The following is a 57,671-nucleotide window of genomic DNA, read 5'->3' on the forward strand; positions in this document are numbered from 1 at the left end:
TTCCAGGTCGTTTTTTGGGGAAGTATTGTTCTTGAAGTCTTCCAGAGCCTGGCGCACCCGGCTTATCCGGATGTCGGCTTTTATGGACTCTGTAATTTCTTCCATTTCTTCCAGACAAGAAGTGAATAACTCCCGGAGCACCAGCTGGTGGATGGGTGCACATTCGTCTGCTTCGTTCCAGAGACAATGATAGAGAGGAAGCAAGTCTGCGGAGTTGACTTCCGTCCGTCCGTTGATGAAGGCTGAGGCTTTCAGCAGTTGCACGATGTTTTTCCAGCGGCGGTCGCTTACGTAAATGCTGCGCGCTGTGTCTTCATCGTCCAGTGGGAGTCGTTTCAATTGGCGGCGGACGTTGGTGATATATTGCAATATGTCGGTGGGCACGGCTATCTGTCCTATTTGCTTGCGCCATTCCACATATTCTTCTTCGCTGATTTGGAGCTCTGCGGGGACGATTATTTCTTTGTCATTGTCGTCGAGCAACATGCTGTGGAATGTATCTTCATCTTGTACGCAGGTGCAGATGATGCGCAACAGGAATCTGTCCCACAGTGCTTCCAGTCCTTCGCCATGTGCAGGCAGTTCGTTGCTGGCGGCAATCAGGAGTTTGAGTGGCAGTTTGATTTCGCTGTCTCCGTTGCGATAAATTTTCTCATTGATGGCGGTGAGTAATGAATTCTGTATGGCAGGCCCGGCTTTCCATATCTCATCCAGAAACACGACACTTGCCGTGGGCAGATACCCTTCGACGGCACGCTCGTATTTATCAAACTCTTTCAGGCGGTTGATGCTGATGGGACCGAATATCTCGTCGGGGGTGGAGAAGCGTGACATCAGATATTCAAAGGCTTTCGCTTCTTTGAATGCAGCTTTCAGGCGGCGTGCCACCATAGATTTGGCTACACCCGGAGGCCCTAATAAAAGAACGCTCTCACCAGCCAGTGCAGCCAACAATGATAAACCTAATTCTGTATCTTTTTCATAGACTCCCTGATTGATGGCAGTCAATAGTTTCTGCATTCTGTTTCTGATGTCCATAATTCTTTCTATATACTTCGTTTTTTGGTAAGCGGCTTCAAATATATGAAATCTTTATACGGAATACAGACAAAATTTTTGATTTATTCTCAATAAAAGGATATCTTTGGTGCAGTATTTTCTAAAGGACTGCATTTTACTAAATGATGGTACGTTTATAATAAACATGAGACATGCTATGAAGAAGGAAAAGAAACATTGGTTACATCTTTACAATCGGATATTGTCCGGCGGATTAGTTTTACTTGGTTTTAGTGCATGTGATAGTATGGGAGAGGCTCCTTGCGAATACGGACAGCCTCATTGTGACTTTGGTCTGAAAGGCAAAGTGTTGGATGAACAACAGCAACCTATTGACGGTGCGAGGATTATAGTGAAGGATTTGGATTATGACGGCAAGCCTGTTGGTTATGATCGTCCCGATACTTTGTACACTAAGAACGGGGAATATGATTTTCAGGATAAAGGTGTGACCAATTACGGCAAATACCGCGTGGTATGCGAAGATCCGTCTGGTGTTTACAAAGCAGACTCTACCGATGTGAAGATGACTCCGACAGGCGGTAAGGGCTGGTATGAAGGCAGCGACACAAAAGAGGTGAATTTTAATCTGAAGAAAAAAGAATGAGTGACCTTTCGATACGAAGAAAGCTTGCCCTGGAAATAGCCCGGAAGATACGGAATAACCTGAAAGAGTTGCACCCCCTGAAACAACTCTTCTGGGAGTGTACCTTGCGCTGTAATCTGCACTGTAAACACTGTGGTAGCGACTGTAGGCGGATGGCGGCAGTGAAAGATATGCCTGCCGGAGATTTTCTGCGTACCATTGACTCTATCACCCCTCATGTAAATCCCAATAAAGTAAGCATTATCATTACTGGCGGCGAGCCCTTGATGCGGGAAGACCTGGAAGAAATTGGTTTGGCTCTTTATCGTCGTGGTTATCCGTGGGGTATGGTTTCTAACGGACTTTACCTGACGAAAGAGCGCCTGCAACACCTTATGGCTGCCGGACTCCATTCTGTCACCATCAGTCTGGATGGCTTTGGCGAAGACCATAACTGGCTGCGCGGACATCCCGGAAGTCACACTCGCGCCCTGGAAGCCATAAAGATGTTGGTGCACGAACCTGAACTGACCTGGGATGTGGTGACTTGTGTTAACCGCCGTAATTATCCTTATCTGAATGAGTTAAAGACTTCTTTATATAAAATAGGCGTCCGTCATTGGCGGATGTTTACCATCTTTCCCGTAGGGCGTGCTGCCTTGTATCCTGAATTTCAGTTGACGGATGAAGAATTTACCGGAGTGATGGAATTCATAAAGGATACCCGTAAAGAAGGGAAGATGCACCTGAGTTATGGTTGCGAGGGTTTCCTTGGCAATTATGAGGGGGAAGTCCGGGACAACTTCTTTGCCTGTAATGCCGGTGTCACTGTCGGTTCTATCCTGATAGACGGTTCCATATCTGCCTGTCCCAGCATCCGCAGCGATTTCCATCAGGGAAATATCTATCAGGACGATTTTATGCAGGTCTGGGAAGAGCGCTTCCAGCCTTTCCGTAATCGTGACTGGATGAAGAAGGATGCGTGTAGCGACTGTTCTTTCTTCCGCTATTGCGAAGGGAACGGGATGCATCTGCGCGACGGAAACGGCGATTTGCTATTCTGTCATTCAAAGAGGCTGCTACATTGATTTATCTTGTTTAAGTAAGTGATAATTTAGCGGCGGCAGACGATTGACAATAGTATCTTCATTCTCCTCCTCCGACTGGAGGAGGGGAATTGAGATACTCCACATATTACGCACGCTAAATTATCATTTATAGTACGAATTAATTTTGGTTGAGTACTTAAAATTGCACTTCATAAGAGAAGTAAAAACTCTTCTTGTGGGACACGCTATTTCGTTCTCTAAAAAATCAGCAAACGATGCTGAAACCTGTCTCCTTTTCTTTTCTTTCCTTTTCCCGTTGCAGGATTGCATAAAAAGCGTATATTTGTCTCATTGTATCATGAATTTAAAGTTAACGAACTATGATAACAAACCAATTGCTTCGTCCTGCCAGCATTGTAGTGGTGGGAGCATCCAATAATGTGCACAAGCCGGGAGGTGCTATCCTGCGTAATCTTATTAACGGTGGTTATACCGGAGAACTGCGTGCCGTGAATCCGAAAGAGACCGAAGTGCAAGGTGTAACGGCTTATGCTGACGTGAAGGACATCCCCGAAACAGAACTAGCTATACTCGCCATTCCTGCCCAGATGTGCCCCGATGCTGTGGAAGTGCTTGCTGCAGAGAAGCAAGTGCGGGCGTTTATCATCCTTTCCGCCGGATTTGGCGAAGAAACGCACGAGGGTGCTCTGCTGGAAGACCGTATTCTGGAAACCGTGAATAAGTACGGCGCTTCCCTGATTGGTCCTAACTGCATCGGTCTGATGAATACCTGGCATCATAGTGTGTTCAGTCAGCCTATTCCCCAACTGCATCCACAAGGTGTAGACCTTATTTCAAGTTCCGGTGCGACGGCCGTTTTTATTCTGGAAAGCGCCGTAACCAAAGGCTTGCAGTTCAACTCCGTCTGGTCCGTGGGAAATGCAAAGCAAATAGGTGTGGAAGATGTATTGCAATATATGGACGAGAACTTCCGGCAGGAAGAAGATTCTAAAATCAAATTACTGTATATCGAAAGCATAGGTGACCCCGACCGCTTGCTGTTTCATGCGTCCTCTTTGATAAAGAAAGGTTGCAAGATCGCTGCCATCAAGGCGGGCAGTAGCGAGAGTGGCAGCCGTGCGGCCTCTTCGCACACCGGTGCCATTGCCAGCAGTGACTCGGCTGTAGAAGCTTTGTTCCGCAAAGCAGGCATCGTTCGTTGCTATTCGCGCGAGGAACTGACGACTGTGGGTTGCATCTTCACCCTGCCCGAATTGAGAGGAAAGAACTTCGCCATCATCACCCATGCCGGAGGTCCGGGTGTGATGCTGACCGATGCACTGAGTAAGGGCGGTCTGAATGTTCCCAAATTGGAGGGTCCTGTTGCCGATGAGCTGAAAAGCAAACTCTTCCCCGGTGCCGCTGTAGGTAATCCGATTGATATCCTTGCCACCGGAACCCCTGACCATCTGCGCCTCTGCCTGGAATATTGCGAAGAGAAGTTTGAGAATATAGATGCTGTGCTGGCCATCTTCGGTACACCGGGCCTGGTCACCATGTTCGAGATGTACGACGTGCTGCACGAGAAGATGCAGACGTGCAGTAAACCGATATTTCCTATTCTACCTTCCATCAACACCGCCGGAGCGGAAGTGGCCGCTTTCCTTGCCAAAGGGCATGTGAATTTTGCCGATGAAGTAACCTTGGGCACAGCGCTTTCCCGCATCATGAATGCTCCCCGACCTGCTGCCAATGAAATAGAACTCTTCGGTGTGGACGTGCCGCGCATCCGCCGCATTATCGACTCTATCCCCGAAGACGGATACATCCAGCCGCATTATGTGCAAGCATTGCTTCATGCCGCAGGCATTCCCATAGTGGAAGAATTTGTGTCCGCCAATAAAGATGAAGTGCTCGCATTTGCCCGCCGTACCGGATTCCCTGTTGTGGCAAAGGTGGTAGGTCCTGTTCATAAATCTGATGTTGGCGGCGTGGTGCTTAATATAAAAGGAGAACAACACCTGGCATTCGAGTTTGAGCGTATGATGCAGATTCCCGAAGTGACCGGTATTTTGGTGCAGCCCATGCTGAAAGGGACGGAACTGTTCGTTGGCGCCAAGTACGAAGAGAAATTCGGACATGTGGTGCTCTGCGGTCTGGGTGGTATCTTTGTAGAAGTGCTCAAAGACGTTTCTTCCGGTCTGGCACCGCTTTCTTACGAGGAGGCTTACTCCATGATTCATTCTCTCCGGGCTTATAAGATTATCAAGGGAACGCGCGGGCAAAAAGGAGTGAACGAGGATAAGTTTGCAGAGATTATTGTACGCCTCTCCACCTTGCTACGCTTTGCTACGGAGATTAAGGAGATGGACATCAACCCGCTACTGGCTACGGAAAAACATGTGATTGCAGTGGACGCACGTATCCGGATAGAAAAAAAAGAATGAAACGACACATCCTGATATCCCTCATTGGTCTGATGCAGGCTCTGTTGCTTTTCCCTCAAAGCACAGAGCGCTTTTTCAGCCAGTATAACTTTAAGTTTATTACGGAGAGCGCAGGTCTGCCCTATAGCTTTGTCAGTGATATATTTAAAGATTCCGAGGGATATGTTTGGGTCGCCACACATTCCGGAATAGGGCGCTACGACGGTTATCAATTCCTGAACTACGGCACACAGACCGAGCCGATACGTCTGAAGAACGATTTTGTCCATAAGATTTGCGAAGACAACTTCCGACGGCTGTGGATTGCATCCGAAGGGGGGATTGACATCTTCGATCTGAATACTTACTCCCCGGTCACATTGTCCCTTCCTGCGGATAGCCCGTTGCGGCAATTGATGGATGAATATGTCAGTACTATCTATAAGGACAAACAAGGTGATTTATGGATTTCCGGCAACAAGGATTTGTGGTGCATAGAGCTGGATGATAAAGGTGGGATTAAGAACTATTATTGTCTGAAGAATGCTTCTGCCTCTCCTGTGCACGCCATCCTTGATATCGGTTGGGCCGTTTGTGCAGGCATTGATAACCGGGTGTGTCGCGTTGAGAAACAGTCTGGTAACCTCCTGAAAACAGATATCCTTTCCGACAGTCTGGTGTCTTTCAGCGAAGATTGGCGCATTTCCTGTATGCAGGCAGATGGCGATGTACTGTGGATTGGTTCTAACCGTGGTCTTTTCAAATATAACCACCCCGAGCGCAGTCTGAAGCGATATCGCTATTCCACCCATCGCCCCGGAATGTTGAGTCAGGCCTACATAACGGACATCAAACTCACAGAACGCGGTCATCTGATAGTCTCTACCCTCAACGGTCTGAACGTTTACTACAAAGACACGGATACTTTCTCTTTCATTCGTCAGACGAGTGACCGGAGTAGTGTCACCATCAACTGTAACGCCATTAACTGCCTATTCACTGATGGAGAAACCATCTGGCTCGGCACAGAAACCGGTGGTGTCAACCTCCTTTCCCCGAAGCGCTTGCAAACCGAACTGTGGACATGCGGAGATGCTTCCGTAACTGCCGACACCTCCACACCCGTAACCAATGCTCCTACGCCTGTGAATGCTGTAGACGAAGACGAGGATGGCAACCTCTGGATTGCGCTTGTGGAGCGCGGATTGATGAAATGGAACCAGGAAAGCAAATCCTGCACTCACCATCTTTTCTCCCCTAACGACATCACTTCCATTAGTAACAATACTCTGATGGGTGTCCTGATAGACTCGGACAACCGTTTATGGGCATACACCTGGGGCGTAGGTATCAACGAACTGGACCTGAACATTCCCAATAATCGTACCTTCAAACGCTATACTTGCGATAATATCCCCGAACTGGAAGGTGACTTTGTCAACAGCGCCTGCGAAGATATGATTAACCACGGGATATGGTTCGGCTCTACCCGAGGGATACACTTTTATGATAAGCGGAAAGATACTTTTACCAGAGTATTGTTCGACCAGTCCGATAATGAGTTCGAGGCTGTTCATGCCCTTCTGATAGACAAGAAGAAACGCTTGTGGATAGGTACCACACAAGGTGTATTTATCATAGACCTGCCCTCTTTCGCCAAGTCGAACAAACGTTTTGATTATAAATACCTGCGGTATAAACTGGACAGCCCGGAGTCCACACAACTGGAAAAGATAAACAGCATCTTTGAGGACCGGAACGGTACCATCTGGCTGGGTGGCAATGGAAGCGGACTTTATCAGTTGACGAGCGACAAGAACAACCACTTCGTCTTTAAGTGCTATACCACCCGTCACGGACTATCCAATAACACTATTATCGGCATGGCGGAGGACGGACAGGGCAACTTGTGGCTGACGACGAATGACGGGATTTCTCGCCTGAACCTCCAGTCGATGACGTTCAGCAACTACACGCAGGCCGATGGTCTGCCCGCTACCCAGTTCTATTGGAACGGTATTCACTATTCGGAAAAGCACGATTTCATTTATCTGGCTACGATAGATGGACTCGTTATCATCTACTCCGATAATGAAACCTTACTACCTTCCTCATCACGTGTGAAGCTTTCTTCGCTGGCAATTGGCGGGAATACCATTTATCCTTCCAGCGGCAACTACTTTAAAAAGACGATTACCCTGTCACCCCGGATTTCCCTGCACGAAAAGGAGAACCGCTTTTCCATCGGTTTCACTACGCAAAATTACGGGAACAGTAGCCGTATCCGCTTTGCCTATCGTCTGGAAGGGTATGAGGACGAATGGAACGAAACCCAGCCGGGCGACTGTATGGCGCGATATACTTCCGTGCCCCCGGGCGACTATACGTTGCAGGTGCGTGCCACGGACGAACTGGGCCAATGGTCGGACCGGACGACGGAGGTGGAGGTAAATATCACGCCTTATTTCTATAAATCCGGTTGGTTCTATCTGCTTTTGGTGATGTTCACCTGCCTTGCCGTTTATCTGTTTTATAAGAGAAAAACCCGGAGCTACCGGGAGCAGAAAGTGCGGTTGGAACAGGAAGTGGAACTGCGCACACAGGAGCTGGCTGTTCAAAACAAGCAACTGGAAGCAATGGCTCAGCACGTCAAGGAGATTACGGAGGAAAAAATTGCTTTCTTCACAAACATCACCCATGAGTTCCGGACACCTGTCACACTTATTCACGGCCCTATTGAGCATGCGCTGAAAGAGACACAGAATGAGGGCATGAAGGCACAGTTGCGGATTGCCGAACGGAACTCCCGCTACCTACTTTCGTTGGTGAACGAGCTGATGGACTTCCGGAAACTGGATATGGATAAGGTGGTACTGGACCGACATTCGACGAATTTCATTGAGTTTCTGTCCGAGTTGCTCATACCTTTCAGGGTCTTTGCCAAAGAACGGCAGATTGAAATCTCCACTTATTTTCGTCTGGACACACCCTTCCTGGTGGTCGATACCGGATATATGCGTAAGGTGATGGTGAACCTAATTTCCAATGCAATCAAGTTTACACCGGACAATGGACGCATCCGTATCTTTGTGGGCTCCGCCAAGGGAGAAGGCGGGGAAAGGGTGCTCTACATCAGTGTATGCGACACGGGGCATGGATTGGTGGCGGAGGACCTGGAGAAGATATTCGACCGCTTTTATCAATCCAAGAAGAGCACGAAATATCCCGTTTACGGGCAGAGCGGCACGGGCATCGGCCTCTTCCTTTGCCGGAAGATTGTGGAACTGCATGGAGGGGAAATATGTGCCCGCAACAACCGTGGACCGGGAGCCTCGTTCCGCATACTGATGCCGTTGGTTTCCGGCGAGAGCGTGGAATCGGACGGGGAAGTGGTGGAACTGCCCGATGATAGGTATATGCCGGACTTGGCGCAGACTGACGACGGGCAGAAGAAAGAAACCATTCTGATTGTGGAAGATAACCGGGATATGCGTTCATATATTCGCACGTTGCTGGTGGGAGATTACCGTCTGTTTGAGGCGAGAGACGGGCAGGAGGCGCTGGAAATCGTTCAGAAGCATACGGTTGATTTGATAGTGAGTGATCTGATGATGCCTGTGATGGATGGTATGGAACTGTCGCGTCGCATCAAGGATAATCTGGCTACTTCGCACATTCCGTTTCTGATGCTCACGGCGCTCCGCTCGGATGTGCAGGAGAAGAGAAGTTTTGAGATAGGTGTGGACGAGTATCTCTGCAAGCCTTTTGACGAGGAAGTGCTCCGGCTCCGCATCCGCAATATCCTGAACCTGCGGGGGAAATATAAGAAGATGTTTTCGTCCAGCAGTAACGTAGAGGAACTGCACGTGAAGGAGGAGTCGAGGGACAAGACGTTTATTACAAATGCCGTCAATCTGATGAAGGAGAACTATGCCGATTCGGAATATAACCTGGAGCGGTTTGTGCGCGATATGGGATATAGCAAGACATTAGTCAACAAGAAGATGCAGGATCTGACGGGGCAGCCCATCGGCCAGTTCATGAAGAACTACCGTCTGAACGTGGCGCAACGGATGATACAGGAAGGTCCGGGCGATGTAAATGTTTCTGAGATAGCTTATGCCGTCGGTTTCAACGACCCTAAATATTTTACGAAGTGTTTTAAGGAGTTCTTCGGATACCTGCCGAGCTCGAAGCTGGGGAAGAAATGAGAGAATATTGTCTCGTTCTGTACTATATTCGTCCCAAACTTTCTTATTTTCTCCTTCTCTAAAGAGAAAAACGCCTACTTTTGCATATCATACTGAATATAGAATACCATGAAAATCAAACTTTACTTATTTATTCTGTTTATAACCGCCCTGTCGGTTCATTTATCCGCCAATCCAATTAGCAGTCTACTCGAAAGAATAGATCGTGGCGCATCGAAGAAATTCATCATAGAACTGAAATCCGGTGCCGAGAAAGACTTTTTTGAACTGGACCAGAAAGGCAATAAAGTTGTTGTACGTGGCAATAACTATGTGAATATAGCAACTGGCATCAACTGGTATCTGAAATACTACGCCGGCATCCACCTCTCCTGGAACGGTATGCAGGCACAGCTTCCTCCGGCATTGCCGCCTGTTTCCCAAAAAGAGCGCCACGAAACCTCTCTTTCGCTACGCTACGATTTCAATTACTGTACCTACTCTTACACCATGGCTTTCTGGGACTGGGAGCGTTGGGAGCGCGAACTCGACTGGATGGCTCTGCATGGCATCAACATGCCTTTGGCAGCAGTGGGGCAGGAGTGCATCTGGCGGAATATGCTCCAGAAACTGGGCTATACTAAAGAAGAAATAAACCGTTTCATTGCCGGCCCCGCCTTTCTGGCCTGGTGGGCTATGAATAATCTGGAAGGATGGGGCGGACCCAATCCCGACTCTTGGTATGCACAACAGGAAGTTTTGCAGAAGAAGATCCTGAAACGTATGCGTGAATATGGTATTAAACCCGTATTCCCCGGATATTCGGGCATGGTTCCCCATGATGCCGACGAGAAGTTAGGTCTGAACCTGACGAAGTCCGATTTGTGGAACGGTTTCACGCGCCCCGCTTTCCTGCAACCCACTGATACCCGTTTTGCCGAGATAGCCAACTTATACTATCGTGAACAGGAAAAACTCTTCGGCAAGGCCGATTACTACTCCATGGACCCTTTCCATGAAGCCGAAAACGCTGCTTCGGTAGATTTCGATGCGGCGGGTAAAGCTATCATGCAAGCCATGAAGAAAGTTAATCCGAAAGCCACTTGGGTGGTGCAGGGCTGGACGGAAAACCCGCGCCCCGAGATGATAGAGAACATGAAGAACGGAGATTTGCTGATACTGGATTTATTCAGTGAATGCCGCCCCATGTGGGGAATTCCTTCTATCTGGAAGCGTGATAAGGGTTACGAGCAGCACGACTGGCTATTCTGTATGCTGCTGAACTTTGGCGGCAATGTAGGTCTGCACGGCCGCATGGACCAGTTGCTCGATAACTTCTACCAGACTAAGGACAATCCCCTGGCTACCCACCTGAAAGGCATCGGCCTGACAATGGAAGGCTCGGAGAATAACCCGGTAATGTTTGAACTGATGTGTGAACTCCCTTGGCGTCCCGAGAAATTCACCAAGGAGGAATGGTTGAAGGATTATCTCTTTGCCCGCTACGGTGTGAAAGACGAGAAGATAGAAAAGGCATGGACATTGCTAGCCAACTCCATCTATAATTGTCCTTTTGGTAACAATCAACAAGGGCCTCACGAGTCCATTTTCTGCGGGCGTCCTTCGATGAATAATTTCCAGGCATCGAGCTGGTCGAAGATGAAGAACTATTACGACCCTACTGTTACGGAAGAGGCTGCGCGGCTCATGCTCGAAGTAGCTGATAAATATCGTGGCAACAATAACTTTGAATACGATTTGGTGGACATCGTGCGCCAATCTCTTTCCGATAAAGGACGTATTGTCTATAACCAGACTATCGCTGACTTCAAGAGTTTTGATAAGCGTAGCTTTGCCCGCGACTCTCAGAAGTTTCTGGATATATTGCTGTTGCAGGACCGCCTTTTGGGTACCCGTAGCGAGTTCCGGGTGGGCCGTTGGATTGAACAGGCACGCAATCTGGGCACCACTCCCGAAGAAAAAGACTTGTACGAGTGGAATGCCCGCGTACAGATCACCACTTGGGGCAATCGCGTCTGTGCCGACGATGGTGGTCTGCGCGACTATGCGCATAAGGAGTGGAACGGCATTTTGCGCGACTTTTATTATAAACGTTGGGCAGCCTACTGGCAGACTCTTCAGGATCAGCTGGACGGCAAACCCGAAGTCAAACTGGATTATTATGCGATGGAAGAACCCTGGACATTGGCGAAGACCCCGTATGACTCAACTCCCGAAGGAAACAGTGTTGATGTAGCGAAGGAGGTGTTTGAAAAGGCGATGAATTGAGATAGTCCCATTAAATAATAATTAATTCCCGTTGAATATGGAAAACTCTCAACCCTCAACTTTCAATTCTCAGCCCAAAAAGCGTTTGCTTTCGCTTGACGTGCTGCGTGGGATTACTGTTGTCGGGATGATCCTCGTCAATAATTCCGGTGGAAAGCTGTCTTACGAATCCCTGCAACATTCCGCATGGAACGGACTAACGCTTTGTGACTTGGTGTTTCCGTTCTTCCTGTTCATTATGGGAATTTCCACATCTATTGCCTTGAGCAAGTTCCATTTTCAGGCTTCAGGCTCAGTAGTCCGTAAGATACTGAAACGTACTCTCATTATTCTGTGCATCGGCTGGGTCATTCACTGGTTCGACTTTATTTGCGACGGCGATTTCTCTCCTTTTGCCCATCTTCGGCTCACGGGAGTGTTACCACGCATAGCTCTGTGCTATTGTGTCGCTTCCTTTGTAGCCTTGTATGTCAATCATAAATACATCGGCTGGCTCATTGGTATCTTGCTGGCAGGTTATACCTTTTTGCTTTGCATAGGTAACGGATACGCACCGGACAGCACGAACCTGTTGGCGATTATAGACCGGAATGTGTTAGGTGCCGACCACCTTTATCATAAAAGTCCGATAGATCCGGAAGGACTTACCAGTACCTTTTCTGCTATCGCCCACACATTGATAGGCTTCTGCTGCGGAAAGCTCATCCTGGCTAAAAAAAACTTAGAACAGAAAACGCTGAAACTGTTTGTAGTCGGCTTCATCCTGATGGCATGTGGTTTCTGCCTGATGGAGGCTTTGCCACTGAACAAACGTATTTGGTCGCCCACTTTCGTACTGGTCACCTGCGGCTTGGCTGCCATGCTACAAGCTCTGTTGATTTACTTCATCGACCTGAAAGAGAAGAAAAACTGGTGCCGCTTCTTCGAGATATTCGGGGTGAATCCGTTGTTCCTTTACGTACTCAGTGAGGTGGTGGCCATCGTTATCGGGACCACCGGAAGCAAACCTGTCATTTACGAAGGAATACACTCACTGATAACCGACCCTTATCTGGCTTCTGCCGTCTATGCTATTCTTTTTACGTTGATAATGGGTGCATGCGGTTATCCGCTTTATAAAAAGAAAATCTATATAAAAATATAAATGAAACGAACTGTTTGTACATATTGCTCTATGTTATTGGTAGCCGCATCGCTGTCCTGTGTTACATCTTGTTCTCCCCCGAACGACGGGCGAGGACAAAAGTCACTGTTAGATTATGTCGATACTCGTGTCGGCACTTCTCCCAGCATCACTCACACTGCCGGTACTTTCGGCAAGAGTACCGAAGAATACGGGCAAACGCTCCCCGCAGTACTCGAACCCAACGGCATGAATTTCTGGACGCCCCAAACACGGGATACGGAACAGAAGTGCATAGCTCCTTACTACTATGTGGACTCTTTGCTGCAAGGCTTCCGCAACTCCCACTGGATTGTGGGTGGCTGTACACAGGACTATGGTTCGATGACACTTATGCCCCTTTCTACTACCCTACGCTTGCAACCGGAGGCCCGTGCCACTCGTTTTTCCCATCAGGAAGAGAAGACAACTCCGGCCTATTATTCTGTTTCCTTGTTGGATGAAGGTATTCAGGCGGAAATGACTGCCCGTTCCCGTTCTGCCATCTTCCGTTTTACTTATGATAAGGCCGGAAAAGGGTATCTGGTAGTCAATCCCAATAGTGACGAAGGAGAGGGATACATTGCCGTGGACACAGTCAACAACCAGATTTACGGATACAATCCCGTTCACCGCATTTATCAGGGCTGGGGAAAACCTGCCGGATATAGCGGGCATTTTGTGGTCGGCTTTCGGAAGAAGATTACGGACTTTGGAACATTTAAAGGGGATTCCCTGCTCCCCCATACCGCCCGGATGGAGAAAGGCGCACAGATAGGAGCCTATATCGAATTTGATGTGGAAGCGGGCGAAGAAGTGCTGGTAAAAGCAGCTTCTTCCTTCACCGGTCCGACAGAGGCGATGCTGAACCTGATTGCCGAAATTCCCCATTGGGACTTTGAACAGACGCATAAGGAGCTGAACGACATCTGGGAGCGGCAGCTCTCCTCCATCGAAGTGGAGACGGATAACCTTGCTGACAAAGAGAAGTTCTACAGTGCTTTCTATCGCGCCTCCTTCCTGCCACACACGTTCAATGATGTGGATGGAACTTATCCGGCCTTTGCCACTGGCACCCCGATACAGCAATTGCCTGCGGGAGAAACTTATTATGAAGATTATAGCATGTGGGATACCTATCGTGCCCTGCATCCGCTCGTTAATCTGCTTTTCCCCACCAAAGGGGGAGACATGATGCAATCTCTGGTACATAAATATGAACAGGGCGGCTGGTTGCCTATCTTCCCTTGTTGGAACAGCTATACTGCTGCCATGATAGGCGACCATTGCATAGCTGCCATCGGTGATGCTTACATCAAAGGTATCCGCAACTTCGATATTGCAAAGGCTTATGAGGGTATGAGGAAGAATGCTTTTGAAACTCCCTCCAATCCTGCCGAATATAAAGACGGAATGGGGCGGCGTGCGTTGACTTCCTATCTGGAATATGGTTATATCCCTCTTGAAGACGGTGTACCCGATGCATTCCATACGAAGGAACAGGTTTCGCGCACCTTGGAATATGCTTATGATGACTTCGTCCTGGCACAAGTGGCAAAGGCTCTTGATAAACCGGAAGACTACCAGGCTTTGATGCAGCGTGCCGCCAATTATCGCAATGTCATCGACCCACGCACCGGATATGCGCAGGGCCGTCATGCTGACGGTACGTTCCTGAATGACGACAATGCGTTCAACTTCGCCCGCTTCATCACCGAGGGAGCTCCCTGTCACTACACCTGGTATGCGCCGCAAGACCCTTACGGACTTATGGAGTGTATGGGAGGCAAAGATAATTATGTTTCCAAACTGGACTCCATGTTCAGTGAAGGGCGCTACTGGCACGGGAATGAACCTTGTCATCAGGTTGCTTTCATGTTCAATTATGCGGGTCAGCCCTGGAAAACCCAGCGTGCCGTTCGCCACGTCATGGAAACGGAATACTTGAATGCTCCGGGCGGGCTTTCGGGTAATGATGATGCAGGGCAGATGTCAGCCTGGTATATGTTTGCTGCTATGGGATTCTATCCCGTCTGTCCCGGTACGCCCTATTATATGCTTGCCAGTCCTTCTTTCCCCAGTTTCACGCTGAATCTTGAGAATGGGAATGTATTTACCGTAAAAGCCGGGAATGCATCGGAAAAGAATATTTATATCCAGTCGGCAAAGCTGAATGGGAAACCTTATACACGTAATTATATTACCCATCAGGATATCCTGGATGGTGGAGTGATGGAGTTTGTGATGGGGCCTGAGCCCAACAAGGAGTGGGGCGCACGCCCGGAAGACTGTCCGCCGGATGTGATGAAGTAAATGATACTGTTTTAAATCTATAATAGATATACTTATGAGAGCAAAAGTATTTTTGTTTGCCCTATGCAGCATCTTACTGTTAGGAGCTTGCAGCGCCCCGAAGACCGGGGGAAACATTTATAACATTATGGACTACGGAGCCAAGGGCGACGGCAAGACCGATGACGCTGCGGCCATACAAACTGCCATTGAGGTATGCTCCAAGTCGGGCGGCGGAACGGTGCTGGTTCCGGCAGGATACACTTTCATGTGCAGCCCTTTTGCGCTGGCCTCTTTTGTAAATCTCCATCTGGAACCTAATTCCTGCCTGATTGCCAACCCCGATGAGGCGGCGTATACACTGAGCGCTTTCCGCGACAATCGCGGCGAGGGCATGATGTGGATTTACGGAAAAGACCTGAAACAAGTCTCCATCACCGGAACAGGCGTGATTGACGGGAACGGTGTTGCCTTTATGGGTAAGGAACTGGAAGACTCCTATGAACTAAAACCGGTGACCGACTTCGACCCCCGTCCGCATGTGCTGACGCTTATCAATATAGAGAAGACAGTGATTCGTGATGTAACCATCCGCAACAGTGCCTACTGGACTGTGCACCTTATCGGTTGCAACGACGCTTCCATCGACGGCATCTCCATCCTGAACGATTTGAAGATACGCAACGGCGACGGTATCGACGTGGACCATTCAAAGAACGTCCGCATAGCCAATTGCCACATCGAGTCGGGCGATGATTGCATCTGCCTGAAAAACCGCCGGGAGTTTGAGGAATACGGCTCGTGCGAGGACGTTGTGGTGACGAACTGTACCATGGTTTCCCGCTCTTGCGCTATCAAGATTGGGTCGGAGAATATGGATAAGATTAATAATGTATTATTCAATAACTGTATCATCAAGAACAGCAACCGGGGCATCGGTATCCAGAACCGTGATGAAGGGACGGTGACCAATGTGATTTTCTCCAATATGATAGTGGACTGCATGTTCTTCTCCGATGTATGGTGGGGAAAAGCGGAACCTATTTACGTGACTTCCTATCCGCGTGCCGTGGGCAATCATAAGGATGCCGGCTGGCGTTTCCCGAAGGGAGCCACTGAGGGACGTTGCGGAGAGGTGAGCCGTATCTATTTCACAAACATCAAGTGTACCAGCGAGAACGGCATCTTTGTAGGCGGCGATACGCCCGATAAAGTGAACCATATCTATTTTGAGGATGTGAACCTGTTGTTACAGAAGCGTACGGCGTATGAGGGCGGCATTTATGATAAGCGTCCCTGTGTAGGCGAAGGATTCGTGCATGATAAGACGTACGGGATTTATATTGATACGGCCTCTGACATTCTGATAGATGATTGTGCAGTTACCTGGGGCGATATCCGGCCGGACCTTGCGGCAGAAGGTATCGGGCAGAAGAATGTGACTAATCTGAAGATTAGTGATTAGCGTTTAGTGATAAGTGATTCCCTCTTCCTAACAAATAATCAAAGCTGTAATTATGAAACAATATATTATAACTATCCTGTGTTTATTATGCGGTCTCTTCGCCCGTTCCCAGTTCGCATTAACCCCCGAACAAGCAGGAAGCATCTACTATGCTTACCCCGCTCCGTCCGGAGTTTCCACTCCCGTTCCGGCAGGATATGAGGCTTTCTACATCAGTCACTACGGTCGCCACGGCTCCCGTTGGATGACGGCGGATGAACGCTATACGGAAGTCGTCTCTGTTTTCGACTCTCTCTATCAATGCTCCGAACTCACTCCCCTCGGAATAGATGTCCGTGAACGTCTGCACAAAGTCTGGGAAGACGCTCGAGGGTGTAGTGGTAGCATCACCCCGCTTGGCGAACGCCAGCACCGTGAGATAGCCGAACGGATGTATCACAGCTTCCCACAGGTATTCCGTGGAGATGCGCACATCGACGCCCGTTCGTCCACTTCCCTTCGCTGTGCTATGAGCATGAGCTACTTCACCGAACGTCTGAAAGAATTGAACCCCGCCCTGCACATAGACCGCAGAGCCTATCACCGCTACATGGATTATATCGCTTACACTTCCCCCGAAGGTGAGAAGTTCGCTTCCGAAAAGGCCCCATGGCGGCGTGGCTTCAGGGAGTTTGAGAAGAAGAATGTCCGTCCGGAACGCCTGATGGCTTCCCTGTTTGTAAACCCTGCTGTGATAACTAATCAGGACGCCATGATGCGAAGCCTTTACTGGATTGCGGCTGATATGCAGAATGTAGAATTGAATTTGTCACTCTATGATATCTTTGAGTATGAGGAACTGATAGGCGTCTGGAAAACGGTGAATGCCCGTATGTACGTCTGCAATGCTGCCGCTCCGTTGAATGGTGGTTTGATGCCTCGTTGTGCCGTCCCTTTGTTGCGCAATATTCTGGAGAGTGCGGATGCCGCCATCAAGAAGGGAACTCCTGCGGCAGATCTTCGTTTCGGGCATGATACCCATCTCATCCGTCTGCTTGCTTTGATGCAGATAGAAGGATGCAGCAATCAGGAGACGGATATGGAGAAGTTCCACCTGGCATGGCAGGATTATCGTGTTTCTCCGATGGGGGCCAACCTGCAACTGGTTTTCTATCGCAACGGGAAAAACGATGTATTAGTGAAGTTCCTGTTGAATGAGAATGAGGTGACTTTGCCGATAAAGGGTGGAAAGGTTCTCTATTACTCATGGGAAGAGGCTAAAGCGTTCTTGGGGAAGCAGGTGGAATAGTTATTCCTGCTTCATCGCCTTCCTGCTTTAAATAATGCTGTATAATCAAATAAAATTAGCCTGTGGTCTGAAAAAGATTACAGGCTTTTTTGTTACTTTGCAGTAATCAATGAATAATATACTATGAAAGTAGAATGAGTATGACAAAGAAAGAATCACTAAAACTATTTGAGGATAGAAAAGTACGTACCGTTTGGGACGATGAGCAAGAGAAATGGTATTTTGCCATCGTGGACGTAGTAGCGGTTTTGACCGATAGCAGTAACCCTCAAACTTATTGGCGTGTACTGAAAAAGAGGTTATTATCGGAAGGAAACGAAACCGTTACAAATTGTAACGGTTTGAAAATGCAAGCTGCTGACGGTAAAATGAGAATGACGGATGTAGCAGATACAGAACAGCTTTTCCGACTGATACAGTCCATCCCTTCACCCAAGGCAGAACCTTTCAAGCAATGGATGGCGCGAGTTGCCAGTGACAGGGTAGACCAGTTGCAAGATCCGGAGCTTTCAATAGACCAAGCCATCATGGATTACAAACGGTTGGGATATTCTGATAATTGGATAAACCAGCGAATCAAAAGTATTGAAGTACGCAAAGAGCTTACTGATGAATGGCAACGTAGCGGGGTAAGTGGCCCTCAATACGCTTCACTGACGGATATAATCACCAAGGAGTGGAGTGGGCGCACCACCAAGGAGTACAAGAATATGAAGGGCCTGAAAAAGGAGAATCTCCGTGATAACATGACAAACGTAGAGCTTGCCCTGAATACACTTGCCGAAGCCTCTACAACGGAAATATCAAAAGACAGGAACCCAAAAGGTTTTAATCAAAACGCGGCTGTAGCCCAAAGTGGTGGCAGTGTTGCCAAAGCAGCACGGCAACAACTTGAATCGCAACTTGGACGCTCTGTTATTTCATCGACAAAGGCTAAAGATTATTTGCTTCCTGATAGTGAGAAACCGAAAGATGAAGAATAAGAACAAGGATTATTCCTGCTTCATCCCCCTCCCATAAACTACTTGTTTGCCTGCCCCGTAGCGCATCAGTAGCCCACGGTCGATAAAACCGTTCAGTTCTTTCAGGGCGCATTTCTTGTCGCATCCCGTCAGCCGGCAATAGTCGGCACGGGTGAGGCAGGGGTATTTTTCCAAATGGCTATTAATTATTTCCAGGCATTTGTCCATATCGCGTTCTCCTCTGTGGGGACGGGTAAAAGATTCACCGCGTTGTGGCTCTATTTTCCAGTGCACTTCTTTCTTGAACTGGCTGCTCGGACGGTAATTGATATTTTTTAATTTGATGGACTGTGCATGCACATCCTTTTTCTTCATGACAGGAGGTCCCTGCAAGGATACGGAGAAATAACCGATATCTCCCATCTCCACAATCCATCCGTCGGCAAGCAAATCTCTCAATTCATCCTGAAAAGACTGCATGGCGCCTGCAAGCAAGCTGCGGCTCAAGCCTGTGAATTTGTGAACACGGTCCAGAAATTCATCCTGACCGATAGTTCCCCTGATAACTACACGGGGGTGAAGTGGCTGTTGTTCGCCTGTTTGCTGTATGTCGGGCGTTTCATAAAGGTCATACTCTAAGCTCATAATCGTAATTGTTTTATATAGGCATTCTGATGTATCCCGCTGCCTGTTGGGATGTGACTCATTCGCTACTTTTGTTTCGTTCCACTACAGTGTACTTTGCGTTCCACTATAGTGGTCCGCAAGGTGCACTATAGTTTCCCTTGCGGACCACTATAGTGGAACGAACTCGCATTAGGCAACAAAGATAATTAGATTAGGTAGAAAAAGAAATAAAAGTAGGGGGATTATTGCATTTAAGTGTATCTTCACAATTACTTTATACTTTAAGAGTATCTGCCATGCTCAGCATGACAGATAGTGTGAGTAATTTGCTTTTCATTGGCAGTTGTTTTTGTTTAGAAAGCCCTGTATCCGATTTATCGTTTTGGGTTCCGTAAATCGCAATACAGGGCTGGGAAGCCTTTTTAAACTTTAAATATGATATGCCGGCTTTTGCTTGTTTTTATATTAATAACCGAAATTCTGTTCCCAATTGGTATTAGTCTCCATTTCGCCAAGTGGAATAGGCATTACGCGACGCCATAATTCAGTCTTGGCACCGGGATTGGCTGTATTTTTGAATCCCCAGTCATTCTCAAACTGTCCGAAGCGTATCAGGTCTTGACGTCTCCACATCTCGCAGATGAACTCACGACCGCGTTCGTCGAGAATATCTTGCAAGGTAGGCGTTCCTGTTACATGGGGGGCACCGGCACAATCACGTACTTCATTCATCAACGAAGCTGCCGTATGGCCCATTGTAGGAGTGGCACCGCGAAGGATAGCTTCTGCCTTGGACAACAGGATGTCGGCATAACGGAAGATGGGTATGTCGTTTCCACCGAAGCGATCGCGGTCAGTATAATCTTCGGCAATAGAAGGATATTTCCCTAAATGATACCCCTTCATGAGGTTGGCTGTTTCTGAATCTGCACCGACGTTCAGTTGATTGATAGGTGTTACTTGATTTACTATTAATTCAATTTCCTTGGTATAGGCTACTTGCTGGCCGTTGAACATGATGGGAGTATTGGTGAACTCAAAGTTTACCGGACTGGTTGCATACTGGGGACCTCCGAGAATCATCAGGTTACGTTCGTCGCCTGGAAGGTTGAAGCGATCCACACATTCGGGTATTAGCAGATAAACTCCTGCTACGGACTTGGCGGGAATGAATCCCCACGGACCTATATTACAATTATTAGCTTTCTTGAATGTCATGAAACGGTCGAGTTGATGTCCGCCCACATATCTGGTCGGTACTTTTACCGGATCAAAATCCATCGCATAGATGAAGTCCTTGATGTGAACACCGTTATTGGGGAAGAACTTCTTGCGATAGCCCTTGCCGACCTCGAATATTCCGGATTCGATGATGTCATCGCATACGGCTACGAGTTCATTCAGTTTTTCATTGGGGGTATCATTGGTAACCTTAGTGACATCACCGCACGTGTACACACCCCAGTTCAGGTAGAGTTTGGCAAGCAGTGCCTTGGCCATCCATTTGTTGGGTCGACCGTAAGTGTCGGCATTGTTCTCTTCGGTAAGTTGAGGTATGATTTCAAGAAGTTCGCTTTCTATGAAGCGGGCTACATCGGCACGGGGAGCGCGTTCTATAACTTCACCTTCTTCGGGGGTGTGACTCATCAAAGGTACATCTCCATAGAGGTCTATCATCATGAAATGGTAAAACGCACGAATGGCACGTACCGGAGCCACAATGTCGTCTTTGCCCTCAGGACCTCCAATTTCCACAATCACGCTGTTGCAATAAGAGATGCCCGACTTTAAGTCACCCATTTGCCCTACTCCCGGGGTGTCGGGTTTCAGGTCATGAATGGAGGGGTTGGCTAAACGACCGTTGTCATAGTAACTACCGTTAAAAGATACTCCCATCAATTCGTCTCCCTGGAGCATAACGCCTTCCCAGTAGTTGCGGCCCAGTCCTGCTTCGTTACGGAGGTAGTAGTAGCAAGCTTCGAGTTTGGCACTTGTTGCAATGGGATTATCAGGATAAGTCGTGTACTGGGTTTTGATATCTGTATCAAGGTCAGTGCAGGCAGTGGCGCCGGCAAGTACACCCGAAAGTAATAAAAGCTTTATATATGGTTTCATAATTGACTTATTTATTAAAAGTTAATAGTTGCACCTACCAGGAATTGGCGGGTACGTGGATAGTGATCGCTACGTGTATCGCATCCCGGAGTTTCACCTCCAAGGTTGATTTCCGGGTCACGTCCCTTATAACCAGTCAGAGTGAATACATTGTTGCAGGAAGCGTAGATACGCACATCGCGGAGCCAACCGTTGAAGTTACGGAAAGTATATCCTACCGTAAGGGTTGACAGACGGAAGTAGCTACCATCCTCAAGATAGCGGTCGGACGGAAGTGAGGAGAATACATCGGTCGCTTTCTGTTCCGATACGATGGATTTCATAACATTCTTGCCTTCAGTAATGTTAGCGATGTTGCTGAAGAAAGCGCGGGGCTCGTTGAATATCTTTTGTCCGAACACTCCGGTAAAGAATGCGTTTAGGTCCCAATTCTTATACGTAAGGTTGTTATTCCATCCCATCGTCAGTTTGGGTTGTGCGTTGCCTACGATAGTGCGATCCTTTTCAGCGGGAGTGCTAGTGGTTTCACCTGTACGTTCGCCGGTCTTTTCATCACGTACATAGAATTGCGATGCTCCGCCTTCATTATAACCTGCCCATTCCCACATGTAGAAGGTACCAATCGGTTCACCTTCTATAATGCGCTGGATGGTGGCGGTAGAGGCACCGGGCAACTCAGGATTGTAACGATTCAGTACACCTGCGTTATACTCTTGGTTGGAGAGGCTTACAATCTTATTACGGTTGTGAGAGAGATTGAGTGATGTGTCCCAACTGAAGTTGCGTCCCCGGATGGGAGTTGCGTTCAAAGTCAGTTCTATACCGCGGTTGTTCATTTCACCTACGTTGGCTATTATCCAGCCTACAGGATAATAACTTGTAGAAACGGGATATGACCAGATCATGTCCTTGGTTGTCTTGTTGTAGTACTCGATAGTACCGTTGATGCGACCTCCGAGGAATGAGAAGTCGATACCGAGGTTCAACATAGTGGTCGTTTCCCATTTGAGATCGTTGTTAACGTTACGTGCCGCGTTCAAACTCTTGTAACTGCTTTCCTTGCCTGTTTCCGGGTCGGTATAGATGAAACGGCTACCGCCTTGATAGTAGAAACGTGAGGTATAAATGTCAAATCCCATAGCATTACCGCTCTGTCCCCATCCAGCACGCAGCTTTAAGTCGTCGAAAATGCCGAGGTCTTTAATGAAATCTTCCTCAGAAAGACGCCATGCCACTGCACCCGACGGGAAAGTAGCCCATCTGTGGTTGCTACCGAATGTAGACGAACCATCACGACGTACGGCTGCCTGAAGGATATACTTACTTTTGTATGAGTAGTTTGCACGGCCGTAAAATGAAATCATGCGGATGGTTGAGAGTGTATTGGCCCATACGGGATCTTCATCCCATGAGTTGGCCATACCGATGTTGTTCCACCAAAGAGAGTCGTCGTAGAAGTTGTAGCCTCTTGCACCGAAACCTTCGCCGTTGTTTTGCTCTTCCCATGAGTAACCAACCATCAGACCGAGTTTATGGGCATCATTGAAAGTCTTATCATAATTTCCATAGATTTCCATCAGTTTCTTGATATCCTCGGTGGTATTGCGGCTGGTCTCTCCTCCGCGATTGTTAGTCTGCGATTCGTGAGAATAGTAATCTTTGTAGCTGTAATTTTGATTCTCATAAGAGAAATTAGCACTTAGGATAAGGTCATCAATAATTTTTAAGCTAGCCTTACCTGTGGCTTGTATACGCTTGTAAGTTGCCCGACTTTCGTCTTCATAAATTAGTGCCAACGGGTTGTAGTTTTGAGAGATTCCCATATCCTTGTACCAAGTTCCGTCTTCATTTCGGGTGGGTACAAGGGGTGAGTAATAGTACATTGCGTTGTAAACCGATGCACCCTGACCGCCACGAGGTACACCCCATTCGTTGCGGACGTTACCGTTGAGTCCTACGGCAAGGGTTAGGCGGTCTTTGAGGGTTTTGGTTTCAACATAGGTGCGGGCAGTGAAAAGGTTGTTTCCTACACCTTTGATGATTCCGTCGCGTTCAATGTAGTTGACACTGGCATTGTAGGTGGTACTTTTGTTACCACCAGTAATTGAGAGATTGTGGTTATGGGCGAAACCGGTACGTTGTACTTCTTCTGCCCAGTTGGTGTTGGCACCTTTATCATTAGCAATGGTCAGATTGTTCTCTTTGGCATAAGCGCGCAGCTCGTTAGCGCTCATCATTTCGTGGTCATTGTGAATCTTTTCCCAAGATACATAACCGCTATAGGTTACACGTGCAGGGCCATCTTGCCCACGTTTGGTAGTAACCATGATGACGCCGTTTGCTGCCTTTGAACCATAAATGGCGGTAGCTGACGCATCGCGGAGCACATCGATAGATTCGATGTCACTGGGTGCGATGAGATTGAGATTTACACCGGGAATACCGTCAACTACGTAAAGGGGAGATGCTGAACCGTTAAGGGTGGAAGCACCACGTAGTGTAAGTGAATTGACACCCCCGTTAGGGTCGGAGTTCTGGACAATAACCAGGCCGGGAACTTTACCCTGAAGTAATTGACCGGGATCGGTGTAGGCACCCACGTTGAGGTCTTTGGATTTCACCGTGGAGATTGAACTGGTGACATCCTTACGGGAAATGCTACCGTAGCCGATTACCACTACTTCGTCCAACAATTCAGTATCTTCACTCATTGTTATATCGATGACGTTTTGGGTTACTTTTACGTCCTGTCTGCTATAACCTATAAAAGAGAAGATAAGTGTTTTCCCTTTTTCTATACTTAGGGTGTATTTACCGTCGATATCGGTAATGCAACCGTTGGTGGTACCGGCCTCCAATACATTGACACCGATTAGCGGTTCGCCTGCCTTGTCTGTTACAGTACCAGTCACCTTGTTCTGGGCGAATGCTAAGGTACTACTTAGCAAGAACACTACAAAGAGTACGCTTTGTGCAAATGTTCTCTTTCTTTTTAATTGTACATTCAGCATAAAATAAAGTTTTAGTTATAAAATAATCCTCTTTTTCTATATTTATAAATATTATTCTGGTGACAAAAGTAGGCTTAGCCTATTTCAAATATATTTCATTAATATTGCAAATGTCTGTAATGTTTTGATGTATAAATAATTAGTGGAGTGAAGGGCGAAAGAGTATTTGCTTTATATTACTATCTTTAGGTAGATGTAATGTAAAGAATATGGGTGAAAATTTAATGCTGTCCTCAATTGTAGATGCCAGCTCAGGGAAAAAACGGAAAAATGTCTTTGCCTCCATAGTATTTTAGATTTTGATTACTGCAAATCTAAGCGAATAAGGCAGAAGACAGGGAGAAAATGATGCAAAATAGGGGGAAAATAGTGAACTGTACCTTTTTCTTTAGTTATCCCGCCCAGTCTTCCCTGTCCAAGTTCCTGTAGCCGATGGCTTCTGCCAGATGTGAGGACTGTATGAGTTCACTGTTTTCGAGATCGGCGATGGTGCGTGCTACTTTCAGTATACGATCGTAGGCACGGGCGGAAAGATTGAGCCGGTTCATTGCAGTCTTTAATAGTGTGAGCCCCTTTTCATCCGGACGGGCATAGAGAGAAAGTAGCTTACTGCTCATTTGTGCATTGCAGTAAATCCCGGGGATGTCTGCATATCTGTTTTCCTGAATTCGGCGAGCGTGTATCACACGTTCGCGTATGACGGCACTTGCTTCTCCCGGTCGTGCATCGGACATCTTCTCGAAAGGAACAGGTACTACTTCTATTTGCAGGTCAATGCGGTCGAGCAAGGGGCCTGATATACGATTCAGGTATTTTTGTACCTGTCCCGGACTGCATACACAAGCCTTAGTGGGATGGTTATAGTATCCGCAAGGGCAGGGGTTCATAGATGCCACCAGCATGAAACTGGCCGGATACTCCACATTGCTTTTCACACGAGAGATCGTAATCTTGCGGTCTTCTAGCGGTTGACGGAGAACTTCCAGTACGCTGCGATTGAATTCAGGCAGTTCATCCAGAAACAAAATTCCATTGTGGGCAAGGCTGATTTCTCCCGGTTGTGGATAACTGCCTCCGCCGGTCATGGCGACTGTTGAGATGGTATGGTGCGGGTCGCGGAACGGACGCTTCGAGATGAGTCCTGCATTCTCTTGTAGTCTGCCCGCAACGGAATGTATCTTGGTTGTTTCAAGGCTTTCTCCCAGGGATAAGGGTGGCAGGATGGAAGGGAATCGCTTGGCAAGCATGGACTTTCCACTGCCGGGTGCACCGATGAGAAGAATATTATGTCCGCCAGCCGAGGCAACTTCGAGTGCACGTTTCACATTCTCCTGTCCTTTCACATCAGCGAAGTCCAGGTCAAAGTTACTCTGTTGTGCATAAAACTCTTCACGGGTGTCGACTATGGTAGGAGTAAGTTCTTGTTCGCCGTTGAAGAACTCGATCACTTCCTTGATATTCTCAACTCCATATACCTTGATTTTATTGACTACTGCCGCTTCACGAGCATTCTGACGGGGAACAATAACCCCTTCAAATCCTAATTCCCAGGCCTTGATGGCTATGGGCAAGGCGCCTTTTATGGGTTGCAAACTACCGTCCAGACTTAGTTCACCCATCATCAGGTAGCGGTTCAATTTATCAGACTGGATTACTTCTCCGGCAGCAAGCATACCTATGGCAAGCGGGAGGTCGTATGCAGACCCTTCTTTCCGAATATCCGCAGGCGCCATATTGATAACGATGTTACTGGTTGGTATCCGGTAACCATTGACCTGCAATGCAGAAATAATACGTTGATGGCTTTCCTTGACGGCAGAATCAGGCAGCCCGACAAGATAGAACATGCAACCTCGTGAACTGTTTACTTCAATTGTAATGAGGGTTGCATCAATGCCTTGCACAGCCGCTCCAAAAACTTTGATTAGCATAGTAGTAGTGTATGAATTAAAAACTGAACGGGAAGTGAGGGGCTGATAAGAGGCTCTGCGCTTAGCGTCGTGTTGAATTTCTGGTGGTCTTTTTCTCCTTTTCTTTTTCTTCCTTTATTTCTTTCAGCTTCTTCTCGATTGCCTTTTCATCCAGATCTTTAGCTTCTATCTTTCCGTTAGGACTGATAAGTATATTGGTAGGAAGCTTTTGTATGGCGAATAGTTTGACGACTTCTCCATTCCAACCGGAGAAGTCGCAGACTTGTTCCCATTTCAAAGTATCCTTTTTGATGGTTTCTTTCCACGTCTTTTCATCCAGATCGAGAGATACACCCATTAACTTGAAGTCCTTGTTTTTCTGTTCTTTCTTATAGATACGACGGAACATGGCATTTGCTTCCCGGCTAATGGTGTCCCATGAAGCCCAGAATTGCATTAACAAATATTGGTCGTTCTTACTGGAGCGGGTTACCTCTTTACCCTCCGCATTGCGCAGGCGGAAGTATGGTGCTGCTTTTCCAACAGCCACTTTCTCATCTTCATCAATGCGGTTCAATAACGCTTGCATATACGGGCGGTCTTTCAGCTCTCCGGTCATGCGGTCTGCCAGCATTTTGATGCGCTCTATGTCCGGTTGCAAAGCCTGCACGAAGTATTTATCCAATAAATAGATGCTGACTAATGAAGCGGGATGGTCTTTGATGAAGTTTTCGGCTTTTTCTTCCAAAGCTTTCACCGATGGTGTACCCAGTCCTTTTAGTTCCTGGTTGAAAGCGGTCAGTTCCACATTGGGAGTATTACCGTTTATTTGTAGGGAAGATAGCTCGGCGTTGGAACCTTTTATCTGTATCTTATTTCCTTTATCCAGGAAAAGCGGATATTCCGTACCGTCGTTGAATAACAAGATCGTCGTTACCAGTGTATCGGCAGAGAGTGTAGCGGAGAATTTATCTTCTTCGACCACCAGCGTATCCATGCGGTCGTACATTCTGTCTGCCCCATATAAATATAGGGTGTCACTTCCCAATCCCTTGATTTCTCCGCTGAGGGTGATTGCATCGGTTTTCTTTCCGCCACAGGCTGACAGGCCGATTAATAAAAGATATAATAGACAGAGTTTCTTCATTTCTAAATACTTTTTCGCGAAAGTACGGCTTTTGCGGATAATAAAAAAGAAATGCCCGACATTTCTCAATGGCGGGCATTCTATAAAAAAACATTCGTTGTATGAAAACACTAATTAAATTAGTGCAAATTTTTATTGGATAATGCTCATGAAATCTGCATTTGTGAAGTACTTAGCAAATTCCAGGTCAGAAGCTGCTTTCTTAGCCAGTGACGGTTCTTTTGCAATAGCATTCTTCAAGCTGCTGGTTACCATAGAAGCATTGTTGGTTCTTGCACCCAACACAGCCATCAGGTATTCAGTATAAGCGTCCGGTTTTTCTACACCTGCCAATGTGCTCTTAGCTTTGTTGTAGTCCTTAGCCAGGATTTGTGCCAAAGCTGCACTGTTGGTTTTTGTGCTGCCGAATGCGCTAACAGCCTTGTCATACTGACCTTGAGCAATGTACAGGTTACCCAGAGCTTCGTTCAATTCTTTTGCACCGGAAGCTTTGCCCAGATAAGATTCTGCAGCAGCCTTGTCACCCTTAATCAGAGCAATCAAACCCAAGTTCATGTTAACTTCAGGAGCGTTGTTGATAGAAGCAGCTTTCTTGAAGTAGCTTTCAGCTTTGTCAACGTTACCTGCCTGATAAGCCAACTTACCTAAGTTGTTATAAGCACGGTAATCATTTGGATAAATCTGAGTAGCTTTCATGAAGATAGCTTCTTGCTTAGCAGGGTCGTTAGTCAACGTAGTTGCATACAGCAATTCTTCGATATTCAGTTGCTTAGCATCAGAGTTAGCCAGATTAGCGATTTCTTCGTCAGACTTACCGATGATCTCATAGTTCAAAGTCAAACGAGAACGACGCAATTGCGGCAAAATGTCGTCAGCCAAATTCTTGTAAACAGAAGAGATGTTTTTGATTTCCTGTTCTCTTTGTTCAGGGTCAGAGTACATAGACAGAACGCGAAGGATTAATTCCTTATCCTGAATATTGGATTTAGATACCAGTTCCTGGAAACCTTCCCAGTCCTGAGCAGTGTATTTAGTATCGATAGCAGCGTCTACCTTTGCTTTCTTCAAGTTTTGGTTGATAACCTTTGCAGTGTTATCCTGACGGTTTTCGGCCAACTTAGTATTCAAGCCTACACCACCATCGGGAGATGCATAAGCAGAAACTTCAATGTTGCTGATCTTCTTGTTTACAGCAGCGTCTACGTTCTTCACTTCTTCGTTGAATTCCTTTGCGGTTTTCAGCTCACCAGAGCGAATGTTAGCTTGCTGAATCAAGAACATGATGTTAGCGTCATGTTTCTCTTTGATGATACGTTGGAAAGCATCGTCACCATTAGCGGGATTAGCGCTACCCAGTGTTTGCTCAACCAATTCGGAAGTAGAAATCACACCATCAGCTACTTTTACAGCAGGAATAGTAATAGTTTTCTTACCGATTGTGGCTTTGAATTCCAGATACAACTCTGATTTAGCCATTTCGGGAACGTAGTCGAAAGAAGTTTTCATGGTGTAGTTACCGCCCATCTTGTAAGAGATGGTTTGGTCGTTACCTTCTACTTTTTCTCCCTGGAACAAGGCAGACTGTCCTTTAGCTTCTCCACCGTTCCATCTCAGAACCGGAGTCACTTCTACTACAGCTTTCTTGTTGAAATACTTTTCGGGGAACTTTCCGTTAATAGTGGCAGGAACTTTGCCACCAATAGCTTCAAGAACCTGAGGAGTTACGGTGAAATAATCAGAAGACAATTCACCCATTTTGCTGCTACATGATGAAAGAGCAACAACCAGTGCCATTAACAAAGGCAGATACAATTTCTTAGTCATTCTTAGGTATAAATTAATTGTTTGTAATTGAAATTAGTCTATTGGTTTCTCTCAGTGCCCATTACCACTAAGGTAATGGCCTCGCAAAGATATTAAATCTCTTGTCAGATTAAGAAATGGATGGCTAATTTTATTATAATTTAATGAAATCCCCGCTCTTTTCGGAACTTGATGTTCCGGGGGTGATGCTCAATGATTTCACTGCGCAACATATTGCGGTCGATATGCGTGTAAATTTCCGTAGTTGCAATGGATTCATGACCCAGCATACACTGGATTGCGCGCAGGTTGGCACCACCCTCAAGTAAGTGTGTGGCGAAGGAGTGGCGGAAGGTGTGTGGGCTGATATTTTTAGTGATTCCGGCCTTCTCTGCCAACTCTTTAATCAAGTGGAAAACCATGATACGGGAGATGCTGTTTCCCCAGCGGGCGAGGAAGACGTAATCTTCAAATCCTTTCTTGATTTTGCCAATATTACGGTCGAGCAGCCAGTACTTTATTTCTTTGATGGCACGAGGGGATATGGGTACTAATCGCTGCTTACTGCCTTTCCCTTCCACTTTGATGAAGCCTTCGTCAAAATACAGTTCGGATAGTTTCAGGTTGCATAACTCTGAGACGCGTAATCCGCAACTGTACAAGGTTTCAAGAATGGCCCGGTTGCGCTGCCCTTCTTTCTTACTTAAATCTACGGTGGCAATGATAGTATCTATTTCTTCTACGGTAAGTACTTCCGGCAGTTTGAAGCCGATTTTGGGACCTTCAAGCAATTCGCTGGGATCATCCTCCCGGTAGTCTGCCATGACCAGAAAGTGGAGGAATGATTTTATGCCGGAAATGATGCGTGCCTGCGAACGGGGATGGATGCCGATGTCGTGCAGTCCGGCAGCAAAATGTTGCAAATCATCCAGGGTGACCTCAAGCATGCTGATATTCTCAGTATTCAGGAAACGCAGCAACTTGTCAAGGTCAGTCAGATAAGCATCGAGCGTATTGGCAGAAAGGGCTTTTTCCAGCTTCAGGTATTGCTGGTACTTTCTGATTATCAATGCTTCCTTCTCCTTATTTCTTGTTTTTTCGTCTAATTTCATTTCTTTTTTCTACCTTTGCGCCGTGAAAATAGGCAGTAGCCCAGCGGAATAATGCAAATTTGTTTCCGCTTTCAGTCTGCACTATCTTTACAGTCTGATTTAAATGTTTCTCAGACGTATCTGAGCCGTACTTCCTCCGTACCTGCTCCGTATCTATAGGCTTGGACTTGGTACGGAGCTGATACGGACCTGACACGGAGTTCGTACGGACTTCATACGGAGTTGGTACGGACCTCGTACGGTGTTGATACTTTCGGGAGACAAAGGTATAAAAAATTGTGTTATGAGGATACAAATAATTAATGGCCCGAATATCAATCTATTGGGTAAACGTGAACCTTCCATTTACGGCAGTGTTACTTTTGAGGATTACCTTGCCGAACTTCGTAAGAAGTATGCTGATGTGCAAATAGACTATTTCCAGTCAAACATTGAGGGGGAGCTGATAGACAAAATCCAGCAAACCGGTTTTGAGGTGGATGGAATTATCCTGAATGCAGGTGCCTACACCCATACCTCTATTGCTCTGCAAGATGCTATCCGTTCAGTGACTTCTCCGGTCATCGAGGTGCATATTTCCAATGTACATGCCCGTGAGAATTTCCGACATGTGTCTATGATTGCCTGCGCCTGTAAAGGTGTGATTTGCGGCTTCGGCTTAAACTCCTACCGTTTGGCGCTCGAAGCGTTGATAAGTGATAAATGATTAAATAAATAGGTATAAGATTATGTTATTGAAACAGACTAAAATCGTTGCAACCATTTCAGATAAGCGTTGTGACGTTGATTTTATAAAAGGCTTGTTTGAAGCCGGTATGAACGTGGTGCGTATGAACACGGCGCATCTTGGATATGATGGACTTGAGAAGTTGATAAATAATGTTCGTACGGTGTCCAACCGTATTGCTATCCTGATGGATACAAAAGGCCCGGAAGTCCGCACCACTATTAGTGAAGAACCTATACCTTATAAAACAGGAGACAAGGTGAAAGTGGTAGGCAATCCTGACCTCCCCACTACCCGTGAGTGCATCTCTGTTTCTTATCCTAATTTTGTGCATGATGTATCGGTTGGTGTTCACATTCTTATCGATGATGGTGATCTGGAAATGATAGTTGTAGATAAGACTCCTGAATATTTAATGTGTGAGGTACAGAATGAAGCTACGCTGGGAAGCCGTAAGAGTGTTAATGTACCGGGTGTACGCATCAATCTTCCTTCTCTGACGGAGAAAGACCGCAATAACATTCTTTATGCCATCGAGAAAGATATTGATTTCATAGCTCACTCTTTTGTGCGCAACAAACAAGATGTTCTTGATATACAAGAAATCCTGAATGCCCATAACAGTGATATCCGCATCATTGCCAAGATTGAAAATCAGGAAGGTGTGGATAACATCGACGAAATTCTGGAAGTAGCCGACGGCGTGATGGTAGCTCGTGGTGACCTTGGTATCGAAGTTCCGCAGGAACGTATTCCCGGAATCCAGCGTTTGCTTATCCGCAAGTGTATTTTGGCTAAGAAACCGGTAATTGTAGCTACCCAGATGCTCCATACAATGATTACGAATCCGCGTCCTACCCGTGCAGAGGTCACGGATATTGCTAACGCTATCTATTACCGTACGGATGCTTTGATGTTGAGCGGTGAAACGGCTTATGGCAAATATCCTTTGGACGCTGTGAAGACCATGACAAAAGTTGCCGCACAGGCGGAAAAAGATAAACTGGCTGATAATGATATCCGTATTCCATTGGATGAAAACAGTAATGACGTGACTGCTTTCCTGGCAAAGCAAGCTGTAAAAGCTACTTCTAAGCTGAAGATACGTGCCATTATTACTGATAGTTATAGCGGACGCACTGCCCGTAACCTTGCTGCATTCCGTGGTAAATATCCAGTGCTGGCTATTTGCTATAAAGAAAAGACTATGCGTCATCTGGCTCTTTCTTATGGTGTGGAAGCTATCTATATGCCTGAACTTGCCAACGGACAGGATTATTATTTTGCAGCTTTGCGCCGTCTGCTGAAAGAAGGCCGTTTGTCTGAAACAGATATGGTGGGTTATCTGAGTAGTGGTAAAGCCGGAACACATACTTCTTTCCTCGAAATTAATGTCGTAGGAGATGCTTTGAAGTATTCCGAAGAAAGTGTATTGCCCAATAAGAACCGGTACCTTTAATAAATTGAGAATTGAAAATTAAAAATTGAAAAATACTATGCAGCATAACAGCGCAGCTATTTTTCAATTTTTAATTTTCAATTCTCAATTTATCAACTATCATTTTTCATTTTTTAATTCTCAATTTCCCCAGTGACTATAGACGAGTATATCTTGCAGCATATTGATGATGAGGGCGAATATCTGAAGGCTCTTTATCGGGATACGCATATTAAACTACTATATCCGCGCATGGCGTCGGGGCATTTGCAGGGGCGTATGCTTAAGATGTTCGTCAAAATGATACGTCCCCGTCGCATTTTGGAAATAGGTACTTATAGCGGTTATTCTGCCCTGTGCATGGCTGAAGGTTTGCCGGAAGACGGAATGCTGTATACATTCGAAATCAATGATGAGCAGGAAGACTTCACCCGTCCTTGGTTGGAGAACTCCGCTTATGCAGATAAAATCAAATTCTATATAGGTGATGCATTGGAAATGATTCCGCAGTTTGATATAACTTTTGACCTGGCCTTTATAGATGGTGACAAGCGCAGATATATAGACTATTATGAAATGGTGTTGTCCCGCCTCTCCGATGGTGGTTATATCATTGCTGACAACACTTTATGGGACGGACATGTGCTTGAAGAACAACCACATCGCACTGATTTGCAAACTATAGGTATCAAGGCTTTTAATGACCTTGTTGCACAAGATTCACGGGTTGAGAAGGTGATTCTTCCTTTGCGTGACGGTCTGACGATTATTCGTAAGAAATAGCCTCTAAGACAGGGGATACGTAATCGTAACTTCTTTCTGTTCTCCCTCTGAAATCTGATAACTTCCTTTAAACACTTCCAGATAAAGCCGGTTGATGTCGTGCAGGATGCGCTGTTCCTGTTCGTCTTCCCATACTTGGTAGAGAGGACTTCCTTTTACCGTGATTTTTAGATATTGGCCTTCCCGGGTCAGTGCATATTCCACCTGACAAACTTCTCCGGTATATAATCTTGGAACAGATAATAATGATGAGAGTAGTTTGAGGAACCATCTGCTATCCGCCTGTATGGATAGTGCTTCAAGTTCCGTATGGAAGTGTGGATTCACCATTGTGGTCTGCATATTTACCATCATTTTCACTTCCTGACAAAGTTGTACTGCATCGCATTCCTGTACATTAAAACGCATCATTCCTGCCTCAAGGCGTGATAAATCAAGGATGTTATTTATCAGAGCCAATAGCTTTTCTGAATTGTTTTTTATGGTAGCTGAATATTCCTGTACTTCTTCTTCAGAGAGATCTTGCTCGGCAGACAGCAATTCGGAAAAGCCTACGACTGTATTCAATGGTATGCGGATTTCGTAGGTGATGTTTTGCAGAAAATATTCTTTCATCTTATCTGCTGCTTCTATCGTTTCTAATGCTTGCCGGGTTTCTTCTTCCGAACGGCGTAATTGCTTGTGAATGCGGAAAGCGCGTATGATGGCAAGAAGCATCAGAACGAGTATGATGGCGGATGCCCCGACATATATCCAACGGTATTGCTTTGTCAGTAGTTCCTTATCTAATAATGCTTTTTGGATTTTATAGTTAGCCTGATATACTTCTTCATGACGTAGCAACATATCCTGGTTGAGAGAGTCTCCTTTTAGGGCTGCTGTTTTATAGATATTGGCTGCTTCTTCATATCGGCCGGCTTCCAGCATAGCTTCTGCTTTCATTTTGAGAATGCTATTTTCATGAAAAGGCTCTGCGCCGTGGCAAGCAGATATGGCCAGATTGAATTCATTGAAACATTTGTTCCAGTCTTTTACAAGCTTATAGTATACACCCCATAGAGCGTGATAATCAATATAGTTACTGAAAAAACTTTCTTTATCATAATATTTCCCGGCCTTTATCAGATGCAATTTAAGGTTTTCTTTGTCTTTGTTTTTTGCATAAATCATACCGAAGGATATTTCTGCTTTTAAAAAAGCACTTTTCAATGTATTTATAGTTTGTGGCTCTTCTTTAGTCATCTTTTCCAGTACTTTTTGTTGTTGCTCTAATTCACTAAGAGCCTCTGTATACTTCTCCTGCGCCAAATATATTTTCGCTAGATTTCCGCGTATTAACAGGAGGGAATAATTGTTGGCGGTCGGATTTACTTCCAGACTTTGTTTATATGCGAGAATTGCTTCGTCATACTGCTCTGCGAAATCCAACGCTTGTGCTAGAGCTATGAGTGAAACAAATACTCCTCTGTCATACTTGATACGGATGGCCTCCTTTTGCATCTCTTTGGCTTGCATAATGGCGTATTCGGTATCTCCTTGGGCGCATCTAATTTGGAGTATGCCTAACCAAATAGTATAATAGAGTGAGTAATCCTTATATCGATAGCTGGCTTCTTTTAATTTTAAGAAACACTGTTCCATTTCAGGAGTCTCACCTCGATATTCATAGTAGCGGCAGTAATCAAAGAGAGTGTATAACTCTTCTTCGTGTATTCCTTTGCTTTTGGAGAGTACAAGAGCTGAATCCAGAAATTCCAAAGCTACCTCTTGACCTATATATTGCTGGAATGCTCCTCTCAATATTTTTGAGCGAAGCGTATCATTAGGTTCGGATTTGGCGGTCTGAAAGATACTGTCACGAAATTGTCTATCCATTGAAATTGATGATTCTGCTTTTATCTGAAAAAGCATTCCCATTACAAACAAAAGTATAAATGTTATTTTCTTCATACTTTGGCCTCCTGTCTTAACGGATGAGTGAAAATGAAACGTGATCCATCGGTATACTGCGGGTCTATCCAGATATCTCCGCCAAGGCGACTGATGATAAGATGGCAGATGGCCAGTCCAAGTCCGGTTCCCTGGGATTTTTCGTTTACTCTTTCGAAGCGTTCGAATATTCTGCTTTGCTTTTCTAACGGGATACCGCAGCCGGTATCGGTAATGGAGAATTGTGCCATGCCTTTTTCATTCTGTTCCAGTTGCAGGGTAATGCTTCCTTCTTTTGTAAATTTGGTAGCATTGACTAATATATTGATTAGTACTTGGTGTAGTCGGAGTGTATCAGTCTCGATTTCTAAAAAAGGAAGTTCTGTTTTGAAGAAGATTTCAGCCTGTGTTTGCTTGATGCCTTCCAGGGTCTGAATGATACCTTCACATAAATCTACTGCATCACATTGTTTGAGGTTGAACTTCATATTCGTTATGTCAAGGCAGGAGATGTCTACCACGTCGTTCACCAGATTCAATAACAGGCGTGAATTCAATTGGATAATGTCATTGCATTGTTTTCGCGTTTCCTCATCGATACCCGGAGTAGTCAATACATCGGAAAAACCGGACAAGGCGTTTAGCGGAGTTCGAATTTCGTGGCTCATATTCGATATGAAGAGACTCTTGTTGCGTATTGAATTCTCTACGGCTTTCTCTGCTTTTTCTAACTTTCGCTTCGAAAGTATCAGTTTCTTTGCTTCTCTTTTCAAGTAGAGGAAACAGATGCCGGCAACAATGATAAGGCAGGGTAATATGATAAGAGCTAATAATAATAAATGGTTTTGCTGCTGGTTGTTAGCCAGTTGTAATTCATCAATGGAGTATGTCTCCCGTAAATCTTTTACTTTGTGAGAATTGATTTCCTTGTAGTCAGTATCAATCTTTTCTCCTAATTCTTTATATAGATTGGCAGCTTTTTCATATTGTTGCTCTTGCGTATACTGATTCGCAACTTTCCATAGGCTATCTTGTTTACTGTTTTGATTAGCGTAGCTGCTAAGAAGCGAGGAAAACAAAAATAGTAGTGTGAAGACGGGTCTTTTCATGTTTTTTTTGATTAGTGCCGATGCAAAGATAATTTTATTCTGAATTGATTGCTTCGATTGTCGTGCTAAAAAAAGTATAAATTACCAGCTAACTGAGATATTTCAGTAACTTTGTATCTAAATAAAGAAATAGTATAGTATGGAAACTACCAGACAGAATAAAATATGTCGTTTACTTCAAAAGGAGTTGAGCGAAATTTTCTTGTTACAAACTAAGTCCATGCCGGGCATATTGGTGTCGGTCAGTGCAGTGCGCATTAGTCCCGACCTGAGCGTGGCACGTGCTTATCTCAGCATCTTTCCCTCGGAAAAAGCTGAGGAAATGATTAAGAATATCAATGAGAATATGAAATCTATCCGTTACGAGTTGGGAACACGTGTGCGCCATCAACTTCGTATCATTCCGGAATTGAAGTTCTTTGTGGACGATTCGCTGGATTATCTTGAAAAAATAGATGAATTGCTGAAGTGAACCTTCCCTTCTACATAGCCCGCCGCTACCTCTTCTCTAAGAAGAAGCACAATGCTATCAATATTATTTCCGGCATTTCGGTGTGTGGGGTAGCATTGGCTACGCTGGCGTTGGTATGTACCCTTTCCGTATTCAATGGCTTTCAGGATATGGTGGCAGGTTTCTTTACGGCTTTCGACCCTGAACTGAAGATAACGGTTCGTGAAGGAAAAGTCTTTGAGCCGAATGCTGAGACTTTTCAGGAAGTGCGTGCTTTGCCTGAGATTGACGTCTGGACAGAGACGTTGGAGGAGAATGCTATGGTGCAATATAAAGACCGGCAGGCCATGGCAGTCATTAAGGGAGTGGAAGATAACTTCGAACAACTGACTTCCATTGATAGTCTGCTATATGGTGCAGGTGAATTTATTCTGCATGATTCTATAGTTGATTATGGTGTCTTAGGTGTAGAACTGATTTCCGAATTAGGTACGGGACTCCAGTTTGTCGACCCGTTGCAAGTATATGCGCCTAAGCGGAATGTGCGGGTGAATATGGCCAATCCTTCCGCTTCTTTCAATCGTGATTATCTCTTTTCACCCGGTGTGGTGTTTGTAGTGAACCAGCAGAAGTATGATGCGCGCTATATCCTTACTTCCCTTGATTTTGCCCGTAACCTCTTCAATTATGATACGGAGGTATCTGCCATTGAATTGAAACTGAAACCGGATGCTGATGCATCTGCTGTTCAGAAGAAGATTTCCCGCATTCTGGGAGATGATTTTGTGGTACTTAACCGTTACGAACAACAGGTTGATGTATTTCGCATCATGGAAATAGAGAAATTCATATCCTATCTCTTTCTCACATTTATTCTTGCCATTGCTTGTTTCAATGTTATAGGTTCTCTCTCTATGCTTATACTTGATAAACGCGAAGATGTGGAAACTCTGCGTAATCTTGGTGCGGACGACCGTCTGATAGCCCGTATCTTTTTATTTGAGGGACGCCTTATTTCTTTATTTGGTGCCCTTGCAGGTATTGTTTCCGGCCTGTTGCTTTGCTACCTCCAGCAGCGTTTCGGTATTATCTCTTTAGGTGGTGGCAGTGGCAGTTTCATTGTGGATGCTTATCCCGTCAGCGTTCATGCAACGGATGTGATACTGATATTTGTTACTGTTATTGCGGTTGGATTCCTTTCTGTGTGGTATCCGGTGCACTATCTGACGCGGCGGTTGCTGAAGAAGTGATAAATCATCTGTATCCCGAGTGTAGTCGTAGTATCTACTCTCTTCTACTTTTAATCATTGCCAATACTATGGCAAGAAAGCGAGCTTGCTATCGTTTTCATTCTTACCTTAAGTATCTATATACAAGCTCTTTTTAGTTGAGAGAATCGTCTTTATATTTATTACTCTCTCTATATTCTTTAGGAGTCTGATTGTATCGTTTGCCAAACTCTTTATAGAAATGTGACCGATTTGTGAAAGCTGTCCGATACATGACCTCCTGTATAGTCAACGTTGTCGTTAATAATAATTTAGCAGCATAATTTATTCTTTGTTCTTTAATGAAATCTTTAGGTGGTAGCTGCTCCAGATTTTTAAACTTGCGATATAAGTTTCTACTGCTGGTTTGCATGGCTTCTGCAAGTTCTTCTGGGCCGAACTCGGTGTTGTCCATGTTTTCATTGATTAGTTCAATGGCAGTTTCCATAAACTTTTTGTCTTCATGCTGTAGCAACTGTCCACCACTAAATTCAAAGGCGCTTGCAGAGGAATTGTAGTATTGCTTTAATTCTTCCTGCTTTTTTAATAGTTGTTTGATGATACTCTTCAGATATTGAGTATTGAATGGTTTGGGGATATAAGCGTCTGCTCCGGATTCTATCCCCTCAATCTTTTCGTCGGTTGTATTCTTTGCAGAGAGGATAATTAATGGAATATGCATGGTATGCTTGTTGCTTTTGAGCTGTTTGATTAAGGTGATTCCATCAATTTTAGGCATCATAATATCTGTAATGATAAGGTCGGGCGTTTTTTGTTTTAATATGGCAAGCCCTTCTTCACCATTCTCTGCCGTTAAAACGGAGTATTCGTCGGATAATATATCTTTTAGCATCCACAGTAGTTCCTTATTGTCGTCTATCATCAGGATGGTTGTCTCCGGATGATTGGATTCTTTTTCGTGATCGCCTCTTTCGGTTACTTCAATATTTGTATTATTATTCAAAGACTCAGATTTAGGAGTTTCTTCATTCAGTACACGTTCCTCTTTTTCGGTTACTTCAAGTTGCGGTAGGTTCACTATGAACTGAGCATATTGGTTCACTTCACTTTCTACTTCAATAGTACCTTGTAGCAACTCTACCATGCTTTGGCAGATGGCAAGTCCCAAACCATTTCTGGAAGAAAGCCCTTTAATACTATTTTCCTGAATGTTATCAAGTACACTGTATCTGTTAAATATGAGTGGAATACTCTCTTTACAAATACCTTTCCCTGTATTATAAACTTTTAGATTTAGCTTGTCTCCCCCTGTTTTAATGGATATGCGGATTGTTCCATTTTCGGGGGTATATTTGAATGCATTTGAGATAAGGTTATTCAGAATCTTAGTGACCCCGCTATGATCACTTTTCCACATAATTTCCGGACAGATATCAGTTTCCAGGTGGATTTGATTCTGTTCTGCCAACTCACCGAATGAATCTATAATATCCTTTGCCAGTTTACTGATATTCAGTTCTTGTATGTGGCATATCTGATTGCCGGTTTCCATACGGCGGAAATCTATTACTTCCTGTATCAGGCTGTTGAGACGCTCTGTGTTCGACTTTATAATCTGAGCATACTTTTTTATGAAAGCATCACTGTTCTCATGCTGCAATATTCTTTCGCATGGTCCATAGATCAAGGTAAGTGGCGTGCAGAATTCATGTGTGATGTTAGTGAAGAAGCGTAATTTACCTTCATACATTTCTTCTTTATACTTTTCGTTTAATCTCTTGGAAATAACGGCTTTTCTTCGTTCATATTTCCACCGGATATAATGCCAGAAACCAAATCCTGCTCCAATAACCAGTAATACATATATGATTTGAGCTGCAATACTTTGGTACCAGGGAGGAAGAATGACGATACGGATGCTCTGGATTACATTATCATTGCTATTTCCTCCGTCATTGTATTTCACTTTCAGTGTATAGTCTCCGGGAGGAATATTTGTAAATTGGGCTTCATTGGAGCGTGTATCCATCCATACATCGTTGAAATTCTCAAGTTTATAAGAATATTTGCAGTTTTCGCCATTGATAAAGTCGGTGGCTACAAAAGAGACTGCAAAGAAATTCTGGTCATAGTTCAGTACGATATTTTGAGGATTACTATCTTTCTTTTCAAATTCATGAATATTATATTCTTTATTGAAAATTCTCACTTTTGTGAAGTGAATATCAGGCACGAAATTACTTTTCTTTTCTTTCTCTTTTCTTATCCAGACTATGCCATTTACTCCCCCAAAAAAGTATCTGTTTCTTTTGGGGTCTTGAAAATATGCGTTGTCACTAAATTCTGTTATATCTAAGCCTGTTCTATGATTAAAGTTTCTGAATGTATTCTTTTGAGGATCAAATAATATAATACCGGTATTACTGCTTAACCATAGATGTCCTTCTTTGTCTTCAATGATTCCGTGTATTGTATTATTGGGTAACCCCTCATTCTCATTAAAGTTCTTATAGTCATAATTACCATCAGATGAGATTTTTAATTTGGTTAATCCATAGCTCGTACCTAGCCATATATCTTTATGTTGGTCTTGATATATGCATAATATATCACTCATGGGAGCTATACCATTTCTGTCAAAAGAAATAAAAGAGTAATCTTCAGTACGAGAATTTAACCTGATAACACCATTGCCACGCATCCCAATCCAAATGATAGAGTCATTTTCCGGATATATGGAATATATTTGATTGTTTTTCTGCTTATGCGGAACCTTGAAGTTGAATGCTTGAATCTTTTTAGCCTCAAAACCTTGTTTATGTTGTTGAATACTTATTTTCAATAAAGTATTTCCTGCCCCTACCCATAGTAGCGAGTCGTTTGTTTCACTCATGGAATGTACGTGGGAGATACTTTGATTAGTACTGTTGACTAGTGAGTGAATTTTATTGTCCGAAAAAGAGTAGTAGTTTAAACCAGGTCCATTAGAGCCGATCCATAAAATAGGATATACATTACTTGGTGCAAATGCGAAAACAGCATTATTAGTAAGTCCTTCTTGTGTTGTAAGGTGTGTAACATTATCATTTGAATACTCTTTTGAAGTATCATAATTGTTGATTTTTATCACACCATTATCTTTTGTACCTAACCATAAGGTGTTATATTTATCAGTGTAAACAGCACGAATTGGCCTTTTCTTACTGATCGGAAGTTCATTGAGCGATATATTAGTAAATGTATATTCGTCTTTTGTCCACGCATATACTCCCTGTCCGTCTGTACCAATCCAGATAATATCTTGTTGTTCATCTTTCCACAAAGAGAATACCCCGCAATTGATGTTGAACTTCTCTACTTGGTAGTCTTGTTCAGCTATTAGTCGTATAAGACCATTGGTCTCAAATCCAATAAGAATGTCATCGTTATCAAAAGCAATAGCTCCGATTTCTCCACTCTCCTGAATTAGTTGCTGCAGCTTTTTTACAAAATGTAGTTTCTCTTTATCCTTGTAAAATATGTTTCCTTCAGAATCTACCATAATTATTTTCCCGTCACTGTAAAAAGCATATTTTATGAGGTGTGGATATATAAAGTCCGGATGTTTGACTACTTGAGGATTATTCGTTTTTTTGCCGGATATGGTATACCTTTCCATTATGCCTTTATGGTTTATCCATACCGTATCTTGTGAATCAACAATAAAACTTGATACATTGTCCAACTCTTTCTCTTTATAGATAGGGAAATTTATAAATTTATTGTCTAATTTCGAATATAGAGATAATGTATTGGGTCTATTAAATACATATAAATAGTCCTGACTGTCTTTTGCAATATATGAGTTTTCACCAAATTCATTATAATATTCTTCTATTGTGTTACTTCTTTGCGATAGTTTGTTTAATCCCCATTTGGTACTAATCCACAGGTAGTTTTTATCCGTTTCTATGACTTTTCTGATGACATTGCTTGAAAGACTATTCTGATTATTGATATCTGGCTTATATACATAGATTTTTTGACTATCATACATGTTGAGCCCATCATAAGTACCAATCCATAAAAAACGTTTCTCATCCTGAAATAAACAAGTGACGGAACTGTTCGATAGACCGTCACGATTACTAATCTGTCTAAGATTATGTGAACTGACATTTTTAAGTACAAAGTTACTACAAAAAAGTGAAATGCGGAAAGTTATAGTGATAGAATTGAGTTACAAGGGTTTTAGTTGAAGTGGCGATAATTCGTGAAGCCATTACAATCCCTGCCGAAGCCAAATCCTGACGCCGCAACGTTACTTGTTCGTAACCATGCCCGAAAATGCGACAAACGGGTACGGATAGCGAAACAATACGTTAAGGAATAGTGAGTTACCGATAACTCACGCAAAAATTTCGGTTACGGAAAAAGATTGCTCCGTTCCTCCCCGTTTTGCGTACCGACACCGGACTCTTCACCAACTAATTTTGAAACCAAAAAATTAAGGACGATGAAGAGTACATTTTCAGTAATCTATTACCTCAAGCGTCAGGTAGTGAAAAAGGACGGGACAGTACCCGTCATGGGACGCATCACGGTGGACGGCAGCCAGACGCAGTTCAGCTGCAAGCTGACAGTCGATCCGAAACTGTGGGACACCAAAGGTGGACGTGTCACAGGCAGAAGCGCGGCGGCACTCGAAACGAACCGTATGCTTGACAAGATGCGGGTGCGCATCAATAGGCACTATCAGGAAATCATGGAACGTGACAACTTCGTCACGGCTGAGAAGGTGAAGAACGCTTTTCTCGGACTGGAACACCGCTACCACACGCTGATGCAGGTGTACCGTCGTCACAATGAGGACTATGAGAAACAGGTGGAAGCAGGCATGAAAGCAAAAGGTACACTGGAAAAGTACCGTATCGTTTACAAGCACCTGCAAGAGTTCCTCGACATCCGCTACCATGTGAAGGACATCGCACTGAAAGAGCTTACCCCCGCTTTCATCTCCGACTTCGAGATGTTCCTGCGCACGGACAAACACTGCTGCACCAATACCGTGTGGCTGTACGTCTGCCCGCTACGGACGATGGTGTTCATCGCCATCAACAACGAGTGGCTGACACGCGACCCGTTCCGCGAGTATGAAATCAAGAAGGAGGAAACAACACGCAGTTTTCTGACCAAAGAGGAAATACGCCTGCTGATGGACGGGAAACTGAAAAACGCCAAACAGGAACTGTACCGTGACCTCTACCTGTTCTGCGCTTTCACCGGGTTGTCGTTCTCGGATATGCGCAACCTCACGGAAGAGAATATCCGCACCTACTTCGACGAACACGAGTGGATAAACATCAACCGCCAGAAAACGGGCGTGGTGTCCAACATCCGCCTGCTTGACATCGCCAACCGCATAATCGGCAAATACCGTGGGCTGTGCGAGAACGGCAAGATATTCCCCGTCCCGCATTATAACACGTGCCTTGCCGGTATCCGTGCCGTCGCCAAGCGTTGCGGCATCACCAAGCATATCACGTGGCATCAGAGCCGCCACACGGCAGCCACGACGGTATTTCTCTCTAATGGCGTACCTATCGAAACCGTCAGCTCCATGCTCGGACACAAGAGCATAAAGACGACGCAGATTTACGCGAAGATAACCAAAGAAAAACTCAATCAGGACATGAAGAACCTTGCCGCAAGGTTGAACAGTGTTGAGGAATTTGCAGGTTGCACCATCTAAAAAAGAGAAGCCATGAAACGTGACATAATCATCATAGAGGACAAGGCGGTCAGCGTAACCGGTAACGACGTGTGGATGACCGCCACCGAAATCGCCGGACTGTTCCATACGACCGTCCCGGCAGTGAACGCCGCCATCAAAGCCATCCGCAAGTCGGACGTGCTTAACGACTACGAGGTGTGCCGCTACATGCAACTTGAAAACGGACTGTACGCAGATGTGTACGCGCTTGAAATCATCATCCCCGTCGCCTTCCGGCTGAACACCTACAACACCCACCTGTTCCGCACATGGCTGGTGGGAAAAGCTCTCGCCAAAGAGAAACGGCAGGCATACGTGATGTTCATACAGAACGGAAAAGCCGGGTACTGCTGATTGCGCATACCACATAAGACAAGGAAACGGGCAGCACCACAAAAAGTGTCGCCCGTTTCCTTTTTTCTTGCCAACCGCGCTCACTCCAGCGGCTTGCGGTAATTTGCTTCCAGCACTTCACGCAGCCCCGTTTCCGGGTAAAGCACCTTCCCTCCCAAAAGTATGAAGGGCAACACGCGGTTGTTGCGGTATTCCTGCAATGTGCGTCGGCTTACGCGGAGCAGTTCCGCCACCTCGCCGTCCGTCAGGTAACGTTCCCCGTCCAGCAGAGGACGGTAACTTTCCAGAAAGGCGGACAGCCATTTCGAGCCTTTGCGCATATCCTGCACCACAGAGGCTATCGGCTCGTCTTCCATCGTAAAAACATCGTTGTTCTCGTTCATCATAACTTCGGATTCAGTGGGTGAATAAATCAAATCATCTGCCGTGCGGATAGAGCGTGCCGATAAGCGGTATCAGCCGCTTCACCTCCTCCGGCTTGTAATAAAACCTGCGGTTTATCTGCGAGTAGCCGATAAGCCGCCTGTCGCGCAGCGTCTGCAACGTGCGCGAACTTATTCTCAACTGCCTACAGACTTCCTCGCCCGTGAGCCATCTTTCCATGCGCCTCGTGTCGCTTTTGCGCCTCAGGGCGGCGACCTTCTCCGAGAGTGCGCCGAATGCCGCCACCATCATCTCGAAAGTCTTTTTCTCGATAGATACTATTTCCATATTCATGCAATTATCGGTTTGCCCGCAAAGGTAACGGTACGGTCCTGAACACGTGCCGTTTTCCGCTGAAAGGCTGCCTGTTGCGCCGTTTGACCGGGTTACGGAGCCATCTTCCGTAAAAATCTTACGTGAGTCACGTAGTGAGTTGTTAAAGCCCCTTTTGTTTATTGCCGATTTTTGCTGCAGAAACAAAAAGAAAGGACTGAATATGAAAGTGATAACGATGGAAAGTTCCGCCTTCCGGTCATTGACGGAACAGATAGCGGAGATTGCGGCACACGTCCGTGCCGCCTCCGGCGACAAGAAAGCGGCATCGCCCGACAGGTTGCTCACCACACGCGAGGCGGCGCACCTGCTTAACGTGAGTACCCGCACCCTCCAGCGTATGCGCAGCGAGCAACGCATCGGTTATGTCGTGCTTCGCGGTAAATGCCGCTACCGGCAGTCGGAAATAGACCGCCTGCTTGAAGCGTGTGCCGTCAACGAGGACGCGGCGACACCGCAGGAATTGAAACGCAACCACACGCTGCGCACTGGCGGCAAACCAAAAGGAAGGAGGACATAGGTCATGGAACTGCTCACACGAAACAACTTCGAGGGCTGGATGCAGAAGCTGATGGAACGGCTCGACCGTCAGGACGAACTGCTGCTGGCGATGAAGGCTGAGGGGAAACAGCCTACTATCACGGAAAGCATCCGCCTTTTCGACAATCAGGATTTGTGCATGCTGCTCCAGATAAGCAAGCGCACACTGCAACGCTACCGCAGTGTCGGCGCATTGCCCTACAAGACACTGGGCAAGAAAACCTATTACAGCGAGGAGGATGTGCTGACATTCCTTTCCAACCATATCAAGGACTTCAAAAAAGAAGATATAGCCTTCTACAAGGCTCGTATCCATAATTTCTTTCATAAATAACCCATTAAAACATTTTTCAAATGGCAAAGAAAAAAGACGAAAAGGACGTGCTGGTAGTCCGTGATGAGAAGACGGGCGAGATCAGCGTGGTAGCCGGGCTGAATGCAGACGGCACACCCAAGCGTACCCCTGCGAAAGCTGAGAACGCGCAGAGTTTCCTGCAATTCGACCGACAAGGCGACGTGCTGGACAACTTCTTCAAGAACTTCTTCCGGCAGTGCAAGGAACCCAGCCGCTTCGGTTTCTACCGCATCGCGGCAGACCAAGTGGATTCCATGCTTGGCGTGATGAAAGACCTGCTTCAGCATCCGTACCAGAACAAACAAATCCTTGCACCGCACAAAATCGACACCTTCCCTTATCAACAGCAGGTGCAGGAAGAGATGGCGGCACAAAAGACAGAGAAACAAGAACCTCAAAAACAGGAAAACATGGAACAACAGAAAGAACAGCAGGAAAGCCCGCAACAGACGCAGGGCAGACAGGGCTACCAACCCATCAACGAGAGCAAAATCAACTGGCAGGAGCTGGAGGACAGATGGGGCGTGAAGCGTGACGACCTTGAAAAGTCCGGAGACCTTACGAAGATGCTCCACTACGGCAAGTCCGACTTGGTAAAGGTCAAGCCCACCTTCGGCGGCGAATCATTCGAGCTGGACGCCCGCCTCTCCTTCAAGAAGGACGGTGAGGGAAATGTCAGCCTCGTGCCGCACTTCATCCGCAAGGAGCAGAAGTTAGATGAGTACAAGGAACACAAATTCTCCGACGATGACCGGAAGAACCTGCGCGAAACGGGCAACCTCGGCAGGGTCGTGGACATTGAGGACAGGGAAACGGGCGAAATCATCCCCTCCTACATCAGCATCGACCGCAAGACGAATGAAATCACGGACATTCCGGCAAACAAGGTGCGCATCCCGGAGCGCATCGGCAAGACGGAAATCACCAAACAGGAGCAGGACATGCTCCGCGCCGGACTGCCCGTGCGCGACAAGCTCATCGAGCGCAACGACGGCAGGAAGTTCGTCACCACCCTTCAAGTGAACGTGGAGCAGCGCGGCGTGGAGTTCGTGCCGGGAACCGGAAGGTCGCCCCGTACCGCACAGACGCAGGAAGCCAAAGGTGACACCTCGAAAAGTCAGGCGCAAGGCGGGGAAAATGCCGCACAGACCAAGAAGGAGCAACGCCGCAACACGTGGATGAACGAGGACGGCAGCATCCGCCCCATCAGCAAATGGAGCGGCGTGAACTTCACCGACAAGCAGAAAGCCGACTACGTGGCGGGTAAAGCCGTGAAACTGGAGAACGTGACCGACAAGCAGGGCTTCCATGCCACGATGTATATCAAGTTCAACCCGGAGAAGGGCCGCCCGTACCGCTACGAAACGAACCCCGACAACGCCCAGCAGGTCGCCCCGTCCAACGAGAGCCGCACACAGGTGGCGGTGAACAACGAGGGCAAAACCAACGAGGCGACAAAGAACCTGAAAGAGCCTTTGCAGAAAGGTCAGACCGCCCCGAAGGACGACCGCCAGCAACAGCAGCAGGAGAAGCCGAAAAAGAAGAACAACAAAGGCATGAAAATGTAATCCCGTGTCCGCCACTGAATCCAAAATAAAATCCAAAGTATCAACAAAAAAGCAAGAAAACATGAAGACAATCATTGCAGAAAAGCCCTCCGTGGCACGTGAAATCGCCCGCATCGTGGGCGCGACAAAGAGAGAGGAAGGATATTTCGAGGGAGGCGGCTATGCCGTGACATGGGCATTCGGACACCTCGTTCAGCTTGCCATGCCCGACGGCTACGGCGTGCGCGGATTTGTCCGTGACAACCTCCCGATTATTCCCGACACATTCACGCTCGTCCCCCGTCAGGTCAGGACGGAGAAAGGTTACAAGCCCGACAGCGGCGTGGTGTCGCAGATAAAAGTCATCAAAAGACTGTTCGACACAAGCGAACATATCATCGTGGCGACCGATGCCGGACGCGAGGGAGAGCTTATCTTCCGCTACCTCTACCACTATACGGGTTGCACCACTCCTTTCGTGCGCCTGTGGATCAGCTCTCTCACCGACAAAGCTATCCGTGAGGGACTGCGGAAACTCGAAGACGGCAGCAAATACGACAACCTCTACCTCGCCGCCAAAGCGCGGAGCGAATCCGACTGGCTCGTGGGCATCAACGGCACACAGGCGTTATCCATCGCCGCCGGACACGGCACGTATTCCGTGGGGCGGGTGCAGACACCAACGTTGGCTATGGTATGTGAACGCTACTGGGAGAACCGCCGCTTTACGTCCGAAGCATTCTGGCTGCTCCATATCGCAACGGACGGTTGCGACGGCGAAGTCGTGAAATTCTCATCCTCCGAGAAATGGAAAGAGAAAGAACCGGCGATGGAACTATATAATAAGGTAAAGGCGGCAGGTTGCGCCACTGTCACGAAAGCCGAGCGCAAGGAGAAGACGGAGGAAACTCCCTTGCTCTACGACCTGACCACGCTCCAGAAAGAAGCCAACGCCAAGCACGGCTTCACGGCGGAACAGACGCTTGAAATCGCGCAGAAACTCTACGAAAAGAAGTTGATAACCTATCCGAGAACGGGAAGCCGCTACATCCCCGAAGACGTGTTTGCCGAAATTCCCAAACTGCTCGCTTTCATCGGCACACAGCCCGAATGGAAAGACAAGGTGCGGGCAAAAGCCGCCCCGACACGCCGCAGCGTGGACGACGGCAAGGTGACAGACCACCATGCCCTGCTCGTCACGGGTGAGAAACCGCTCTTCCTCTCCAAAGAGGACAATACCATCTATCAGATGATTGCCGGGCGCATGGTCGAGGCATTCTCTGAGAAATGCGTCAAGGATGTGACCACTGTCACGGCGGAATGTGCCGGAGTGGAGTTTACCGTAAAAGGCAGCGTCGTGAAGCAAACCGGATGGCGTGCCGTCTATGGCGAGGAAAAAGAGGAAATTACCATCCCCGGCTGGCAGGAAGGCGACACGCTGACACCGAAAGGCTCGTCCATTACCGAAGGAAAGACCAAACCCAAGCCGCTGCATACCGAAGCCACCCTGCTCTCGGCAATGGAAACGGCGGGCAAGGAAATTGAGGACGACGCACTGCGGCAGGCGATGAAGGACTGTGGCATCGGTACTCCCGCCACACGCGCCTCCATCATCGAAACGCTTTTCAAGCGCGGTTACATGGAACGCTGCAAGAAGTCGCTTGTTCCCACCGAAAAAGGACTTGCCCTCAATTCCGTCGTCAAGACGATGCGCATCGCCGATGTTGCCATGACGGGCGAATGGGAAAAGGAGCTGGCGCGTATCGAGCGCGGGGAACTGTCCGCCGACACCTTCCGCAAGGAGATAGAGGCGTACACACGTGAGATAACCTCCGAACTGCTCTCGTGCGACAAGCTCTTCGGCAGCCGTGACTCCGGCTGCGCGTGTCCCAAGTGTGGCACGGGCAGGATGCGGTTCTACGGCAAGGTGGTACGCTGCGACAACACGGAGTGCGGACTGCCCGTGTTCCGGCTGAAAGCGGGACGCACCCTGTCCGACGATGAAATCAAAGACCTGCTCACCGAAGGGCATACCAAGCTGCTCAAAGGGTTCAAGAGCAAACAGGGCAAGAGTTTCGATGCTGTTGTCGCCTTTGACGGGGAATATAACACGACTTTTGTGTTCCCGGAGGCTAAAAAGGGCAAGAAATTTTCAGGACGGAAGAAATAGTATTAACTTTGCCACTTGTTCAGAGTAATGAATTGTTCTTCGATACCGGATTACACTCATACTTTGGATTTAGTGGTGGCACTCGGAGGGATACCGAGTGCCTTTTTCTTCCTTTTTCCAACCGATTATCCCGTTAATTATCAATCCGCTAAATCCAAAGTAATGAACAACAAGAAGAAAAACGAGGGTCAGACCGACTTTTCCTATTACGGTCTGTACCTGCTGGACTATCTCCGCACGAACAAGTTTGAACAGGCTGACGACACCGCTTTCATACGGGAACGGGCCGACCGTGCCGCCGAAACGTATGAGAGGGCACGGCTTGAAGGCTATCCCGCCGATGGTGCGCAGGAACTGGCGATGGACACGCTGCTGCGCGGGCTGCATTATTCCCGTTACGCCATCCTCCGCGAAGTCGTGGAAAACGAGTTTGCCGATGAAGTGCCGGAAGAGAAGCGTGAAGCCTTTGTCCTGAAACTGCTGCCGCTTGTCGGCAACGTGTTCTCCGTCTATGACCTCTCGGATGACAATTTCGCCCTGTCTTCCGATTACGACCTGCTCTACACGGAGCTGACGGGAGCAACCGTCCTTTACTTAGACGAATATGGCGTTTAACCGCAAACAGAAACTGCGGGACAACATCGAGGCGATACGGACGGCATTCATCCTTGACAGGGAAAACAGGACAGCGACAACCGAAGAGCGTGCCATACTTCAAAGGTACTGCGGTTTCGGCGGTCTGAAATGTATCCTCAACCCTGCAAAGGAACTGACGGATGCCGTCCGGTGGGCGAAATCCGACCTCGAACTGTTCGCCCCGACGGTGGAGCTGCACAGGCTTATCCGTGAGAACAGCAAGGACGAAACAGAGTACAAGCGGTTTGTGGATTCGCTGAAAGCGTCCGTGCTGACCGCTTTCTACACCCCCAAAGAGATAACCGACACCATCGCGGACGTGCTGGCAGATTACAGCGTCCGCCCCGCCCGTATGCTCGAACCGTCGGCAGGTGTCGGCGTGTTCGTGGATTCCATGCTACGGCACAGCCCCAATGCGGATGTGATGGCTTTCGAGAAGGATCTGCTCACGGGTACAATCTTGAGGCATCTCTATCCCGACCAGAAAATGCGCACCTGCGGTTTTGAGAAAATCGAAAGACCGTTCAACAATTATTTCGACTTGGCGGTGTCCAACATTCCGTTCGGTGACATTGCCGTGTTCGACGCGGAGTTTCAGCGGAGCGACTCTTTCGGCAGACGCTCCGCCCAGAAAACCATCCACAACTATTTCTTTCTCAAAGGACTGGATGCCGTGCGTGACGGCGGTATCGTGGCGTTCATCACCTCGCAAGGGGTATTGAATAGCACCAAGACCTCCGTGCGTAACGAGCTGTTCAGTCAGGCCAATCTGGTATCCGCGATACGCCTGCCCAACAACCTGTTCACGGACAACGCGGGGACGGAGGTGGGCAGCGACCTGATTGTCCTGCAAAAGAACCTCAGCAAGAAGGAAATGTCGCAGGACGAGCGGCTGATGACCGTGATACAGACGGACACGAAAACCGACCTGACCGACAACGCCTATTTCATCCACCACCCGGAACGCATCGTGCATACGACGTCGAAACTTGACACTGACCCCTACGGGAAGCCCGCTATGGTTTATCTGCACGAGGGCAAGACCGCAGGTATCGCCGGGGACTTGCGCCGGATGCTCAACGAGGATTTCCATTACAGGCTCGCCATGCGTCTGTATTCGGGAACAATCTGGCAGTCGGGAACGGAAGAAAAGGTTACCGTTCAAAAGGAGGCGGAGCGTCCTGCTATAAAATTGGAAACGGTATCTTCGGCGCAGACGGTGGAAACTCCGACGGAAAAACCGCAACCCGTTGAGGAAAAACCGGAGATAGAGCCACGTCCGAAATATTCTGACGGGGTGCAGCTCTCCTTGCTCAACCTCTGGGGGATGACGGAAGAGGTCAGCCAACCGAAAACCTCCAAAAAGAAAAAGACGGTGAAAAAGGCAGTTACGGCAAAGTCCACTCCGCCCAAACCGAAAGTCACGGTTACACCGACAGCTCCAACTGCAAAACCCGCTATGGAGAATAAGGAGGTGAAAGCGGAGAACACCGCCAAGCCTGCCGACCCGGACGACATCTATGCAAAGCTGGACTGGGAAACCAATCCTCCCATCAACGGCTTCTACGAGATGATGATGGAACTCACGCCGGAGCGCAGGAAGGAACTTCGGGAGCTGGCAAGGCAGCATAATGAAAAACATGAAAACAGAACGGTTGCGACGATCACGCCGGAAGTACCACGTGAACAACCCCGGCAGGAGGAAACACAGCCGGAAGCAGTCGCCGCACCTGCTGTTACCGATGCTCCACCGGAAACGGTGGCTACTTCCCTTTTTCCCGACATCGAACCGGAAAAGCCGAAGGAGGAAGTCGCGGACCTTACGCCGCGTGCCTACCATCGCACGCCGGAGATGCACCTGCGCGAAGGCTCGCTGGTGGCTGACCGGGGGCGTCATAACATCGGCTATCTGAAGGACATCACGCCATACGGGGCTACATTCCAGCCGCTCGACCTGAAAGGATACCAGAAGGAAAAGGCGTTGTTGTATGTGTCGCTGCGTGACGCCTACGAGCGTCTGTACCGTTATGAATCGCTCCGGCGCGAGGCAAATGTTCCGTGGCGAGAGCATCTGAATACCTGTTACGATGAGTTTGTCATGCGCTACGGCAACCTCAACGCCAAGCAGAACGTGAAGTTAGTGATGATGGACGCGGGCGGGCGTGACATCCTTTCGCTGGAACGGGTGGAGAACGGAAAGTTCGTCAAGGCGGACATCTTCGAGCATCCCGTTTCCTTCTCCGTGGAGAGCCATGCCAACGTAGGCTCTCCCGAAGAAGCCCTGTCCGCGTCGCTCAACAAATATGGCACGGTCAATCTCGACTATATGCGGGAGATAACCGACAGCACGGCGGAGGAGTTGCTCACAGCCCTGCAAGGACGCATCTATTACAATCCGCTCGTGACCGGTTACGAAATCAAAGACCGCTTCATAGCCGGGAACGTGATAGAGAAGGCGGAACGCATAGAGGCTTGGATGGGCGAAAACCCCGAAAGTGAGCGTATGCCGGAAGTGAAACAGGCGTTGGAGGCTCTGAAAGATGCCGAACCGCCGCGTATCGCCTTCGAGGATCTGGACTTCAATTTCGGGGAACGCTGGATTCCGACGGGTGTCTATGCCGCCTACATGAGCCGGCTGTTCGACACGGAGGTGAAAATCGCCTATTCCGCAAGCATGGACGAGTTTTCGGTTGCGTGCGGCTACCGCACCATGAAAATCACGGACGAGTTTCTGGTAAAGGGGTATTACCGGAACTATGACGGTATGCACCTCTTGAAACACGCCCTGCACAACACCTGCCCCGACATGATGAAGTCCATCGGCAAGGACGAGCATGGCAACGACATCAAGGTGCGCGACAGCGAGGGCATACAGCTCGCCAACGCCAAGATTGATGAAATCCGCAACGGTTTCTCCGAATGGCTCGAAGAACAGTCGCCGCAGTTCAAGGAACGGCTGACGACAATGTATAACCGCAAGTTCAACTGTTTCGTGCGCCCGAAGTATGACGGCTCGCACCAGACCTTCCCCGACCTCAATCTGAAAGGCTTGGCAAGCCGGGGTATCAAGAGCGTCTATCCCTCGCAGATGGATTGCGTCTGGATGCTGAAACAGAACGGCGGCGGAATTTGCGACCACGAGGTGGGAACCGGCAAGACGCTGATAATGTGCATCGCCGCGCATGAGATGAAGCGTCTGAAATTGGCACATAAGCCGATGATTATCGGGCTGAAAGCCAACGTTGCGGAGATTGCCGCCACCTATCAGGCGGCATATCCCAACGCACGTATTCTGTACGCTTCGGAGAAGGACTTTTCGACCGCCAACCGTGTGCGCTTCTTCAATAATATAAAGAACAACGACTACGATTGTGTCATCATGTCGCACGACCAGTTCGGCAAGATACCGCAGTCGCCGGAGTTGCAGCAGCGCATCCTGCAAGCGGAGCTTGACACGGTGGAGGAAAACCTCGAAGTGCTGCGGCAGCAGGGAAAGAACGTGTCGCGGGCTATGCTGAAAGGTCTGGAGAAGCGCAAACACAACCTTGAAGCGAAGCTGGAGAAGGTGGAACATGCCATAAAGTCACGCACGGACGACGTGGTGGATTTCAAGCAGATGGGCATCGACCACATCTTCATAGATGAGAGCCACCAGTTCAAAAATCTGACGTTCAACACGCGCCATGACCGTGTGGCGGGACTGGGCAACAGCGAGGGAAGCCAGAAGGCACTGAACATGCTCTTTGCCATACGCACCATACAGGAGCGCACGGGCAGAGACTTGGGAGCGACCTTCCTTTCGGGTACTACCATCAGCAACTCGCTGACGGAGTTGTATCTGCTGTTCAAGTATTTGCGTCCGAAGGAGCTGGAACGGCAGGACATCCGATGTTTCGACGCTTGGGCGGCGATATTCGCCAAGAAGACGACGGATTTTGAATTTAACGTGACGAACAACGTGGTTCAAAAGGAGCGTTTCCGCTACTTCATCAAGGTGCCGGAACTTGCCGCCTTCTATAATGAAATCACGGACTACCGCACGGCAGAGGACGTGGGCGTAGATCGTCCCAACAAGAATGAGATACTGCACCACATACCGCCCACGCCGGAGCAGGAGGACTTCATACAGAAGCTGATGCAGTTCGCCAAGACTGGCGATGCCACACTTCTGGGCAGGCTGCCGCTTTCGGAAACGGAGGAAAAGGCGAAGATGCTTATCGCCACCGACTACGCCCGCAAGATGGCACTCGACATGCGCATGATAGACCCGCATTATGAAGACCACCCCGATAACAAGGCGAGCCACTGTGCCAAGATGATCGCGGAGTATTACCAAAAATACGACGCGCAGAAAGGCACGCAGTTCGTTTTCTCGGACTTGGGGACATATCAGCCGGGCGACGGGTGGAACGTCTATTCGGAAATCAAGCGCAAGCTGACGGAGGATTACGGCATACCGCCAAGCGAGGTGCGCTTCATTCAGGAGTGCAAGACCGACAAGGCTCGGAAGGCGGTGATAGACGCCATGAATGCCGGAACGGTGCGTGTTCTGTTCGGCTCCACCTCCATGCTCGGAACGGGTGTGAACGCACAGAAAAGGTGTGTGGCAATTCATCATCTCGATACGCCGTGGCGACCGTCCGACCTGCAACAGCGTGACGGACGCGGAGTTAGAGCCGGAAACGAAATTGCCAAGCATTTCGCCGGGAACAACGTGGACGTAATCATCTACGCGGTGGAGAAGTCACTGGACAGCTACAAGTTCAACCTCCTGCACTGCAAGCAGACTTTCATCAGCCAGCTCAAAAGCGGTGCTATGGGGGCGCGTACCATCGACGAGGGGGCAGTGGACGAGAAATCGGGCATGAACTTTTCGGAATATATGGCGTTGCTATCCGGCAACACCGACCTGCTGGACAAGGCGAAACTTGAAAAGCGCATCGCCTCGCTCGAAGGGGAACGCAAGTCGTTTAACAAGGGCAAGCGTGATTCGGAGTTCAAGTTAGAGTCGAAGACGGGCGAGTTGCGTAACAACACGGCTTTCATAGATGCCATGACGGAGGACTGGAACCGCTTCCTTTCGGTGGCGCAGACCGACAGGGAGGGCAACCGCCTTAATATAATAAAGGTGGACGGTGTGGATTCCGCCGATGAGAAGGTTATCGGAAAGCGTTTGCAGGAGATAGCGAAAAACGCCACTACGGGCGGGCTTTACACACAGGTCGGAGAACTGTACGGTTTTCCGATAAAGGTGGTGAGCGAGAGGATACTCAAAGAGGGATTGGAGTTTACCGACAACCGCTTCGTGGTAGAGGGGAACTACAAGTACACCTATAACAACGGACATCTGGCAATGGCTGATCCGATGGCTGCCGCCCGAAACTTCCTGAACGCGATGGAGAGGATACCCTCCATTATCGACCAGTACAAGGCGAAGAACGAGGTGCTGGAGAGGGAGATACCGCAGTTGCAGGAGATAGCGGGCAAGGTGTGGAAGAAGGAGGACGAGCTGAAGCAGCTGAAATCCGAACTTGCCGCCCTTGACCGAAAAATACAGCTGGAACTTGCGCCGCCCACGCCCGAAGTCGCCGAAAAGGAGAAAGAAGGGCAACAGGTCAAGCCGGAAGCGGAAGATGTGAGGAACAGGCAGGCGCAATATCCCGAAAATGCACCGCCGCAGATACGCAGTCCGGCGGATAGTATCGTTGCCAACCATGTCATAATCGGGCGTCCGGGACTGTATGCCAAGGAGGAAACCCGGTTCAAAGGATTGAAAATATAACCTTAGGAATTTTATCTGAAGTATTAATAAGGGCTATCCCAAAAGGTCTAAAAGTAAATTTTATCCTTTCTGCAAGTATCTGTAGGATGGCAACTGCATTTTTTTCTTTTTGGGCAGCCCTTATTAAAATTTATTCTTATTTTAGGTTATATACATTCATGTCCATTTATGTAAAAAATCCTGCTGACCTTGTTTATGTCTTGTCAGTCACCATTTGCAAAACCATATTTGACCCTCAAAGAGGCTGAATTTGATAAGCAACTTGCTACATACTCATAATAAGGAGCTAAATAGAACACGAATGGGAAATACTCAAATGCCAAACTAAAGAAGATATTGGCCAAAATAAACGCTATACCGAGAGAGAAACTTGATTTTTCAACTTCCTAAAACAGTGTTGTTCAAACATTTCTACTTATTTGTACTTACCAGTTGAACCTACGTTTCCCTAATAAAATGTCTATGGTAAAAAGTTAAAAAATCCTCCTACTTTTGTTAGATATATTTTTTTGTGTAATTTTGTAATCGTTATGCGGCAGTAATAATATACATATTAATACGAGTTAGGAATCCTGTAGTTCTCATATGCTACGAGGAGGTATTAAAAGGTGCGTTTCGACAATGCATCTATTGTAGTATATTATTGCTTAATCCAAATGAATATTATAAATTTAGGAATTCTTGCTCACATTGATGCAGGAAAAACTTCCGTAACCGAGAATCTGCTGTTTGCCAGTGGAGCAACGGAAAAGTGCGGCTGTGTGGATAATGGTGACACCATAACGGACTCTATGGATATAGAGAAACGTAGAGGAATTACTGTTCGGGCTTCTACGACATCTATTATCTGGAATGGTGTGAAATGCAATATCATTGACACTCCGGGACACATGGATTTTATTGCGGAAGTGGAGCGGACATTCAAAATGCTTGATGGAGCAGTCCTCATCTTATCCGCAAAGGAAGGCATACAAGCGCAGACAAAGTTGCTGTTCAATACTTTACAGAAGCTGCAAATCCCGACAATTATATTTATCAATAAGATTGACCGAGCCGGTGTGAATTTGGAGCGTTTGTATCTGGATATAAAAGCAAATCTGTCTCAAGATGTCCTGTTTATGCAAAATGTTGTCGATGGATCGGTTTATCCGGTTTGCTCCCAAACATATATAAAGGAAGAATACAAAGAATTTGTATGCAACCATGACGACAATATATTAGAACGATATTTGGCGGATAGCGAAATTTCACCGGCTGATTATTGGAATACGATAATCGCTCTTGTGGCAAAAGCCAAAGTCTATCCGGTGCTACATGGATCAGCAATGTTCAATATCGGTATCAATGAGTTGTTGGACGCCATCACTTCTTTTATACTTCCTCCGGCATCGGTCTCAAACAGACTTTCATCTTATCTTTATAAGATAGAGCATGACCCCAAAGGACATAAAAGAAGTTTTCTAAAAATAATTGACGGAAGTCTGAGACTTCGAGACGTTGTAAGAATCAACGATTCGGAAAAATTCATCAAGATTAAAAATCTAAAAACTATCAATCAGGGCAGAGAGATAAATGTTGATGAAGTGGGCGCCAATGATATCGCGATTGTAGAGGATATGG

37 protein-coding genes (2 of these 37 only partly in view) are annotated in these 57,671 nt (G+C 46.9%); 24 read left to right on the forward strand and 13 right to left on the reverse strand.

Annotated features, from left to right (window positions below; genetic code table 11):
- Nucleotides 1-1,038, reverse strand: partial view of an AAA family ATPase gene (locus HMPREF9447_RS13465; RefSeq protein WP_044138084.1) — the 5' portion only. Its footprint begins 567 nt before the window's first position; 1,038 of the gene's 1,605 nt are visible here — the first part of the coding sequence; the start codon lies at nucleotides 1,036-1,038; its stop codon lies beyond the left edge, outside the window.
- 178 nt (nucleotides 1,039-1,216) lie between these two features.
- Here HMPREF9447_RS13465 and HMPREF9447_RS13470 point away from each other — a divergent pair, with 178 nt between their 5' ends.
- From HMPREF9447_RS13470 to HMPREF9447_RS13515, 10 genes are all read left to right on the forward strand, one after another.
- The gene (locus tag HMPREF9447_RS13470; protein WP_009130296.1) at nucleotides 1,217-1,666 is read left to right on the forward strand and encodes a radical SAM-associated putative lipoprotein; all 450 of its coding nucleotides are present in this window, start codon (nucleotides 1,217-1,219) and stop codon (nucleotides 1,664-1,666) included.
- The gene (locus tag HMPREF9447_RS13475) at nucleotides 1,663-2,733 is read left to right on the forward strand and encodes a TIGR04133 family radical SAM/SPASM protein (RefSeq protein ID WP_009130297.1); all 1,071 of its coding nucleotides are present in this window, start codon (nucleotides 1,663-1,665) and stop codon (nucleotides 2,731-2,733) included. The genes HMPREF9447_RS13470 and HMPREF9447_RS13475 overlap by 4 nt, the downstream gene beginning before the upstream one ends.
- A gap of 341 nt (nucleotides 2,734-3,074) precedes the next feature.
- Complete coding sequence (locus tag HMPREF9447_RS13480; protein ID WP_009130298.1) at nucleotides 3,075-5,141, forward strand: acetate--CoA ligase family protein; 2,067 nt, start codon at nucleotides 3,075-3,077, stop codon at nucleotides 5,139-5,141.
- Nucleotides 5,138-9,331 carry a two-component regulator propeller domain-containing protein gene (locus HMPREF9447_RS13485; RefSeq protein ID WP_009130299.1) on the forward strand — a complete coding sequence of 1,398 codons (4,194 nt, stop codon included), beginning with the start codon at nucleotides 5,138-5,140 and terminating at the stop codon, nucleotides 9,329-9,331. The genes HMPREF9447_RS13480 and HMPREF9447_RS13485 overlap by 4 nt, the downstream gene beginning before the upstream one ends.
- A gap of 108 nt (nucleotides 9,332-9,439) precedes the next feature.
- Nucleotides 9,440-11,599, forward strand: coding sequence for an alpha-N-acetylglucosaminidase (locus HMPREF9447_RS13490; protein WP_009130300.1), 2,160 nt, complete (start codon nucleotides 9,440-9,442; stop codon nucleotides 11,597-11,599).
- Nucleotides 11,600-11,636: 37 nt separating this feature from the next.
- Nucleotides 11,637-12,743, forward strand: a complete 1,107-nt coding sequence (locus HMPREF9447_RS13495) for an acyltransferase family protein (RefSeq protein WP_009130301.1) — start codon at nucleotides 11,637-11,639, stop codon at nucleotides 12,741-12,743.
- On the forward strand, nucleotides 12,744-15,074 hold the full coding sequence (locus HMPREF9447_RS13500) for a GH92 family glycosyl hydrolase (RefSeq protein WP_009130302.1): 2,331 nt from the start codon (nucleotides 12,744-12,746) through the stop codon (nucleotides 15,072-15,074).
- 34 nt (nucleotides 15,075-15,108) lie between these two features.
- Nucleotides 15,109-16,518: a glycoside hydrolase family 28 protein gene (locus HMPREF9447_RS13505; RefSeq protein ID WP_009130303.1), complete on the forward strand. Its 1,410-nt coding sequence runs from the start codon at nucleotides 15,109-15,111 to the stop codon at nucleotides 16,516-16,518.
- A 52-nt stretch (nucleotides 16,519-16,570) separates the two neighbouring features.
- Nucleotides 16,571-17,806 (forward strand): histidine-type phosphatase, encoded by a 1,236-nt coding sequence (locus tag HMPREF9447_RS13510; protein WP_009130304.1) that lies wholly within the window; start codon nucleotides 16,571-16,573, stop codon nucleotides 17,804-17,806.
- 140 nt (nucleotides 17,807-17,946) lie between these two features.
- Entirely contained in the window at nucleotides 17,947-18,789 is an 843-nt protein-coding gene (locus tag HMPREF9447_RS13515; protein WP_009130305.1) for a BRO-N domain-containing protein, read from the forward strand.
- A gap of 9 nt (nucleotides 18,790-18,798) precedes the next feature.
- Here the strand turns inward: HMPREF9447_RS13515 and HMPREF9447_RS13520 are convergent, their stop codons facing one another.
- From HMPREF9447_RS13520 to xerD, 7 genes are all read right to left on the reverse strand, one after another.
- Nucleotides 18,799-19,413, reverse strand: coding sequence for an HU family DNA-binding protein (locus tag HMPREF9447_RS13520; RefSeq protein ID WP_009130306.1), 615 nt, complete (start codon nucleotides 19,411-19,413; stop codon nucleotides 18,799-18,801).
- Between the two features lie 447 nt (nucleotides 19,414-19,860).
- Nucleotides 19,861-21,510 (reverse strand): RagB/SusD family nutrient uptake outer membrane protein, encoded by a 1,650-nt coding sequence (locus HMPREF9447_RS13525; protein WP_009130307.1) that lies wholly within the window; start codon nucleotides 21,508-21,510, stop codon nucleotides 19,861-19,863.
- A 14-nt stretch (nucleotides 21,511-21,524) separates the two neighbouring features.
- Nucleotides 21,525-24,521, reverse strand: a complete 2,997-nt coding sequence (locus HMPREF9447_RS13530; protein ID WP_009130308.1) for a SusC/RagA family TonB-linked outer membrane protein — start codon at nucleotides 24,519-24,521, stop codon at nucleotides 21,525-21,527.
- 392 nt (nucleotides 24,522-24,913) lie between these two features.
- Entirely contained in the window at nucleotides 24,914-26,452 is a 1,539-nt protein-coding gene (locus HMPREF9447_RS13535) for a YifB family Mg chelatase-like AAA ATPase (protein ID WP_009130309.1), read from the reverse strand.
- 61 nt (nucleotides 26,453-26,513) lie between these two features.
- Nucleotides 26,514-27,578: a thioredoxin-like domain-containing protein gene (locus HMPREF9447_RS13540; RefSeq protein WP_009130310.1), complete on the reverse strand. Its 1,065-nt coding sequence runs from the start codon at nucleotides 27,576-27,578 to the stop codon at nucleotides 26,514-26,516.
- Between the two features lie 132 nt (nucleotides 27,579-27,710).
- Nucleotides 27,711-29,402, reverse strand: a complete 1,692-nt coding sequence (locus HMPREF9447_RS13545) for a tetratricopeptide repeat protein (RefSeq protein ID WP_009130311.1) — start codon at nucleotides 29,400-29,402, stop codon at nucleotides 27,711-27,713.
- A gap of 140 nt (nucleotides 29,403-29,542) precedes the next feature.
- Nucleotides 29,543-30,493, reverse strand: a complete 951-nt coding sequence (gene xerD, locus HMPREF9447_RS13550; RefSeq protein ID WP_009130312.1) for a site-specific tyrosine recombinase XerD — start codon at nucleotides 30,491-30,493, stop codon at nucleotides 29,543-29,545.
- Between the two features lie 283 nt (nucleotides 30,494-30,776).
- Here xerD and aroQ point away from each other — a divergent pair, with 283 nt between their 5' ends.
- The 3 genes from aroQ to HMPREF9447_RS13565 all read left to right on the forward strand — a co-directional run bounded on the left by aroQ (nucleotide 30,777) and on the right by HMPREF9447_RS13565 (nucleotide 33,441).
- Nucleotides 30,777-31,199 carry a type II 3-dehydroquinate dehydratase gene (aroQ, locus tag HMPREF9447_RS13555; RefSeq protein WP_009130313.1) on the forward strand — a complete coding sequence of 141 codons (423 nt, stop codon included), beginning with the start codon at nucleotides 30,777-30,779 and terminating at the stop codon, nucleotides 31,197-31,199.
- A gap of 22 nt (nucleotides 31,200-31,221) precedes the next feature.
- Nucleotides 31,222-32,679, forward strand: coding sequence for a pyruvate kinase (gene pyk, locus HMPREF9447_RS13560; protein WP_009130314.1), 1,458 nt, complete (start codon nucleotides 31,222-31,224; stop codon nucleotides 32,677-32,679).
- 132 nt (nucleotides 32,680-32,811) lie between these two features.
- On the forward strand, nucleotides 32,812-33,441 hold the full coding sequence (locus HMPREF9447_RS13565) for an O-methyltransferase (protein WP_009130315.1): 630 nt from the start codon (nucleotides 32,812-32,814) through the stop codon (nucleotides 33,439-33,441).
- Nucleotides 33,442-33,444: 3 nt separating this feature from the next.
- Here HMPREF9447_RS13565 and HMPREF9447_RS13570 read toward each other — a convergent pair whose 3' ends face one another.
- Together HMPREF9447_RS13570 and HMPREF9447_RS13575 are read right to left on the reverse strand one after the other, a co-directional pair.
- Nucleotides 33,445-35,316, reverse strand: a complete 1,872-nt coding sequence (locus HMPREF9447_RS13570; protein WP_244267615.1) for a tetratricopeptide repeat-containing sensor histidine kinase — start codon at nucleotides 35,314-35,316, stop codon at nucleotides 33,445-33,447.
- 71 nt (nucleotides 35,317-35,387) lie between these two features.
- On the reverse strand, nucleotides 35,388-36,479 hold the full coding sequence (locus tag HMPREF9447_RS13575) for a sensor histidine kinase (protein WP_009130317.1): 1,092 nt from the start codon (nucleotides 36,477-36,479) through the stop codon (nucleotides 35,388-35,390).
- Between the two features lie 139 nt (nucleotides 36,480-36,618).
- Between HMPREF9447_RS13575 and rbfA the strand changes: the two genes are divergently transcribed.
- Both rbfA and HMPREF9447_RS13585 read left to right on the forward strand, forming a co-directional pair.
- Entirely contained in the window at nucleotides 36,619-36,951 is a 333-nt protein-coding gene (gene rbfA / locus HMPREF9447_RS13580) for a 30S ribosome-binding factor RbfA (RefSeq protein WP_009130318.1), read from the forward strand.
- A complete protein-coding gene (locus HMPREF9447_RS13585; protein ID WP_009130319.1) occupies nucleotides 36,948-38,180 on the forward strand; it encodes an FtsX-like permease family protein in 1,233 nt (410 codons plus the stop codon). Before rbfA ends, HMPREF9447_RS13585 begins: the two co-directional genes overlap by 4 nt.
- A gap of 133 nt (nucleotides 38,181-38,313) precedes the next feature.
- Here the strand turns inward: HMPREF9447_RS13585 and HMPREF9447_RS13590 are convergent, their stop codons facing one another.
- Nucleotides 38,314-42,369 carry a hybrid sensor histidine kinase/response regulator transcription factor gene (locus HMPREF9447_RS13590; RefSeq protein WP_044138085.1) on the reverse strand — a complete coding sequence of 1,352 codons (4,056 nt, stop codon included), beginning with the start codon at nucleotides 42,367-42,369 and terminating at the stop codon, nucleotides 38,314-38,316.
- Nucleotides 42,370-42,654: 285 nt separating this feature from the next.
- Here HMPREF9447_RS13590 and HMPREF9447_RS13595 point away from each other — a divergent pair, with 285 nt between their 5' ends.
- Together HMPREF9447_RS13595 and HMPREF9447_RS13600 are read left to right on the forward strand one after the other, a co-directional pair.
- Nucleotides 42,655-43,890 (forward strand): site-specific integrase, encoded by a 1,236-nt coding sequence (locus tag HMPREF9447_RS13595; protein WP_004348478.1) that lies wholly within the window; start codon nucleotides 42,655-42,657, stop codon nucleotides 43,888-43,890.
- A gap of 12 nt (nucleotides 43,891-43,902) precedes the next feature.
- On the forward strand, nucleotides 43,903-44,265 hold the full coding sequence (locus tag HMPREF9447_RS13600) for a hypothetical protein (RefSeq protein WP_004348477.1): 363 nt from the start codon (nucleotides 43,903-43,905) through the stop codon (nucleotides 44,263-44,265).
- Nucleotides 44,266-44,345: 80 nt separating this feature from the next.
- Here HMPREF9447_RS13600 and HMPREF9447_RS13605 read toward each other — a convergent pair whose 3' ends face one another.
- Both HMPREF9447_RS13605 and HMPREF9447_RS13610 read right to left on the reverse strand, forming a co-directional pair.
- The gene (locus HMPREF9447_RS13605; protein ID WP_004348476.1) at nucleotides 44,346-44,651 is read right to left on the reverse strand and encodes a helix-turn-helix domain-containing protein; all 306 of its coding nucleotides are present in this window, start codon (nucleotides 44,649-44,651) and stop codon (nucleotides 44,346-44,348) included.
- Between the two features lie 31 nt (nucleotides 44,652-44,682).
- Complete coding sequence (locus HMPREF9447_RS13610) at nucleotides 44,683-44,982, reverse strand: helix-turn-helix domain-containing protein (RefSeq protein ID WP_004348475.1); 300 nt, start codon at nucleotides 44,980-44,982, stop codon at nucleotides 44,683-44,685.
- Nucleotides 44,983-45,184: 202 nt separating this feature from the next.
- Here HMPREF9447_RS13610 and HMPREF9447_RS13615 point away from each other — a divergent pair, with 202 nt between their 5' ends.
- From HMPREF9447_RS13615 to tet(Q), 7 genes are all read left to right on the forward strand, one after another.
- Complete coding sequence (locus HMPREF9447_RS13615) at nucleotides 45,185-45,541, forward strand: helix-turn-helix domain-containing protein (protein ID WP_002561004.1); 357 nt, start codon at nucleotides 45,185-45,187, stop codon at nucleotides 45,539-45,541.
- A 3-nt stretch (nucleotides 45,542-45,544) separates the two neighbouring features.
- Nucleotides 45,545-45,895, forward strand: coding sequence for a helix-turn-helix domain-containing protein (locus HMPREF9447_RS13620; protein ID WP_004291454.1), 351 nt, complete (start codon nucleotides 45,545-45,547; stop codon nucleotides 45,893-45,895).
- Nucleotides 45,896-45,915: 20 nt separating this feature from the next.
- Nucleotides 45,916-47,484 (forward strand): DUF3945 domain-containing protein, encoded by a 1,569-nt coding sequence (locus HMPREF9447_RS13625; protein WP_004348473.1) that lies wholly within the window; start codon nucleotides 45,916-45,918, stop codon nucleotides 47,482-47,484.
- Between the two features lie 61 nt (nucleotides 47,485-47,545).
- Nucleotides 47,546-49,633: a type IA DNA topoisomerase gene (locus HMPREF9447_RS13630; RefSeq protein ID WP_005790822.1), complete on the forward strand. Its 2,088-nt coding sequence runs from the start codon at nucleotides 47,546-47,548 to the stop codon at nucleotides 49,631-49,633.
- A 27-nt stretch (nucleotides 49,634-49,660) separates the two neighbouring features.
- Entirely contained in the window at nucleotides 49,661-50,248 is a 588-nt protein-coding gene (locus HMPREF9447_RS13635; protein WP_004291461.1) for a DUF1896 domain-containing protein, read from the forward strand.
- On the forward strand, nucleotides 50,238-56,051 hold the full coding sequence (locus HMPREF9447_RS13640) for an N-6 DNA methylase (protein WP_005790817.1): 5,814 nt from the start codon (nucleotides 50,238-50,240) through the stop codon (nucleotides 56,049-56,051). The genes HMPREF9447_RS13635 and HMPREF9447_RS13640 overlap by 11 nt, the downstream gene beginning before the upstream one ends.
- A 656-nt stretch (nucleotides 56,052-56,707) precedes the next feature.
- Nucleotides 56,708-57,671, forward strand: partial view of a tetracycline resistance ribosomal protection protein Tet(Q) gene (gene tet(Q) / locus HMPREF9447_RS13645; protein WP_009127153.1) — the 5' portion only. The gene runs 962 nt beyond the window's last position; the window shows 964 of its 1,926 coding nt (coding positions 1-964); it begins with the start codon at nucleotides 56,708-56,710; its stop codon lies beyond the right edge, outside the window.

This window comes from Bacteroides oleiciplenus YIT 12058, from assembly GCF_000315485.1.
Lineage (GTDB): Bacteria > Bacteroidota > Bacteroidia > Bacteroidales > Bacteroidaceae > Bacteroides > Bacteroides oleiciplenus.

What these genes read in the sequence shown, in the direction of transcription:
- HMPREF9447_RS13495 (WP_009130301.1), top strand. Translation starts at nt 11,637, where the DNA reads ATGGAAAACTCTCAACCCTCAACTTTCAATTCTCAGCCCAAAAAGCGT.
- pyk (WP_009130314.1), top strand. Translation starts at nt 31,222, where the DNA reads ATGTTATTGAAACAGACTAAAATCGTTGCAACCATTTCAGATAAGCGT.
- HMPREF9447_RS13525 (WP_009130307.1), bottom strand. Translation starts at nt 21,510, where the DNA reads ATGAAACCATATATAAAGCTTTTATTACTTTCGGGTGTACTTGCCGGC.
- HMPREF9447_RS13535 (WP_009130309.1), bottom strand. Translation starts at nt 26,452, where the DNA reads ATGCTAATCAAAGTTTTTGGAGCGGCTGTGCAAGGCATTGATGCAACC.
- aroQ (WP_009130313.1), top strand. Translation starts at nt 30,777, where the DNA reads ATGAGGATACAAATAATTAATGGCCCGAATATCAATCTATTGGGTAAA.
- HMPREF9447_RS13640 (WP_005790817.1), top strand. Translation starts at nt 50,238, where the DNA reads ATGGCGTTTAACCGCAAACAGAAACTGCGGGACAACATCGAGGCGATA.
- HMPREF9447_RS13600 (WP_004348477.1), top strand. Translation starts at nt 43,903, where the DNA reads ATGAAACGTGACATAATCATCATAGAGGACAAGGCGGTCAGCGTAACC.
- HMPREF9447_RS13575 (WP_009130317.1), bottom strand. Translation starts at nt 36,479, where the DNA reads ATGAAAAGACCCGTCTTCACACTACTATTTTTGTTTTCCTCGCTTCTT.
- HMPREF9447_RS13570 (WP_244267615.1), bottom strand. Translation starts at nt 35,316, where the DNA reads ATGGATAGACAATTTCGTGACAGTATCTTTCAGACCGCCAAATCCGAA.
- HMPREF9447_RS13515 (WP_009130305.1), top strand. Translation starts at nt 17,947, where the DNA reads ATGACAAAGAAAGAATCACTAAAACTATTTGAGGATAGAAAAGTACGT.
- HMPREF9447_RS13470 (WP_009130296.1), top strand. Translation starts at nt 1,217, where the DNA reads ATGAAGAAGGAAAAGAAACATTGGTTACATCTTTACAATCGGATATTG.
- HMPREF9447_RS13500 (WP_009130302.1), top strand. Translation starts at nt 12,744, where the DNA reads ATGAAACGAACTGTTTGTACATATTGCTCTATGTTATTGGTAGCCGCA.
- HMPREF9447_RS13505 (WP_009130303.1), top strand. Translation starts at nt 15,109, where the DNA reads ATGAGAGCAAAAGTATTTTTGTTTGCCCTATGCAGCATCTTACTGTTA.
- HMPREF9447_RS13545 (WP_009130311.1), bottom strand. Translation starts at nt 29,402, where the DNA reads ATGACTAAGAAATTGTATCTGCCTTTGTTAATGGCACTGGTTGTTGCT.
- HMPREF9447_RS13530 (WP_009130308.1), bottom strand. Translation starts at nt 24,521, where the DNA reads ATGCTGAATGTACAATTAAAAAGAAAGAGAACATTTGCACAAAGCGTA.
- HMPREF9447_RS13615 (WP_002561004.1), top strand. Translation starts at nt 45,185, where the DNA reads ATGAAAGTGATAACGATGGAAAGTTCCGCCTTCCGGTCATTGACGGAA.
- rbfA (WP_009130318.1), top strand. Translation starts at nt 36,619, where the DNA reads ATGGAAACTACCAGACAGAATAAAATATGTCGTTTACTTCAAAAGGAG.
- HMPREF9447_RS13520 (WP_009130306.1), bottom strand. Translation starts at nt 19,413, where the DNA reads ATGAGCTTAGAGTATGACCTTTATGAAACGCCCGACATACAGCAAACA.
- HMPREF9447_RS13635 (WP_004291461.1), top strand. Translation starts at nt 49,661, where the DNA reads ATGAATTGTTCTTCGATACCGGATTACACTCATACTTTGGATTTAGTG.
- xerD (WP_009130312.1), bottom strand. Translation starts at nt 30,493, where the DNA reads ATGAAATTAGACGAAAAAACAAGAAATAAGGAGAAGGAAGCATTGATA.
- HMPREF9447_RS13480 (WP_009130298.1), top strand. Translation starts at nt 3,075, where the DNA reads ATGATAACAAACCAATTGCTTCGTCCTGCCAGCATTGTAGTGGTGGGA.
- HMPREF9447_RS13540 (WP_009130310.1), bottom strand. Translation starts at nt 27,578, where the DNA reads ATGAAGAAACTCTGTCTATTATATCTTTTATTAATCGGCCTGTCAGCC.
- HMPREF9447_RS13595 (WP_004348478.1), top strand. Translation starts at nt 42,655, where the DNA reads ATGAAGAGTACATTTTCAGTAATCTATTACCTCAAGCGTCAGGTAGTG.
- HMPREF9447_RS13605 (WP_004348476.1), bottom strand. Translation starts at nt 44,651, where the DNA reads ATGATGAACGAGAACAACGATGTTTTTACGATGGAAGACGAGCCGATA.
- HMPREF9447_RS13475 (WP_009130297.1), top strand. Translation starts at nt 1,663, where the DNA reads ATGAGTGACCTTTCGATACGAAGAAAGCTTGCCCTGGAAATAGCCCGG.
- HMPREF9447_RS13625 (WP_004348473.1), top strand. Translation starts at nt 45,916, where the DNA reads ATGGCAAAGAAAAAAGACGAAAAGGACGTGCTGGTAGTCCGTGATGAG.
- HMPREF9447_RS13610 (WP_004348475.1), bottom strand. Translation starts at nt 44,982, where the DNA reads ATGAATATGGAAATAGTATCTATCGAGAAAAAGACTTTCGAGATGATG.
- HMPREF9447_RS13490 (WP_009130300.1), top strand. Translation starts at nt 9,440, where the DNA reads ATGAAAATCAAACTTTACTTATTTATTCTGTTTATAACCGCCCTGTCG.
- HMPREF9447_RS13620 (WP_004291454.1), top strand. Translation starts at nt 45,545, where the DNA reads ATGGAACTGCTCACACGAAACAACTTCGAGGGCTGGATGCAGAAGCTG.
- HMPREF9447_RS13630 (WP_005790822.1), top strand. Translation starts at nt 47,546, where the DNA reads ATGAAGACAATCATTGCAGAAAAGCCCTCCGTGGCACGTGAAATCGCC.
- HMPREF9447_RS13510 (WP_009130304.1), top strand. Translation starts at nt 16,571, where the DNA reads ATGAAACAATATATTATAACTATCCTGTGTTTATTATGCGGTCTCTTC.
- HMPREF9447_RS13485 (WP_009130299.1), top strand. Translation starts at nt 5,138, where the DNA reads ATGAAACGACACATCCTGATATCCCTCATTGGTCTGATGCAGGCTCTG.